This window comes from Acinetobacter sp. Lyrl_1, from assembly GCF_051948795.1.
Taxonomy (GTDB): Bacteria; Pseudomonadota; Gammaproteobacteria; order Pseudomonadales; family Moraxellaceae; genus Acinetobacter; species Acinetobacter towneri.
Genome location: NZ_JAYJLK010000004.1, coordinates 1 through 57,671 on the forward strand (window position 1 = coordinate 1; position 57,671 = coordinate 57,671).

61 protein-coding genes are annotated in these 57,671 nt (G+C 41.7%); 7 read left to right on the top strand and 54 right to left on the bottom strand.

Translation table 11 applies throughout. The features are described from left to right. Nucleotides 1-111: 111 nt before the first annotated feature. Nucleotides 112-1,206: a fatty acid desaturase family protein gene (locus VF675_RS02625; protein WP_303364245.1), complete on the bottom strand. Its 1,095-nt coding sequence runs from the start codon at nucleotides 1,204-1,206 to the stop codon at nucleotides 112-114. A 13-nt stretch (nucleotides 1,207-1,219) separates the two neighbouring features. Then, nucleotides 1,220-2,290, bottom strand: a complete 1,071-nt coding sequence (locus VF675_RS02630) for a ferredoxin reductase (RefSeq protein ID WP_180187067.1) — start codon at nucleotides 2,288-2,290, stop codon at nucleotides 1,220-1,222. A 154-nt stretch (nucleotides 2,291-2,444) separates the two neighbouring features. Here VF675_RS02630 and fabR point away from each other — a divergent pair, with 154 nt between their 5' ends. Then, complete coding sequence (gene fabR, locus VF675_RS02635; protein ID WP_026438369.1) at nucleotides 2,445-3,125, top strand: HTH-type transcriptional repressor FabR; 681 nt, start codon at nucleotides 2,445-2,447, stop codon at nucleotides 3,123-3,125. A 77-nt stretch (nucleotides 3,126-3,202) separates the two neighbouring features. Here fabR and VF675_RS02640 read toward each other — a convergent pair whose 3' ends face one another. The 6 genes from VF675_RS02640 to VF675_RS02665 all read right to left on the bottom strand — a co-directional run bounded on the left by VF675_RS02640 (nucleotide 3,203) and on the right by VF675_RS02665 (nucleotide 11,540). After that, nucleotides 3,203-4,012 (bottom strand): alpha/beta fold hydrolase, encoded by an 810-nt coding sequence (locus VF675_RS02640; RefSeq protein ID WP_096900935.1) that lies wholly within the window; start codon nucleotides 4,010-4,012, stop codon nucleotides 3,203-3,205. Nucleotides 4,013-4,423: 411 nt separating this feature from the next. Further along, a complete protein-coding gene (gene rapA, locus VF675_RS02645) occupies nucleotides 4,424-7,261 on the bottom strand; it encodes an RNA polymerase-associated protein RapA (RefSeq protein ID WP_440204702.1) in 2,838 nt (945 codons plus the stop codon). A 146-nt stretch (nucleotides 7,262-7,407) separates the two neighbouring features. Continuing rightward, nucleotides 7,408-8,052 carry an RluA family pseudouridine synthase gene (locus VF675_RS02650; RefSeq protein WP_346805180.1) on the bottom strand — a complete coding sequence of 215 codons (645 nt, stop codon included), beginning with the start codon at nucleotides 8,050-8,052 and terminating at the stop codon, nucleotides 7,408-7,410. Nucleotides 8,053-8,539: 487 nt separating this feature from the next. Then, nucleotides 8,540-9,841 (bottom strand): glutamate-1-semialdehyde 2,1-aminomutase, encoded by a 1,302-nt coding sequence (gene hemL / locus VF675_RS02655; RefSeq protein ID WP_440204703.1) that lies wholly within the window; start codon nucleotides 9,839-9,841, stop codon nucleotides 8,540-8,542. A 46-nt stretch (nucleotides 9,842-9,887) separates the two neighbouring features. After that, the gene (thiE, locus tag VF675_RS02660; RefSeq protein WP_440204704.1) at nucleotides 9,888-10,508 is read right to left on the bottom strand and encodes a thiamine phosphate synthase; all 621 of its coding nucleotides are present in this window, start codon (nucleotides 10,506-10,508) and stop codon (nucleotides 9,888-9,890) included. A gap of 642 nt (nucleotides 10,509-11,150) precedes the next feature. Next, nucleotides 11,151-11,540 carry an Mpo1-like protein gene (locus VF675_RS02665; RefSeq protein ID WP_373682974.1) on the bottom strand — a complete coding sequence of 130 codons (390 nt, stop codon included), beginning with the start codon at nucleotides 11,538-11,540 and terminating at the stop codon, nucleotides 11,151-11,153. Nucleotides 11,541-12,043: 503 nt separating this feature from the next. Between VF675_RS02665 and VF675_RS02670 the strand changes: the two genes are divergently transcribed. Further along, a complete protein-coding gene (locus tag VF675_RS02670; RefSeq protein WP_440204705.1) occupies nucleotides 12,044-13,510 on the top strand; it encodes a CYTH domain-containing protein in 1,467 nt (488 codons plus the stop codon). 204 nt (nucleotides 13,511-13,714) lie between these two features. Next, entirely contained in the window at nucleotides 13,715-15,181 is a 1,467-nt protein-coding gene (locus VF675_RS02675) for a CYTH and CHAD domain-containing protein (protein WP_440204706.1), read from the top strand. A gap of 121 nt (nucleotides 15,182-15,302) precedes the next feature. Here VF675_RS02675 and VF675_RS02680 read toward each other — a convergent pair whose 3' ends face one another. Continuing rightward, on the bottom strand, nucleotides 15,303-15,935 hold the full coding sequence (locus tag VF675_RS02680; protein WP_440204707.1) for a hypothetical protein: 633 nt from the start codon (nucleotides 15,933-15,935) through the stop codon (nucleotides 15,303-15,305). Between the two features lie 108 nt (nucleotides 15,936-16,043). On the opposite strand from VF675_RS02680, the gene VF675_RS02685 reads away from it, so the two are divergent. Next, nucleotides 16,044-16,445, top strand: a complete 402-nt coding sequence (locus VF675_RS02685; RefSeq protein ID WP_004973007.1) for a DUF3144 domain-containing protein — start codon at nucleotides 16,044-16,046, stop codon at nucleotides 16,443-16,445. 143 nt (nucleotides 16,446-16,588) lie between these two features. Then, nucleotides 16,589-17,653, top strand: coding sequence for an amidohydrolase family protein (locus VF675_RS02690; protein ID WP_253115951.1), 1,065 nt, complete (start codon nucleotides 16,589-16,591; stop codon nucleotides 17,651-17,653). A 90-nt stretch (nucleotides 17,654-17,743) separates the two neighbouring features. On the opposite strand, the gene VF675_RS02695 is transcribed toward VF675_RS02690, so the two are convergent. Then, the gene (locus VF675_RS02695; RefSeq protein WP_440204708.1) at nucleotides 17,744-20,560 is read right to left on the bottom strand and encodes a M16 family metallopeptidase; all 2,817 of its coding nucleotides are present in this window, start codon (nucleotides 20,558-20,560) and stop codon (nucleotides 17,744-17,746) included. Between the two features lie 264 nt (nucleotides 20,561-20,824). Beyond that, the gene (locus VF675_RS02700; protein WP_440204761.1) at nucleotides 20,825-21,646 is read right to left on the bottom strand and encodes a PhzF family phenazine biosynthesis protein; all 822 of its coding nucleotides are present in this window, start codon (nucleotides 21,644-21,646) and stop codon (nucleotides 20,825-20,827) included. A 625-nt stretch (nucleotides 21,647-22,271) separates the two neighbouring features. On the opposite strand from VF675_RS02700, the gene VF675_RS02705 reads away from it, so the two are divergent. Then, nucleotides 22,272-23,483: a tyrosine-type recombinase/integrase gene (locus VF675_RS02705; protein WP_440204709.1), complete on the top strand. Its 1,212-nt coding sequence runs from the start codon at nucleotides 22,272-22,274 to the stop codon at nucleotides 23,481-23,483. Nucleotides 23,484-23,906: 423 nt separating this feature from the next. After that, entirely contained in the window at nucleotides 23,907-24,416 is a 510-nt protein-coding gene (locus VF675_RS02710) for a DUF4760 domain-containing protein (RefSeq protein ID WP_440204710.1), read from the top strand. A 29-nt stretch (nucleotides 24,417-24,445) separates the two neighbouring features. Here the strand turns inward: VF675_RS02710 and VF675_RS02715 are convergent, their stop codons facing one another. The 43 genes from VF675_RS02715 to VF675_RS02925 form a co-directional block, all read right to left on the bottom strand. Beyond that, a complete protein-coding gene (locus VF675_RS02715; protein ID WP_242769490.1) occupies nucleotides 24,446-24,724 on the bottom strand; it encodes a hypothetical protein in 279 nt (92 codons plus the stop codon). Beyond that, the gene (locus VF675_RS02720; protein ID WP_440204711.1) at nucleotides 24,724-25,527 is read right to left on the bottom strand and encodes an N-acetylmuramoyl-L-alanine amidase; all 804 of its coding nucleotides are present in this window, start codon (nucleotides 25,525-25,527) and stop codon (nucleotides 24,724-24,726) included. The genes VF675_RS02715 and VF675_RS02720 overlap by 1 nt, the downstream gene beginning before the upstream one ends. Next, nucleotides 25,524-25,895 carry a hypothetical protein gene (locus tag VF675_RS02725; RefSeq protein ID WP_440204712.1) on the bottom strand — a complete coding sequence of 124 codons (372 nt, stop codon included), beginning with the start codon at nucleotides 25,893-25,895 and terminating at the stop codon, nucleotides 25,524-25,526. The genes VF675_RS02720 and VF675_RS02725 overlap by 4 nt, the downstream gene beginning before the upstream one ends. A gap of 58 nt (nucleotides 25,896-25,953) precedes the next feature. After that, complete coding sequence (locus VF675_RS02730; protein ID WP_004973696.1) at nucleotides 25,954-26,184, bottom strand: hypothetical protein; 231 nt, start codon at nucleotides 26,182-26,184, stop codon at nucleotides 25,954-25,956. Then, nucleotides 26,177-28,147, bottom strand: coding sequence for a hypothetical protein (locus VF675_RS02735; RefSeq protein WP_440204713.1), 1,971 nt, complete (start codon nucleotides 28,145-28,147; stop codon nucleotides 26,177-26,179). The genes VF675_RS02730 and VF675_RS02735 overlap by 8 nt, the downstream gene beginning before the upstream one ends. 14 nt (nucleotides 28,148-28,161) lie before the next feature. Further along, nucleotides 28,162-28,548, bottom strand: a complete 387-nt coding sequence (locus VF675_RS02740) for a hypothetical protein (RefSeq protein WP_440204714.1) — start codon at nucleotides 28,546-28,548, stop codon at nucleotides 28,162-28,164. Further along, a complete protein-coding gene (locus tag VF675_RS02745) occupies nucleotides 28,545-28,814 on the bottom strand; it encodes a hypothetical protein (protein WP_312331745.1) in 270 nt (89 codons plus the stop codon). The genes VF675_RS02740 and VF675_RS02745 overlap by 4 nt, the downstream gene beginning before the upstream one ends. Continuing rightward, on the bottom strand, nucleotides 28,815-30,077 hold the full coding sequence (locus VF675_RS02750) for a hypothetical protein (protein WP_440204715.1): 1,263 nt from the start codon (nucleotides 30,075-30,077) through the stop codon (nucleotides 28,815-28,817). A gap of 54 nt (nucleotides 30,078-30,131) precedes the next feature. After that, nucleotides 30,132-31,751 carry a hypothetical protein gene (locus VF675_RS02755; RefSeq protein ID WP_440204716.1) on the bottom strand — a complete coding sequence of 540 codons (1,620 nt, stop codon included), beginning with the start codon at nucleotides 31,749-31,751 and terminating at the stop codon, nucleotides 30,132-30,134. 11 nt (nucleotides 31,752-31,762) lie between these two features. Beyond that, nucleotides 31,763-33,730, bottom strand: coding sequence for a hypothetical protein (locus VF675_RS02760; RefSeq protein ID WP_440204717.1), 1,968 nt, complete (start codon nucleotides 33,728-33,730; stop codon nucleotides 31,763-31,765). Continuing rightward, on the bottom strand, nucleotides 33,730-34,131 hold the full coding sequence (locus VF675_RS02765) for a hypothetical protein (protein WP_075315823.1): 402 nt from the start codon (nucleotides 34,129-34,131) through the stop codon (nucleotides 33,730-33,732). The genes VF675_RS02760 and VF675_RS02765 overlap by 1 nt, the downstream gene beginning before the upstream one ends. After that, a complete protein-coding gene (locus VF675_RS02770; protein ID WP_440204718.1) occupies nucleotides 34,131-37,481 on the bottom strand; it encodes a tape measure protein in 3,351 nt (1,116 codons plus the stop codon). The genes VF675_RS02765 and VF675_RS02770 overlap by 1 nt, the downstream gene beginning before the upstream one ends. 52 nt (nucleotides 37,482-37,533) lie before the next feature. Further along, nucleotides 37,534-37,995 carry a PH domain-containing protein gene (locus tag VF675_RS02775; protein WP_440204719.1) on the bottom strand — a complete coding sequence of 154 codons (462 nt, stop codon included), beginning with the start codon at nucleotides 37,993-37,995 and terminating at the stop codon, nucleotides 37,534-37,536. 117 nt (nucleotides 37,996-38,112) lie between these two features. Next, a complete protein-coding gene (locus VF675_RS02780) occupies nucleotides 38,113-38,682 on the bottom strand; it encodes a hypothetical protein (RefSeq protein ID WP_440204720.1) in 570 nt (189 codons plus the stop codon). Between the two features lie 41 nt (nucleotides 38,683-38,723). Beyond that, entirely contained in the window at nucleotides 38,724-39,269 is a 546-nt protein-coding gene (locus VF675_RS02785; RefSeq protein ID WP_180052053.1) for a Rha family transcriptional regulator, read from the bottom strand. Between the two features lie 239 nt (nucleotides 39,270-39,508). Continuing rightward, nucleotides 39,509-40,270, bottom strand: coding sequence for a hypothetical protein (locus tag VF675_RS02790; protein WP_440204721.1), 762 nt, complete (start codon nucleotides 40,268-40,270; stop codon nucleotides 39,509-39,511). After that, the gene (locus tag VF675_RS02795; protein WP_440204722.1) at nucleotides 40,270-40,437 is read right to left on the bottom strand and encodes a hypothetical protein; all 168 of its coding nucleotides are present in this window, start codon (nucleotides 40,435-40,437) and stop codon (nucleotides 40,270-40,272) included. The genes VF675_RS02790 and VF675_RS02795 overlap by 1 nt, the downstream gene beginning before the upstream one ends. A gap of 9 nt (nucleotides 40,438-40,446) precedes the next feature. Further along, on the bottom strand, nucleotides 40,447-40,869 hold the full coding sequence (locus tag VF675_RS02800; RefSeq protein WP_440204723.1) for a phage tail terminator protein: 423 nt from the start codon (nucleotides 40,867-40,869) through the stop codon (nucleotides 40,447-40,449). After that, the gene (locus tag VF675_RS02805; protein ID WP_440204724.1) at nucleotides 40,862-41,410 is read right to left on the bottom strand and encodes a phage virion morphogenesis protein; all 549 of its coding nucleotides are present in this window, start codon (nucleotides 41,408-41,410) and stop codon (nucleotides 40,862-40,864) included. The genes VF675_RS02800 and VF675_RS02805 overlap by 8 nt, the downstream gene beginning before the upstream one ends. Before the next feature lie 7 nt (nucleotides 41,411-41,417). Further along, nucleotides 41,418-41,861: a gp436 family protein gene (locus tag VF675_RS02810; protein WP_440204725.1), complete on the bottom strand. Its 444-nt coding sequence runs from the start codon at nucleotides 41,859-41,861 to the stop codon at nucleotides 41,418-41,420. Between the two features lie 5 nt (nucleotides 41,862-41,866). After that, entirely contained in the window at nucleotides 41,867-42,046 is a 180-nt protein-coding gene (locus tag VF675_RS02815) for a hypothetical protein (RefSeq protein WP_180158849.1), read from the bottom strand. 10 nt (nucleotides 42,047-42,056) lie between these two features. Beyond that, entirely contained in the window at nucleotides 42,057-43,136 is a 1,080-nt protein-coding gene (locus tag VF675_RS02820) for a major capsid protein (protein ID WP_440204726.1), read from the bottom strand. 3 nt (nucleotides 43,137-43,139) lie between these two features. Next, on the bottom strand, nucleotides 43,140-43,505 hold the full coding sequence (locus VF675_RS02825) for a hypothetical protein (protein WP_225543385.1): 366 nt from the start codon (nucleotides 43,503-43,505) through the stop codon (nucleotides 43,140-43,142). A gap of 3 nt (nucleotides 43,506-43,508) precedes the next feature. Next, complete coding sequence (locus VF675_RS02830) at nucleotides 43,509-44,468, bottom strand: hypothetical protein (protein ID WP_440204727.1); 960 nt, start codon at nucleotides 44,466-44,468, stop codon at nucleotides 43,509-43,511. A gap of 52 nt (nucleotides 44,469-44,520) precedes the next feature. Next, a complete protein-coding gene (locus VF675_RS02835; RefSeq protein ID WP_440204728.1) occupies nucleotides 44,521-44,856 on the bottom strand; it encodes a hypothetical protein in 336 nt (111 codons plus the stop codon). 1 nt (nucleotide 44,857) lies between these two features. Further along, the gene (locus VF675_RS02840; protein ID WP_440204729.1) at nucleotides 44,858-45,787 is read right to left on the bottom strand and encodes a hypothetical protein; all 930 of its coding nucleotides are present in this window, start codon (nucleotides 45,785-45,787) and stop codon (nucleotides 44,858-44,860) included. After that, the gene (locus VF675_RS02845) at nucleotides 45,787-46,026 is read right to left on the bottom strand and encodes a hypothetical protein (RefSeq protein WP_440204730.1); all 240 of its coding nucleotides are present in this window, start codon (nucleotides 46,024-46,026) and stop codon (nucleotides 45,787-45,789) included. The genes VF675_RS02840 and VF675_RS02845 overlap by 1 nt, the downstream gene beginning before the upstream one ends. Continuing rightward, on the bottom strand, nucleotides 46,027-47,232 hold the full coding sequence (locus VF675_RS02850) for a phage head morphogenesis protein (RefSeq protein ID WP_440204731.1): 1,206 nt from the start codon (nucleotides 47,230-47,232) through the stop codon (nucleotides 46,027-46,029). Between the two features lie 2 nt (nucleotides 47,233-47,234). Beyond that, nucleotides 47,235-48,692, bottom strand: a complete 1,458-nt coding sequence (locus tag VF675_RS02855; RefSeq protein WP_440204732.1) for a phage portal protein family protein — start codon at nucleotides 48,690-48,692, stop codon at nucleotides 47,235-47,237. Nucleotides 48,693-48,701: 9 nt separating this feature from the next. Then, nucleotides 48,702-50,108 (bottom strand): phage terminase large subunit, encoded by a 1,407-nt coding sequence (terL, locus tag VF675_RS02860; RefSeq protein WP_440204733.1) that lies wholly within the window; start codon nucleotides 50,106-50,108, stop codon nucleotides 48,702-48,704. After that, nucleotides 50,098-50,565, bottom strand: a complete 468-nt coding sequence (locus VF675_RS02865) for a DUF2280 domain-containing protein (RefSeq protein WP_440204734.1) — start codon at nucleotides 50,563-50,565, stop codon at nucleotides 50,098-50,100. The genes terL and VF675_RS02865 overlap by 11 nt, the downstream gene beginning before the upstream one ends. 46 nt (nucleotides 50,566-50,611) lie before the next feature. Further along, nucleotides 50,612-51,229 (bottom strand): putative metallopeptidase, encoded by a 618-nt coding sequence (locus tag VF675_RS02870; protein ID WP_440204735.1) that lies wholly within the window; start codon nucleotides 51,227-51,229, stop codon nucleotides 50,612-50,614. Nucleotides 51,230-52,324: 1,095 nt separating this feature from the next. After that, nucleotides 52,325-52,765 (bottom strand): hypothetical protein, encoded by a 441-nt coding sequence (locus VF675_RS02875; RefSeq protein ID WP_440204736.1) that lies wholly within the window; start codon nucleotides 52,763-52,765, stop codon nucleotides 52,325-52,327. Further along, nucleotides 52,762-53,166, bottom strand: coding sequence for a DUF559 domain-containing protein (locus VF675_RS02880; RefSeq protein ID WP_440204762.1), 405 nt, complete (start codon nucleotides 53,164-53,166; stop codon nucleotides 52,762-52,764). Before VF675_RS02880 ends, VF675_RS02875 begins: the two co-directional genes overlap by 4 nt. A gap of 86 nt (nucleotides 53,167-53,252) precedes the next feature. Then, complete coding sequence (locus VF675_RS02885) at nucleotides 53,253-53,645, bottom strand: hypothetical protein (protein WP_242769315.1); 393 nt, start codon at nucleotides 53,643-53,645, stop codon at nucleotides 53,253-53,255. 2 nt (nucleotides 53,646-53,647) lie between these two features. Continuing rightward, nucleotides 53,648-53,851, bottom strand: coding sequence for a hypothetical protein (locus VF675_RS02890; RefSeq protein WP_242769316.1), 204 nt, complete (start codon nucleotides 53,849-53,851; stop codon nucleotides 53,648-53,650). Beyond that, complete coding sequence (locus VF675_RS02895) at nucleotides 53,848-54,114, bottom strand: hypothetical protein (protein WP_440204737.1); 267 nt, start codon at nucleotides 54,112-54,114, stop codon at nucleotides 53,848-53,850. Before VF675_RS02895 ends, VF675_RS02890 begins: the two co-directional genes overlap by 4 nt. Beyond that, nucleotides 54,111-54,473, bottom strand: coding sequence for a DUF7694 domain-containing protein (locus tag VF675_RS02900; RefSeq protein ID WP_440204738.1), 363 nt, complete (start codon nucleotides 54,471-54,473; stop codon nucleotides 54,111-54,113). Before VF675_RS02900 ends, VF675_RS02895 begins: the two co-directional genes overlap by 4 nt. A gap of 318 nt (nucleotides 54,474-54,791) precedes the next feature. Then, entirely contained in the window at nucleotides 54,792-56,102 is a 1,311-nt protein-coding gene (locus VF675_RS02905) for a replicative DNA helicase (protein WP_440204739.1), read from the bottom strand. After that, complete coding sequence (locus tag VF675_RS02910) at nucleotides 56,102-56,863, bottom strand: helix-turn-helix domain-containing protein (RefSeq protein ID WP_440204740.1); 762 nt, start codon at nucleotides 56,861-56,863, stop codon at nucleotides 56,102-56,104. The genes VF675_RS02905 and VF675_RS02910 overlap by 1 nt, the downstream gene beginning before the upstream one ends. Then, nucleotides 56,860-57,021 (bottom strand): hypothetical protein, encoded by a 162-nt coding sequence (locus VF675_RS02915; RefSeq protein WP_165492556.1) that lies wholly within the window; start codon nucleotides 57,019-57,021, stop codon nucleotides 56,860-56,862. Before VF675_RS02915 ends, VF675_RS02910 begins: the two co-directional genes overlap by 4 nt. A gap of 43 nt (nucleotides 57,022-57,064) precedes the next feature. Next, on the bottom strand, nucleotides 57,065-57,331 hold the full coding sequence (locus tag VF675_RS02920) for a hypothetical protein (protein ID WP_180062111.1): 267 nt from the start codon (nucleotides 57,329-57,331) through the stop codon (nucleotides 57,065-57,067). Nucleotides 57,332-57,343: 12 nt separating this feature from the next. Continuing rightward, on the bottom strand, nucleotides 57,344-57,562 hold the full coding sequence (locus VF675_RS02925; RefSeq protein ID WP_180062112.1) for a hypothetical protein: 219 nt from the start codon (nucleotides 57,560-57,562) through the stop codon (nucleotides 57,344-57,346). Nucleotides 57,563-57,671 lie beyond the last annotated feature (109 nt).

The window sequence follows — 57,671 nt, forward strand, 5'->3', positions numbered from 1 at the left end:
TAAAAAAGGTGACACTTTACAGCATCACCTCTAATTCAAAATAGAAGTATAGTTTTAAACCAAGATCAATCACTTAATCTATTCGTACTAAACAACTCATTTGTAAGTCACTTATTTCTTAAATGGAAAAGCATATTTCACAATACGTTTAAGCACACTGCCGTACTGTTTAACTAAGCTCGCATTGTTGTAGTTCAAGCCATACTTTTCACACACAGCTTGTACTTTTGGCGCCATTTTACGATAGCGACGTGCAGGAATATCTGGATATAAATGGTGTTCAATTTGATGGCTTAAATGTCCTGTCAAAATGTGGAATGCTTCAGAACCTGTAAGATTCGATGAACCACGAATTTGACGCATATACCAGTGACCACGGCTTTCGTTTTGCATCACAGACTTTGGAAATACTTCTACATCCTTCGTAAAGTGACCGCAGAAAATAATGCTGAATGTCCAAATATTACGAATACCATTCGCAACCAAGTTCCCTGTAAATACTGGCAAAGCCGCTGGCCCAGCAATTAGTGGGAAAAACACATAGTCTTTGAACAATTGTTTGCCAATTTTCTTCTGCATTGGCTGCCATTCTTTTTTAGCTTGTGCTTTGCTTTTACGGCCATTCAAAATTTTACCAATTTCTAAATTCTGAATCGCAACACCCCATTGGAACAGTAAGCAGAAAGGAATGCTGTATAAAGGTTGCAATAAGTAGCCTGATCTCCAACGTTGTTCTGGGAACAAACGCACCAAACCATAACCAATATCATCATCCATACCTTTAATATTGGTATAAGTATGGTGTTTAAAGTTATGGGTTTGACGCCAGTTGTCTGAAGTACCTACCGTATCCCATTCATAACTTGCACCATTGAATTTAGGATCATTCATCCAGTCATACTGACCATGCATGACATTATGACCTAATTCCATGTTTTCCATAATTTTGGCAAAGCCTAACAAGCCTGTACCCAAAACCCATGCTGGCGGGAACCATCCTGCGAACAATAAGGCACGACCTGCCATTGAGCTATAACGAATGGTTGAATAAACACGGCGGATGTATTTAGCATCTTTTTCGCCAATATCATCCAAAACTTCTTGTTTAATGGCGTCTAATTCACGTGCAAGCTCATCTAATTCAAATTGAGTGAGTTCACGGTTTTTAGGATTGCGGAAATATTCTATTTTTACTGGCATATTCATAATCGGAACTCGCTTATAAATCAATAATTAAATCGGTTTGTGCTGAATTGACGCAGATTTTCAATTGGTTATTCGGTTCGCTGTTTTGAACACCATCGACCAAGTTTTTAGTTGAACCTTCAGCCTTGTTGCATACGCATTTATGGCAAATTCCCATACGACAGCCGTATTTAGGTTTAATATTTTGCTGTTCCAGACTTTCTAAAATGGACTTGCCTTTTGGAATAGTGATAATCTTTTTCGATTGAGTCAGTGTAACTTGTACCAAACCAACATCGTCACTTAAAACAGGCGTCATGCTAAAAGCTTCTGTTTTTAGCAAGGCAGCCTGTGCAAGTAATTGTTCAGCTTGCGTGGTAAAACCCGATGGGCCACATGCAAACACTGCACTTTGCTCAATTTGCGCTAAGTCTTTTAAATGTTCTGCATTTAAACGGCTGTGCGCCAAACTCGGCTCTTGGGTATAAAGCACTTGAAATTTAAAGTTTGGATATTGCTGTGCCCATGCTTCAAACTGTGCTTTAAATGCTGCGTCTGCAAAGGTTTTTACCCAATACATTAAAGTCACTGGAGTGCTACTAAGACGACCAGATTTTGCCATGTCTTGTACCAGACTATACATTGGTGTGATACCACTACCCGCTGCCAATAGAATTAAAGGCTGGGCTTGTGCAGGCAGTTGCATATCACCATAAGGCGCACCAAATTCCAAAGTATCACCAACTTTGGCTTGCTCAACCAGCCATGTGCTGACTTTGCCCTGATCAACTTTTTTTACCGTCAATAAAACGTGTTGTGCATCAAGCTGAGTCAAACTATAGGTTCGCTCATAGCGTACGCCTTGAATTGTCACATAAACAGGATGATGCTGCCCTGCTGCGCCAATTTGGAATTTTTTATTGAATTGCAAAGTAAAGCTCACTACACCTTGTGCAGCGGTATCTTTTTTCACAATTTTGCCGAGTGACTGATTCACCGACCATAATGGATTAATTTTTTGCAACCAGAAATTTGCTGCATAAGGATCTAGTACTGCAGTTGCAATACTGGTTAAGGGAGATTTTCTTTTTTCAGTTAGCTGCATGATTCAGCACCACCCGATGAAATTTTAATTATTATACACATGTATATATATTTGTATATACACCTGTATTGTTTCTAATCATTTCACAAGTACTGGCGCAACCGCTATAATGCCTCTAAGCTTATAAATTATTGAAAATATGACTCAGCCTGCCATGAAAACAAACCATGATGTGACTTTTCCAGAATCTGAAACGGTTCATGAGCCTCTTGTCGTGCGTACGGTTGGGCGTAAAGCTACCATTACCAAACAAGAATTATTTCAGGCAGCATTAAATTTAATTGGCCCACAAAAAAGTATCGCATCTTTAAGTTTACGTGAAGTTGCACGTGAAGCAGGCATCGCACCAAACAGTTTTTATCGTCATTTTAAAGATATTGATGAGTTAGCAATTGAACTGATTGATCGTGCAGGTGTGGTGTTGCGTCAAATTCTGCATGAAGCACGTTTAAAAGCATCTAAACAAAACAGTATTATTCGCAGCTCGGTTGAAGTATTTATTGAACAATTAGATACCGATGAAGGCAATTTAAGTCTGCTATTACGTGAAGGTTATACGGGTTCAACTTCATATAAACTTGCGGTTGAACGTCAGCTGAATTATTTTCAGCAAGAATTACAAGATGATTTAATTCGTTTAGAACGTTTAAATAACAGCAAGTTAGCGCATCCCGATATTGTCGCAAAAGCCATTACACAACTGGTATTTAATATGGGTGCCAAAGTCATTGATATGCCTGCGACTGAACGTAAAGAAACCGCTGAACAAACCATGACCATGATTCGTATGATTTTAGAAGGTGCACGTCATTTGGATGATGCCAAAATTCGTTAACATAACACACGATAAATCGGACGATTTTCCTGAATCAGGTCACGCGCGTTTGAGCATTTAATTGCTAGACTTTGCTATTAAGCGTGTTGTTTTTGAATTAATTTCTGCACATATGTTGCTGTGGTTTCAGGATTTTCCAAAGGAAACATGTGTCCTCCCTCGACCACACTAAACTCAATTCCATAAGTTTTTTGCATGCCTTGTGGTAAACCTTGCAAATAAAATGGGCTATGCCTTGCTGTAATTAAATGCACAGGTACATCTGGGGCTTTGCGTGGTGTGCGCCACCACCATGCAGGTACGGTTCTAAAAATTTCAGCTTCTACCCGTTTTGGAATTGTTAAAGTCACACCACCTCTTTGTGCATCGACTTGTATGCCGCTGGCAAAATAATCTTCAAAACATTGTGCATCAAATTTTTTAAATAAACGGTTATGCCGCAAAGCTTGATAGGCTTCTGCATGGCTAGCCCAATGATCTCGACGCTTCATGGTCACGGCGGCAGGTGTGAGTTGATCTACATATTTCAGTTTAAATTTTTGTAAAATTTCAAATAATGCCGACTTCGATCCAATCACAAAAGGTGGATCCATAATAATCAATTGAGAAAATAAATCTGGACGCTGATAGGCACACATCAGGGTTAATAATGAACCAAAAGAATGCCCTAAACCAATCACTTGTTGCTTTGGAAACTGCTGCTCAATGTCCTGAATCACTTGATGAATCAAATAGGTCCACTTATAGGTCACAGGAAATTCTGCTTGCATACCAATCAGTGGAATTGCCTTTAAATGATAATCTGCTTCAAAACATTGAAAAAACTTTTGATAACTGGCAGAAGGAATACCATTGGCATGGGTAAAATGAATTGCAGCTTTAGTCATTTAAAATACGCTTAAAAGAAGAATATCGGGTCTGTGACTTGATCTATGCGTACGCGCTTACAGATTCAACACTTGGCACATCAATCATAGATAAAAGATCAACAGCCTTTAAACTACGCATACCACTGGGTTTTGCAAATGACCAGAATGCTGAAAAAGATGAATTATGAGTCATTTTAATGACACATAAGCACTGGTTGCTACTTTGTTTAAGTCTGTGATGTGAAAAATCTCGCACAAAATTTTTATTGCGATATTAAAAAAGCACCCGCTAAACTGCTCCGTAAAAATGAGGCGCAATGCCCAACTTAAAACGTGCAATTTAGAAGATGCCAAATATTTAAAAAAGTGATTGATTAAAACCGACTCAATACAAATACACCGACTAGACACCAGTATTGAATGCACTTTTTATGGCTTTACCACCACCATCACCTGAATCGCTTCAGGCGTGACTGATGCACCATCTAATAATGCCACACCTTCTTTTTGCAATTTCTGTAAACGTGTAATTTCATCTTCACGAATACTTGGGTTAAATTGTTTCAAATAGCTTAAACGGTCAATCTCATATTGCCATTTTTTGGTATACGTGTCTTTGGCTTGTAGTATAAGTTCAGGCAATGCTGTTTTAGCCAATTCCAAAGCCTGTTTATAACGTGCTTCAATCGCGTCACGGCGTGCTTTCACCACTTGACGACAACTGTTGCCATCTAAATGATGTAAATAAGGTTTTAAAATTTCAGGGGCAATTTTTTGCGATAAATCCTGCCCTTTTTCGCTCAATAAGACACGAATGAGTTGCTGTGGCAAGCTCGACGGTAAGTTCAGCGCTTTCGGTGCAATGACATCCACCTTAAACCAAACTTCCAGTAACACTGAACCTTGTGGCAAAGCGGCAGATTTTAATACCGCAACATTGGTGCTGCCAAAGCCTTGCGTATTAATCATTTCCATCACGCTTTCTGTGAATGGATGCTCTAGGGTCAAGTATTGCGCATCTTCACGAATTTGCGCCTGATCACGATAGAACGTCGCGGTCATGCCTTCTTCGTCTAAGGTCAAACCTTGAACCTGCATTTGATCAGTTGGTTTAATAATCACCGTGCCATTGCTTTGTTCATCGAAGTCAATATTGGTCGATGCCATAAAGCGCTTCATAAACATTGGCAACGTGGTATTGTCATCATATTCTTCAAGCGCCTGTACAATTTCTTGTGCAACCACAGGACGGCATGAGTTGTATTCCAACAAACGATCTCGTCCAGCTTGTAATTCAGCTTCCAAAGCTTCACGCTGCACACTGACTGCTTCCAGTAAATCTTCAAACTGTTGTCCTAAATCTGCAAGTAAGCAGTGTTTTAAATCGACAATAAAGTTTTCCTGCAAGGTTTGTGCAGTGGGTGAAATATTGCTGAAAATATTGAGTGCTTCGTTATACCAACGGAACATACGCTCTTGCGCAGTCCCCACCAAATACGGCACATGAATTTGAATACGGTTTTCTTGACCAATACGGTCTAAACGACCGATACGTTGTTCTAACACGTCGGGATTGGCAGGTAAGTCAAACAAAATCAGGTCTGAAGCAAACTGGAAGTTACGCCCTTCTGAACCAATTTCGGAACACAATAAAATTTGTGCACCATAAGAATCTTCTGCGAAATATGCTGCCGCTTGGTCACGTTCTAACAAGCTCATGCCTTCATGGAACATTGCAGTACGAATACCTGCATGTAGGCGCAGCGCATTTTCAAGGGCTTCTACCACAGGGCCGCTACGCGCAATTAAAAGCACTTTTTTATGTTTTAAGTCGCTACGCAAACGCTCCATTAACCACATTACACGCGGGTCAGTTTCCATCCAACTGCCATCGAGCTGTGCTTCTTCTGGCCACATTTGTTCACGTAATTTACCATCTTTAGACCAGTTTTCTGGCGCAGGTAACGGCGCAGGCTGACAATCACGACCTGGGAAACCTTGAATTGCTTCACGGGTATTACGGAACAAAATACGCCCTGTACCATGACGGTCTAATAATTCGTGGATGGCACGGAAACGCTGCTCTGGGTTATCTTCAATGCGATGTCCCAACAAGCCTTCCAGTGCAACCAAATGGCTTTCTTCCAATGCGGCATCTGACATTAAGACTTCGGCAATTTTTGCCGTATGTTGATATTGCGCTTCTTCATCCAAGAAACGGTCTAGTGAACTAAAACGCTGCGGATCGAGTAAACGTAAACGCGCAAAATGGCTTTCTACACCCAGTTGCTCAGGCGTTGCTGTAAGCAATAACACCCCTGCGGTTTGTTCGGCTAATTCTTCGACCAGATCATAACGGTCATTACCACCTTCTTCTTCGCTCCACATTAAGTGATGCGCTTCATCGACCACCAGCAAATCAAAACCTGCTTCTAGGGCTTGTTCGCGTAAGTCATCGTGGTCAATCATTAAATCGACTGAAGCAATGATGCATTGTTCGGTCAAGAATGGATTCAGGTCAGGATCGTGTTCTTTAATAGATGCCGTACGGGTTAAATCAAACAAAGAGAATTGCAGATTGAAACGGCGACGCATTTCAATCATCCACTGATATTGCAGCGAATCAGGTACCAAAATCAGGATACGTTCCGCACGTCCTGTTTTGAGTTGCTGATGGATGATCAAACCTGCTTCAATGGTTTTACCTAAACCAACTTCATCTGCCAATAAGACACGTGGCGCAAAACGCTTACCGACTTCATGTGCAATATAAAGTTGATGTGGAATCAAACCTACACGCGAACCCACCAAGCCGCGCAGTGGGCTACTTTGCATATTGGCTTGCATCAACAAGGCTTCAATACGCAAGTCGTACCATTCTTTATAGTCAATTTGGCTAGCAAGCAAGCGGTCTAATGGTTTTGAAAGTTGGATACTTGCACCAATACGGGTTTCATTCAGTGATTTCTTTTCTTCACTGCTATCTTGCAAACGACGCACTACGTTATAACGCAATACGCCATGACGGTCTTCGACCGATTCAACCGTCCACACATTGCCTTCTTGGTCTTGAACTTCATCATTTACATTAAAAATGATACGCGATAAAGGTGCGTTATTGCGTGCATAGACACGGGTTTCATCACTTTTAGGGAATAAAATGCTGACCGATCTCTCATCTACATCAATCAGAACACCAAGTCCTAATTCCGTTTCTGTGTCTGATAACCAACGTTGACCAATAGCAAACTGCTGCAATTTTTCCACCTTTATTTAGAAGTTAGGACGTATAAATTTTTGCGCAAAACCTGCTGAGTATTTGAGCAAAAATTCAGGGCGTATAGCAATATATTTTGACATAAAGCGCACTAAAAAGAGAGCCTAAAGCACAGGCTTTGCGTAATCTTTTTCGCTTAAAATGGGACTGGGCAAACAAACTGTACACGTTGCTCAGTTTGTGGATGTAGAAAACTCAATTCTGCTGCATGTAAACACAACCGAGGCATGAGTTGTTGCTGTTCGGGCGTGGCATATAAAGTATCACCAATAATTGGATGACCTAAATATTGCATATGCACTCGCAATTGATGCGAACGACCTGTGATAGGCGTCAGTTGCACACGAGTCACGATTTGCCCTTGCAATTCAAACTGTTCCAATGCACGCCAATGCGTTAACGCAGGTTTGTTATGGGTTGCATCGGCAATGTGTAATGGTGGATGTGCAGGATCATAGACCACAGGCACATCTACAGTGCCTTCACCTTGCAGTTGCCCTGCCACCAATGCCTGATAGGTTTTGTCGGTTTGGCGTTCTTGAAACTGACGCGAAATTTGCTTTTGTGCCCATTTTGTGAGTGCGAATACCAAAATACCCGAAGTATCACGATCTAAACGATGAATCAGCAAAGTGCGTGGTTCAATTTTAACCAGACGAGTGATCACACAATCTTGCAAATCTGCTGTTTTACCTGGAACAGTGAGTATGCCAGCAGGTTTATGGATTACCATAAACTCATCGTCACGATGAATCAGGTGTTCGCTTAGAAAACTACTCAATTTCAATTCCAGGCTTGATCGTGAAAATAAGGCGGCAATAATAAAAAGCCTGAGACAGAATTACAATGCAAAATTTGCGAATACCAGATGAATTTTCCGATTTGCTTTGCTGAAACAAGTAATACGCTGAATTTTAAATCAGACTGCTTTTAGAAATGTGGGTTTTATAGCATGCAGGAGGCTTTGTTGCATAAATATTTTTTAAGATACTGTTTTAAAGGTTTTTAAAATTTGGATAGAAAAATACAATGAAATCATAGTGCAAGATAGTTGCACAACAAAGCCGTTCTGAAGCTATATCTTTGATGGCGGGAGCAAATGAAGTAATAGGATTCATATTTAGTTTGACCAGGCTATTTTAGTGTTTAACAAGACGCTGATCTAAGCCTTTGATATTAAATTGAAGAGTATGTCTTCAATTTAACCTAAAGCATAGATATTTTGGAGATATCTATGCCTTTTAGGACAGTGTTAAGCAGAGGTCAAATTACGCCTTCATTTCCGCAAATGTTTCTATTGCAGCTTGAATGGTATAAGCAATATCTTCATCACTATGCGCAGATGAAATAAAGCCTGCTTCAAAAGCAGATGGTGCCAAGTTCACTCCACGTTGCAACATCCCGTGGAAGAATTTACGGAAAGCATCGACATCGCATTTCAGCATAGAATCAAAACTGGTGATGTCATCTTGATCAGTAAAGTACAAACCAAACATCGCACCAACTTGTTGTGTCTTGAATGGGATACCTGCTTCATCTGCTGCTGCTTGCAAGCCTGCCAACAATTTTTCCAATTGCGCAGTTAAATTTTCATAAAAACCTTCGGCACGTAAATGTTTAAACATTTCAATGCCCGCACGCATCGCCAACGGGTTACCAGACAAAGTACCTGCTTGATACACCTTACCTAATGGCGCAATACATTCCATGATTTCGCGTTTACCACCAAATGCACCTACTGGTAAGCCAGCACCAATAATTTTACCGAGTGTGGTCAAGTCTGGTTTAACATTATAATGCGCCTGAGCACCGCCTAAGCCAACACGGAAACCTGTCATTACTTCATCAATAATAAAGACTGAGCCGCGTTCATCGCAGACATCACGAATTGCTTGCAGGAAACCATCAATTGGTTTAACCAAGTTCATGTTGCCCGCAACTGGCTCAACAATCACCCCTGCAATTTCAGCACCAAACTTTGTAAAACATTCTTTTAAGGTGGCGATATCGTTATACGGTAAAGTCAGCGTATGTTTAGCAAAATCGGCAGGAACACCCGCAGAAGTCGCTTCACCTTCACCACTGGTTAAAAGTCCAGAGCCTGCTTTGACCAACAGCGAATCTGAGTGTCCATGATAGCAACCTTCAAACTTGACGATTTTGTCACGGCCTGTATAACCACGCGCCAAACGAATTGCAGTCATGGTGGCTTCTGTACCTGAGTTGGTCATACGAACCAATTCAATTGAAGGCATAATTTCGCAAATAATATCGGCCAAAGTCGTTTCATGCACTGTTGGCGCACCAAAACTCAAACCATCTTCAGCAGCAGCCTGCACTGCCTGAATAATAGCAGGATGGGCATGACCTAAAATCATTGGTCCCCAAGAACCTACATAGTCGACATAGCGTTTGCCATCGACATCGTACAAATAAGCACCTTTGGCTTTTTCAATAAATACAGGGGTTCCGCCTACCCCGTTAAATGCGCGTACAGGTGAATTGACACCACCTGGAATATGCTTATTGGCTTGTTTAAACAATTGTTCTTGCTTTGGAGATAAGCTCATGGAGGCACTCAACTCAAAAAATAAAATAAAAAATTAGCTGTCTGCTTTAAGTGTCTGCTTTGAAAAGTGCAGACCAATCATAAACACGCTGTGCAACAGTATGCATCGGACGTCTTAATATATCACTAATCACTGCACATAAATCTGCACCTGCTTCAATGACAGGCTGACTGTTTTCAACAGTTAAACCACCAATCGCGCAAATTGGCACATTGAGTTGTTGCTTCGCCAGTGTGAGCGTGTCTAATCTAAGTGTACTTGCCTCAGGTTTAGTTTCAGTTGCATAGACTGCACCAAAAGCAACGTAGTTTGCACCATCAGCAATGGCTTGCTCTGCCAATTCAATCGAGTTATTACAACTGCGACCAATCAATACATCTTGTGGTAAACGTGCAACCGCTTCAACAATAGAGCCATCTTCTTGACCCAAATGTACGCCAACACCATATTTCACTGCAGTTTCAAGATCATCATTAATCACAAATGGCACTTTGTATTGATCACACATCGATTTCATATATTCAATTTCGTATGCCTGCTGAGCTTGAGGCACATTTTTACGGCGATATTGCAACACCGCGACTTCATAAGTTGCCATCGCCCCTTCTAATTTTGCCAAAAGCAGTTCGATAGGATCATCATTGGTAATCAAATATAAACCGCGCATAATCTCAGCCACAAATAATACAAGGTCTGTATTATTACACATTCAGGCGGCATGTGTCAGAACCTCAGGCTCAACAAGTTTTTTTATATAGGCTCTATAAGCTTCTATTTTGTTTGGGTTTTATTGAGTCAAAAACTTAAAAATACCAAATTCTAGTGATAGCGCTAAAAGATAGATTTAGCTTTAATTGAACTGCGCAAAACAAGAACTGCAACCAGTTCAATAAGATATGGATTTTAAAATCCATACGGGTGACTACAGCGAATAACGACATATTTAGGTCGCCCATTTAGACACATGATCATTTGTGCCAGAGCGCATGTGGGGATGCGACAAATGATCATGTGTCTATATTTTTTCATGCCGCTCTATCAGTAACCTGCTTGCTCTATATCCTTTCTTAAAGATGAATGATTTCTGATTTAACACCATTCTGAATATAATTTTTCGCATAAAAAAAGCCTAGAGAAAGGTCACTCTAGGCTTGGAAAGTCACAAACTTTTATCAATAAATTTGATGACACATTATTAGAATATTCACTCTATCATTTCAACAAAAAATTAATTTTATTTGTACATTTTTTATGAAAATAATCACATATCGTCTAGTTTTTGCCTAAACGGTATAACTAAACACTCAATTCAACTTGGAATTTTATCTTTAGCACGATCTTGCAAACTTAAATGACCACGTAAAACATCTGCAAACATCCGCCAGTCTGAAATAAAACTATACACAGGCTGTTTAAAACTGGCAGGTTTATTTTTTTCAAAAACAAAGTGCCCGACCCATGCACAAGCATAGCCTGCCAGCAAACCATAGAGTACATATTTGGCTTTTTTATGGCGTATGGCTTTACTCACACAATATAAACCGATACTACTGCCAACAACGTGCAAACGACGGCTCATAATGTTGCGGTGTTCAGTTAAATAAAAGCGATAAAATGTTGAATAATCCTGAATTGGCAATTCAAACTTGGGATCTGGTGTCGGCTCAAATTCGGGGTTTAATGCTGCGTTCATGTTCATCATCCTGATGTTTATAGGTTTGAATTATTTTTGCTACGCTCAACGACACTTTAAACTAAGCCAAAAAAAAACCAAACTCAAGGGTCTGTTGACACTTCGTCTATGTTTGCGACAACGCATATTTTTCAGCTGATATAAGGCATGAGACAGGAAATTTAGTCGTTCTAAATAACTGACTCATAACGCAATAGCAGCAAAAAATATGCTTGTCCTGAAAGGCTGTGGCTAAAACTTTCTCAGATTGCGTTATGAAACTTGGCAATAGTCTCGCTATACCCTACGTTTCATGCCTGATCTGCTCAGTTTTAGCCTACAGCGCAAGCCATTTAGGAAATGCCAACAGACCCTAAAAAAGCCAAGGTCAAGCCTTACTTCTTGGCATATTTTGGTTACAATCAAACGCACTTTTGCAAAACCTTAGTTCTGCAATTTTCACACATTTATAATACCAATTTGTTTGCCGCTGCTTTGGCGCAACATACTTTACGTTCAGGATATTTTTCATGGTCGAAGTTGAATTAAAATTTCAAATTCCAGTCGCACGTCGTACTGCACTACTCAAAACTTTAGACCCGAAAAAATCGACTCAAATTCCATTAAAAGCACGCTATTTTGATACATCTACGCACAGCTTGGTGCATCATGGCATGGCGTTAAGACTGCGTTTAGAAGGTGAGCAATGGGTACAAACTTTAAAAGCGGCAGGTCAAAGTCATTTTCATAGTTTTGAACATAACCATCCACTTGCGCCAACTGAAAATCCTGATACTCCACCACAACTTGATCTGCAAATTTATCAAAGTATTCCCGAAGCACAACAATTGCTAAATCAAGCTTTGGGACAAAATTGGGATCAGTTGCAACTACAATTTGAAACCGATATTCAACGTACCTCACGACTAATGACCGTTGAAGATACTGACATTGAAATCAGTTTAGATGTTGGTCACATTCGTTGTGCAGATGCTGAAGTTGAAGTACATGAAGTTGAGTTTGAACTGAAACAAGGTTCAATTCAGCAATTGCTGGCTTTTAGTTTTGAATGGGTGAAAAAATTTCATTTATGGCTGGATGTGCGCAATAAAGCAGAAATTGGACATTTGCTTTCTGTGCAGCAAAAAGTCAGCCCTGCGGCTCAGAGCAAAGAATTTCAATTCAGTAAAAAAGACCATGCCGACCAAAATTTACGCCTGTTAATTGCACAACAATTACAGCATTTATTGCCTAATATTGCCGCAATTTCTGCACAAGTTGCCGAACAAAGTCATATTGATCAGGCGCAGTTCGCTTTGCAACATTTACAACTAACACTATCCTTATTTAAAGATTGGTCGAAGCATTTAGGCGATAAATGGGCAATGCAAATTGCAGCATTTAAACAACATTTTGATCACCTGCAGCATTTGGAACACATGCAAGCCACACTCGGCGCATTTTTACAGAACCCGACGACTGCAGAGAACCTAAAAAAAGATACCTTGTACGCCCAAGAAAAATTGGTCAATTTAGTCCGTTCAACGCAAAATGTGCATCACTATTTAGAATTATTGATGTTTAGTTTAGCCGCGAGCGATCACTCAGGTTTAGACTTAAAAACTGCCGCACAAAACACGTTGCAACAGCAATATAAGCAGTTGCATGAACAATTACAGCACAGTGATATTCACGATTTTGAAAGTTTAGATCAACTGGCTTTGCGTATTCAGGAACTAAAATTTAGCTTCCCCATTTTGACGCATATTTATGATGTCAAAAATTTGCAGAAATATAGTAAAGCTTTGAATGATGCACAGCTTGCAGCACAGGAATATCAAGTGTTGGCATCTTCTGCAGCATACATTCAACAAACTGAATTGGAAGCGAGCGACTGGTTTGTTTTAGGTTGGCTCACTGCAAAACAGGAAGTGTATGCACAGCGTTTATTGGAAGCGACAGAACAATTTATGGTGAGCCGTAAATTCTTAAAATAAGTATCCTTAACATCCTCAAAGCACACACTAAAAATACTGCAATACAACGGCAGCCTTGTGAATATTCATTCGGCTGCTTTGTGTTAAAAACTGAATACAAATTATTTTATTTTTCAAGCTTTTGTTCACAGTTCTCCCCTTGTTCATTTATAGATTTACACTATAGTAAAGAGAACTTATCTTGTTTCATCGAGGGCATTCCCGATGTGTGAAATAGAATTAAAATTTCAAATTCCACACAACTATCGTGCGGCATTTGAAAAAGCATTTAAAAAGAACAAACTGGTTCAACAACAACGCTTATGGGCTAAATATTATGATAGTCCTGAACAGCACTTAGCCAAGCAACGCATTGCCCTGCGTCAGCGTTTAGAGGGCGATATTTGGAAACAAACTTTAAAAGCGCCTAGTCCACAACATTATGAACGCTTTGAGCTTGAACATGAATTAGGACATGATGCGCCTGAATTGTGTGATTTGGCATGTTATGAAAATCATAAACAAGCACGAAAGATTTTAAAAAAAGCCTTAGACGGTTCAGAGGTAGATTTAACCCTGCAGTTTGAAACCGATGTTTTACGCTACAGCCAATTGGCACATTATAAAAACAGCCAAATTGAAGTTGCTTTTGATTTAGGTGAAATCCGCCAAAGCAAAAAATCGGTTGAAATTTACGAAGTTGAGTTTGAACTGAAACAAGGTGAAATTGCAGACTTAATTGCCTATATTCAGCCGTGGATTAAAAAATATCATTTATGGCTCGACACACGCAGTAAATCGCAGCGTGGCAATATGCTGTATAACAATGAAACCATGATTCCTGTACAGCAGCAAAGTACCTTGCAATTGCAACACCCCGAAAATATGCATGAGTTGTTGGCGCAAATTACCCAGAATTGTTTGGCACACTTGCTGCCAAATGCAACTGCGATTGCCAGTCAAGATTATGCCAGTGGGTATGTGCATCAAGCGCGTGTTGCCATTCGACGTTTACGCAGTGCCTTAAAAATTTTTGCTGAATATGATGCGTTGGCAAATAACAATTGGGAAAGTCAATTGGCGACACTTTTTCAGCAGTTAGGTTCGACCCGCGATCAAGATGCTTTGCGCGAAAGTCTGATTCCACAACTTGAAAACGCAGGCTCACCTATTACCGAACTACCACCTGCAGCATCTGAAAACATTGCGATTGATGCAATTTTCCGCTCACCGACCACAACCTTATTACTGTTACAACTTATGAGTTTTGCACATTCGGCTGCGATTGCAGATGCAGAATCAAAACCATTCAAAAAAGTATTACGTAAACGCTTGCAGAAAATGCATCAACAAATTTGTGATGATGCAGGTCATTTCCAAACCTTGGATGTGGAATCTAAACACCGCACGCGTAAGCGTGTAAAACGTTTACGCTATACCGTGGAGTTTGTGAGTAGTTTATTTGCAGAAGATGACGTCAAAACGTATTTAAAAACCCTAAAACCATTACAGGAAACTTTAGGGCATTTTAATGATTTAATGGTGGCACAAGGTCTATATGAAAGCCATGCTCAAACTGAACCGAAAACATGGTTTGTATTGGGTTGGATTGCGTCGGAAGAACGTCATATTTCCATACAGATTGAACAGGATTTACAGCAGTTTGCTGAAAGTCAGCCTTTTTGGTCGTAGTTGAAGTTTGATCATCAATCAATGATCACATTTAAGCTCAACAGGGATTCATTTCATGTTGAGCTTATTTTTTATATCTTAGATTAGTATTTAATCTGCAAATTCCAAACTTTCTAAAAGATTAACGATATTTACCAAATACTTTCCATGTTTGGTTATCTGCCAAAGGGTCTTGATAACTGTCACTACGCTGCTTACGTGGCTTATCTCGGGCATCGACCAGTTCAAAATATGGTTCGACACTTAATACAATACCATTCACATAAAAACGGGTGCGCGTGTAGTCACTTTGCCCATGCTGAAACACATAAGTACGCAAATCAATAAACTCACGATGTGCCACCAGTGCTGCATTGTCATCACTGTCTAACCAACGCTGCATGAGCTGAATTTCCTGCGGTTCAAATTGCCCACATTTTTCGATCAGGCTGGCAATCCCCCGAAAAGTTTTCGATTCTTTGGCGCGGGTTTTATTCACTCGAATCCGATCGACATGAAAATAAAATAAGGGCAAGTTCAAATGACTGGGCAAATGCACCGCATCAATGACTTCATCTTGCATAAAAGGTTGAAATAAATCCTGCGCGCGTTCAATCAACCCTGTCCATTGCTTATAGTATTCTGCTACTTCTGCACGTGTACCATAGTAAATCGGCAAGCCTTCAACATGGGCAAGTTGCACGGGTGGCCAAATATTTTGACGTAATAAAGCAATGTCGCTTTTTAAACTTTGTACCGCAATCGCATCTTGCATCAGCCACTCCAATTTTGCTTAGGCTATTTTTAGCTTAAGGCAAAGGTTTTGTTTCTGCAAGGCTTTGCCTATAATGAAACATTCAGATTTTTAGCTTAGGAAAAATTCATGGTTCAAAAGATTGAAGCAACCGATGTAACCGAAGAAGAAGCATTAAATGCGGCTTTTTTTGAACGTGCCGATGAATTTATTAAACAGGCCAATGGCTTCTGTCATTTTGAAAAAGGCTCGACAGTAAAACCTGCCGAAATTCGTGGTCAGGTGAGTGCTGCCATGTTATTTGCTACTGCACGTTTTAATACTTGGGTGGCAGCCAATAATTTTAAAGATGGCAATGAAATGCGCGATGCCAAAGACCAAGTTATGTCATATATCTTGCAGCAATTTCAAATGATGCTTGAAGATAACTATGACGAATATTGCGAACAGTTTGAAAACTATTTGCGCTTCCGCCACAACGAAGAATTCCATACCCATAAACATGATCACGACCACTCGCACGATCATTAATTTTGCGTATAAACAAAGCCCTACAGGGCTTTTTTTATTGCGGCAATTTTTCAAATTTGTAGTTTTTCGATAAATAACCCTTCCCTTTTGCAACATGATGGCTTTGAATAGTGAAATACTAGCGTCATAAAAACAGGATGATTATGCAGAATCTAGGATTTGCACTCATTGATGCACATATTCATCAATGGGATCCGTACAACACGCCACACAGCGCACGACTTGCTGTTAAGCTTTTGGGCAAGCATCCCAATTTGCTAGATAAAACCATCCGCCTGATAAAACCGAAAACACTCATTGAAACTTTAGGACGCACCGAGCACGTCACATCGCCCTATTTACCTGAGCATTATGCCCGTGACTTAGGTTTTTATACGGCTGAAAAAGTCGTGCATATTGAAGCCAATTGGCACGACCATAAAGGCAAAGGCGTAGTTGGTGAAACCGAATTTATAGAAAGTCTGGATTTTAAAAATAATGGTTTGGCTTTGGGCGCGATTGTCGCCACTGCAGACCCGCGCGATTCTAATTTTAAGAAAATTCTCAAATTACATCACAAAGCTTCTCCGCATTTTCGCGGAATTCGTAAAATGGCAGCCGTGCATGAAGATCGCGGGATTTTTGCTTGGGCAGACGAACCACACTTATATCGGAACAAAAAGTTTCTAAAAGGTTTTGAAGCTTTGGCGCAATATAATTTAAGTTTTGATGCATGGACGTATTCGACCCAACTGGGTGATGTCTTGGCATTGGCCAAACAATTTCCAGAAACTTCTATTGTGCTTGACCATTTGGGCACACCAGCAGGACTGTTCGGGCAAGTTGGCACACATACAGGCGTGACCAAAACAGCACGAGAAAATATTCTATTTCGTTGGCAAGAAGATATTGCCGAGTTGGCACACTGCCCAAATGTTTACAGTAAAATTTCAGGGTTATTTATGCCTGTTTTAGGTCATCAATTTCACTTGCAAAAACGTGAAGCCTCAAAACAGGAAATTATAGATTTAACTGCACCACTGATTCAGCATGCCTTACAAAGCTTTGGAATATATCGGTTGATGTTTGCCTCAAATTTCCCAATGGATCGGGTGAGCACGTCTTTGGTCAATTTAATTGATGCGACCAGTGATATTGTTGCGGCCTATCATCCAAATGCTTTGCAGCAAGTGTTTCATCATAATGCCAAACAGTTTTATCGTTTATAAAGCTTTAGCCAATTGAGCATAGATAGCAAACTTGAAGACAAAAAACGCATCGAAATGGATGCGTTTTTCTACTCAAAATTAATTGAATCTTTATTTAGACTGCGGCTTTAACGGAAGCACTTCAACATTGGCTTGACCATATTGATCGGCGGCTACTTCAAGCAAATGTTCTAAGCGTAAATATTTCTGAATCACAGCATCTACATCGGCTTTGCTGAGTTTTGCCAACGCTTGATCACGTCGTTCACGATAGCGTAAATCACGACCTTGTTCTAATTGTGGCACCAACATACGGTGGATACTGCGTTCATCTTCTAAGGCAGTCACACGTTTTTTCAAAATATCGGCTTTTGCAGCTTCAACTTCTTGCAAGCTGACACCATCACGGCGCAAATCCTGCAACACTTTATGCACCGCCTGTGACACTTGAGCCGACTTGCCTGCACTGTATTGTGCAGAAATACTGAGCGCACCCGATTGTTCAAATTCACTTAAACTCAAACCACTACTAAAACCATAAACCAATGCATTTTTTTCACGTAATTCTTGCGCCAAACGTGAAGACAATTGCGATTCGCCCAAAATATAACTCAGCACCATCATGGCAGGTGTGTCAGGATGATTTACGCCCAAAGGCAAGGTCAATAAACTTTGATAACTGCCAAATTCGCGCTGTTCTGCCAATACATGCAACTTTTTCGCAGGATATGCCGTATAGGCTGAATCTAAGCGTTGATATGCTTCCGTATTTCGCGATTGTCCTAAGCGCTGAACTAAAGTTTTTTTGATTTGTTTCGGATCAAACTCACCTGTAATGGCAATCTGTGCATGATTCATGGCAAAAAATTGACGATATAACTGCTGCACCTGCGCTTGGGTTGCAGCTTGCAGTTGTTGCTTCGCAAATTCAGGTTCGAAGTGATAGCGTAAATCGCCCTGCGGGTAAATTTCAATTAAACGCGCCATAGTCAAAGCTGCCACAGTTTCAGGCTCGGTATAAGGTCGTTCTAAACTGGATAAACTTTGAGAACGAATTAAATCAAACTGACTTTGCTCAAAGCTTGGATTTTGCATGACATCTAAAACAAAGTTAAAAAACGCATTAAACTTTTCTTTTTTTGCCACAATTTGAATATGAATCGCATTAGCATCGGCTTGGGCAAACGCTGAACCGCCTGCAGCAATTGACTGATCGGCAATGTCTTGCAAGCTATGCTCTTGAGATGCACGCAGCAACAAATATGCGGTTAAATCTAAAATTTCGCCCTGCTTAAATAAAGATTGTGCCGTACCAAAATTTACCGAAATAGTGGCATAGGTTTTATCATCACGAGTTGCAGTTGGAAATAATGCATACTTGGCACCATTTTTTAAGCTGCCACGCTGAATCTTTTTTTCATTTTGAATCAAAGCTTGTTTAGATTTTTGCACATAGTCTGTCACTTCTTGCTGATAACTTTTCACATCTTTCAAAGGTGTAACAGGTGTATCTTGCTGATCTAAAGTTTTTGCTGTATTTAGATTATTTTTTGCTGTGAGTGCCTGTTTTTGATCTTCAGGTGTGGGCTGAATATCGCCAATGACCCGATGCTGCGCAGTGAAGAACTGTTTTAAACGCTGATTTAGTTCATCTGCATTTAACTGTTGAATATTGTTTAAATCACGCCAATATTGTGTCCAATCACCCTGATAAGCCACAGCATAATCACTCAAGCGACCACCCAAAGCCACCGCATCATTCATCACACTGTCTGCCTGATTTTGAATCAGGTTTTTGACGCGTTGTAACTCGGCATCATCAAAGTTTTTTGCCTGTTCGATGCTTTGATTCAAGCCAGTTTGTACTTGCTTGGCATCGTGATTGGGTGCATACAAAGCCCCCATCAACACCAAATTAAAATCTTGATCTAACCATGTGCTGGACTGCACCATGGTACTTTTGCCTGTTTCTACCAGTGCTTGATACAAATGCCCACTCGGTTGCAATGTATGTAAATATGGTGACAGCACCAAAGCGGTTTTGATCTTTTCGTCATTGCCATTTAAATACAGATTAAACTTGGCCAGTTGACTGCCCTTTTGTACCACAAAATTTCGTTGCTGAATTTTGTTGCTGTCTAATCGTGGCACTTGTACTTGTTTGGGAATTTGTCGTGCTGCAATTGGACTAAAATGTTGATCAATTTGTTTTAACACCGCTGCCTGATCAAACTTGCCTGTCATCACTAAAATGGCATTATTCGGCGCGTACCATGTGCGATAAAATTGATTTAACTCCTGCATTTTAATGGATTGCAGTTCATTTAAATCGCCAATGGGTAAGCGTCCGAAATACTGATTGCCATAGGCCGATTTCCACACCTGATCTAACAAGACTGAAAACGGTTGATCCATACGCACTTCGCGTTCACGCTTTACAATCGCAATTTCGGCAGGCACATATTTTTCCTGCATGACCAATTTATCCATGCGTTCCGCTTCAAGATAAATCATCTCATTGACGGCGCGAGTTTCAGGACGAATGATGTTGGTGTATTTAGTGGAGTAATAGTCGGTGCTGGCATTGTGCATTAAACTATATTGATCTAAACGGCGCTGAAATTCCTCGGCAGGTACATTTTCTGTACCTTTAAATGCCAAATGTTCCAACAAGTGTGCCAAACCACCTTTGCCTTGGGGATCATTCAATGAACCCGTTAAATACACCATATTCATAAAGACTTTATTTTCTTTTTGATTGGGTGCCAAAATGACTTTTAAGCCATTATCAAGTTGATATTCTTGTATTTCTTGCTGAGATTTTACTAAAACTGGCTGGGCGAAAACCACGCCATTGAATGCCAGCACACATAAAGATAAAGTGAGGGTTTTAAAACGTAGCAACTTCTTTTTCCCGATTAATTTCATTCTATTTTTGATTTGCCATCGAAAATGGCAATTTTCAACTGGAGCGCAACAGCATACCAAGCTGCGATTAAATCAACCGTAAAAATTTGCAAAATATATGATTTAAACCAAGCAAAACGAGCAAACTACTATCATCTCAGCTTTTTTTCCAATAAAGAAAGATGAAAACTCAATATGACAAAAATAAAGCAATGATCAATCGTAAATTTGACTAAGCATTTGATCATTTTTAAAGGATGAAAGAAGTCTAATGCAGGACATAGTTTAAATCATGATTTTGCCCTGCAAATATAGCTGTGCATAACCTGAAATTTCGATGCGATCATTAGGTAAAATTTTGCAATACAGTACGCCACCTCGGGCTGAAGCCTGATAAGCCATAAGTTCAGTTTGCTGCAATTTTTCTGCCCAAAGCGGTGCAATTGCAGTATGAATTGAGCCTGTAACAGGGTCTTCTGCAATGCCCATGGCTGGTGCAAAATAACGCGATACGCAGTCATACTGTGTATTTGCAGAGGCAGTAATCGCAACATCAACACTCGACTGTGCCGTAATGGCTGTGCGCAACTGTCCCAATTGTTTTAATAATTCAAGGTTAGGCTGTTCATCTAACACATCTTGTACCGATTCATATTCCACAATATAGGCTTGCGCATTGATATAGACGTTTTTAAATGGTTTAGTCAAAGCTTGGCGTAAAATATCGGGATAATCTTCAACTTGTTGGGCAGCACGAATTGGGAAATTCATGCAAATTTTGCCATCTTGCTGTTGCTGAACTGTAAAAATCCCCAGATTTTTCACATGAAATTGAATTGTCTTTGCCTCTGTATAATCCTTAAATAAAACAAAGCTGCTGGCAAGTGTGGCATGTCCGCAAAAATCGACTTCTGTTGTAGGTGTAAACCAGCGGATTTCAAAGTTTTCTGCATCTATCATTTTGACAAAAGCGGTTTCGGACAGATTATTTTCCAATGCGATATTTTGCATTAAATCATCAGCTAACCATGTTTTACTCACAAGCACGGCGGCGGGATTGCCTTTAAACAATTCATGGCTGAAAGCATCAACTTGGTAAATTTTCATTAATGAACTCATGATCCTAAAAATATATACACTTATTTCATCTTAAGTTCTTTTCACTATAAGTGCCTAGCCAATTTCTGTACTTTCAATCTGCCAAGCGGGTTGAATTTGGACTAATTCGGCATAAAGCGAGCAGTAGTATCAGGGAAGTATGTTATTGGCTGTGATGCCAAGTTTGTAAAAGCTGTCTTCTTTAGCCCAACATTGGGCTTTTTTAGCGCTTAGCTTTCTAGTTTTTAATCGTTGTGATACTGCTGCTCATTTTGGCAAGCACACCAAAAAAATATTTATCAATAAGCAATACTTTCCCCCATTCTTATCGCATAATAGAGCCATCTCAAACGCACTGTATTTGCGATTTAATTGGAAATCGCCCGTTTTTCCTTTTAAATACTCTCAATTTTCCCAATTTATTGAATTTAAAGAAGCATTTCTTATGAAAATCGTCATCTTAAATAATTCTGATAATGAAATTCTGCCTTAATCTGTATTAGTCTGCCAAAACCACACCAATTCTGCATATTATAAAAATACCAATCTATTTTAATCGCTTTCAATCTATTCTAATCCGACATAAAAACGGGTATCGTAACGGGTAACTTATATTTTACCCGTCTTACCCGTCATGCTCACAGATGCAAAAGTTAAAACTCTAAAGCCGCAGGACAAAGTGTATCGTTTGCTTGATGCTGAGCGCCTTTATATTGAGGTTCGCCCAACTGGCAAAAAAATATGGCGATTTAAGTACACCATAAATGGCAAGGAAGGCACTATAAGTTTTGGTGAATATCCTGCCGTCACCCTGCAGGAAGCAAGAAGATTAAAAGATGATGCGCGTGCAAAGTTGGCTCAGGGATTAAACCCATCTACAGAAAAGAAAAAAGAAAAACTAGAAAGAAGAATCAAGGCAAGTAATACATTCAAAGCAATAGCAGAAGAATATGCAACCGAGCAAATGAAACATAAATCTGCAGACTATGTTGAACGCTTTAGAAACTGTATGGAAATGGATGTGTATAAAGAGATTGGCTCAATGCCAATTAAGGAAATTACGTCAGCACACATATTCAGCATAATGAAGAATACGGTTCAACGAATCAGTAGTTCGCCGAGATTTGGAACTGGAGAGGCAGCAGCAAATCTAAATCGTCGTTTCATTGGGCTTGTGATGAGGTACGCCATTATTACATCAAGACTCGATAATGACCCAACCTATGCACTAAGAAGTGTTATTTCTCAACCTGAAGTTGAACACGCCCGCCCATTGAATCCACAGGAAAGGAAAGCTTTGCGGGAAAAACTTAAAAGTTATAACGGCTCAACTACTGTTAGAAATGCTGGTCTTGCCATGCTTTACTCAATGCTGAGAACTGTTGAGATTAGAAAACTGGAATGGTCATACATAGATTTTGATGCAAAGACCATCACCCTGCCTAGATCGTCAAGACAGGCGCAGCAAGAACGAGTAATGAAAAAAAATAGAACACATGTTGTGCCTATGTCTACCCAGCTTCACGAGCTATTGCTAAAGCAAAAAACCATATCAGGCGATCAGATTTATGTGTTTCCATCGCCACAAAAGCGCAACTGCATGTTGTCACGTACCACTTTAAATAGAATGCTTGAATATATGGGGTTATCTACTGTCACAGCACACGATTTTCGCGCTACTGCTTCCACTCTACTGAATGAGCATGGCTATGATGAAAAATGGATTGAAGCACAGTTGGCACATGCAGATGATAATAAGACACGGGCATCCTACAACCATGCTAAATATTTATCTGATCGTAGAAAGATGATGCAAGACTGGGCGGATATGGTAGACAGTTGGTGATTTCATGTATCCTAAAACAGCAAACCCCAACACGCCTTGTTGCGTAGGGTTTGCACTAACAATAAAGGAGTTATAAAAATGAGAGATTGCACACTATACGAATATTCTTATATTTACCATTTTGTGTTTTTATGCAATTTCACTTGCTAGTTGGTCGGTCATTTCTTATTATAACCACATATAACGGTGCATAACGATATATAACGGGTTTACATGAGCGTTATAGGTTCTGTGTCACCTAAAGCAAATTCTATTATAATTTTATTAAGATTCAACCCATCCGAGGAGAACCAATATGAGCAATGCTAAAGTTATTTTTGCAGCTATCGAGTGCTTCGAGGGTTGCGACCTTTAATATCACGTTATTGAAATTGTAAAAACAACCCTCCTTTGAGGGTTGTTTTTTGTTTTAAGGATTGTAGCTTGAGTGATTCTATTTTATTTCTAGGGATGAGCCTCCCAACTTGGCTACAAACAGGTAGTTTGATTGTTGCTGCTGGCGCACTTATTTTTAACGCAAAGCAAGTCGGAGAGCTGAAAGTACAAAACTTTCAAAGCGAGAAAAAGGCAAGACAGCGCGCTACGATTGATCTCGCTCTTCATGAGAAGTCAGACCCAGCATATTTAGAGTGCAAGAACAAGTTTTTAGAATTAAGGAATGATAAAACCATAAATATCACAACTTATGCATGTGATGTTAATAAGCACTCTGAACAAAATAGGGTTATATTTGCCTATCTAGATCATTATGAGTTTTTGGCTACTGGTATTTCTGAAGGTGCTCTAGATGGGGAAATTTATAAAAAAATGAGACGATCCTCCGTTATTAAGGATTGGGATGCAGTTCAACCTTACGTTTACGAGTTAAGAAAACAGCGAAATAACAATAAAATCTATTGCGAACTTGAAGATCTTGTTAAAGATTGGAGATAATGTAAGCCCTCACTTGAGGGCTTTTTTAATTAAAAAATAGCTTTCTTGAGCAAATTGAATGCGGTCTTAACAGCATTAATAAAGCGGATGATTAAAGGCAGCCAGTAATCAAGATTATTAAACACATCTTTGATTTCTTTCTTAGCATACTCAATAACCCAGTTTCGCTTTTCCTCACCAGACAAAGTGCTGTTTTTTAGCTTTTCAGCTGCATCCATGTACTTCGCTACTTGGCTTAGAATTGGGCCGCCAGATTCAGCAACTTCAAGCGTGGATTTGGCGACTTGTTCAATTGTTAATGTAGTCATTATTTAAGTCCTTTTTCATAATCAATTAAAACTTTGGCTACAGCTTTTGCAGCCAGCCAGTAACGTGCATTGAATCGAGCAAGTTCGTCTTCATTGGAAATAAAACCAAGCTCTACAATCAGACCGCCAGCATTTACGTATGCCAGTCGACCACGCGCTGATTTACTTTGATCAATCCAGCCGTTGTCCCCACGTAAGCGGCTGCCTAGTGCATCGGCTACAGCTTTAGATAAGTTCTGTGCAAGTTTCTTGTCTTTTGGCAGTGCGATTGTTTCAATTCCGTTTGCCTGCTTTGACGCTGCAGCATTCATGTGAAATTCAACCGCAAAACTTGAGCCTTGAATCAACTTTACCGCAGCAGACAATGGATCGTTTTTAGTGCCAGTACCATCGGTTTTGACTTGCAGGCCTACCTCACGCAAATAGTGGGTCACTGCATTGCGGAAGTTGACCACCAGATCCGCTTCTTTAATTTTGCCGTTTACTGCACCAGGGTCGGTATTGCTGTGCCCTGCTGTAATTGCTACAAACTGATTTACCCCTGTGTGCAATTCAGGCTGCGCTTTTAACCGCGCAAAAACACTTAGCACATTGTTTAAAAAGCCAAGCCATAGCACCCATGAGTGTGGCAATAGCTCTTTAATTTCTTGTGGTACTGCTGCCCAAAATTGCGGAAAATTAGAGCCAAATAGCCAAAGTAGTTCAAAAGCCGCATACATCAAGACGTAAAAAAAGGCGCTTAATGCGCCTACTTGAACTGACTTGAGTTTCCAAGCTTGTTTCCAATCATTAATTAATTTCACTTGTTGTTACCCCCGATAATCGCAACGAAAGCAGCTTTCACTTCCGCGATGACTTCTGCAATTGATTTGCCTTGCATCAGTGCAATTGATTGATAAACGATACCAATCGTCAGTAATCCAAATACAGCGAAAATCAACATCACAAAGCCTTGTGCCATGTGTGAATATTGGTTTAATTCGTAGTATTCAATGAATGCAGCACCGCCATATAAGCTGACTGACACACTAAATAAGAACTTGCCAATCACGCCTAACGTCACTTGGATTTTCCCTTCTTTATCAATATCCCCACTTAGCACTAAAGCAAGGATTGCCCCCACAACTGCTGGAACTAATTTAATGACCCACGGTAACGTGTTTTCTTGCATTGTCTTTTCTCCAGACATAAAAAAACGCCCTTTCGGACGCTTGCTTCAATTTAAATTTTTACACTTCAATCTGTACTACATCACCGCTTGCCGCCAAGCGTTTGATCTCCCCATCTGAAATGAAAACCGTTGAACCGACGTTATAGCGAGTCGTACTGGTACACATGACCAAGCCCGAACCATCCACAACTAAAACTTTATAATTCGGATGATTCTCATGCGTGATTTGCCCCACAAATTCAGGCGCTTTAGGCATTAAATCAATCAACCGCTGCAGTGCATTACTCACGATTCACACGCTCCACTTTGACAGTTTGGTTCACCTTTGCATGGCTGAATGACACGCTGACACTTTCAACAATGCCCCACCACTCGGCACTAAATGCAAAAACTTCACCAGGTGCACACTCACCCACTTCTGCAGAAATCGGCATAGTCAATGTGTGTGTTTCAACCATGCCCGCCTTGGCTAGTTTGGCTTTACCGAATGCGCCCATGCTGACCACATCAAACAAAGAATTGTTTTCAGGGGGCAATAGCACGTCTGCTGCTGTGCCTGTGCGTTTGACTTGCGCTTGCTTGCCCGTTTTATCGTTTGTCAGTGTGATGCCGTTATAATCAGGATAAAGCTCATAGTCTGTGGACTGGCTTGTAACGAGTGAATCAGGCACTAAGCGGTCATAATCATTAGACGTGAACGCATCCCAAAATGTCTTTTTATAAAGTGGTTTAATTGAAAGTGTATTGCTACCCTTTTCGCTATAAATAAAACCACCTCCGCTTTCTGCAATCAGTTTAATGGCTGCGATTGGCGCAAGGTTGGAATAACTTAAACTGTTGTTTGCTACGATCCAGCCTAAATCATCAATCAATTGCCAATTCAGTACAGTATCGCTAAAAACACGATCTAATTCAGCTTGAGCAAGTTGTACCGATGTGCGCTCATTCTCTTGTAAAAAAGAGCGTAAGGGCGCATACGGCGCATCAAGTAAAGCGGTTTGACTGCGACCTGTGAGTGTATAAGTAATATTGCCAAAACTGCGTGAACGTGTGCGGTTCTCAAGCAGCATGTGATGCTCATGCCCATTCACCATGATTTTCAAAATCACTGGCTGCCCGTTAATTGGCTCTAGCTTTGAAATTTCAGTATGCGGCACAGTTAAGCTATACGACCAAGCCCAGCTACTGCGGTCAGTACGATAGTTACCGTCATACACTAAAATCTCTGCATCATTATCAAGCCGTGTCACAGATAAACTATTCAAGATATACCACCAGTTTTGATTCGGAATTGCGGGAATACAGTCATTAGCACCGAAGTTTAAAATGATGTTATGCGCATCAACTTCATGACATAAGCAGATAAAATTTAAATCGCCCGTGCCTTCGTATTGCGGTAATTCAGGCTTTGGCCATGGTTGAACTGGATGCTTGCGATAATGAATCGCCTTGGCTTTTTCCCAAGCCAAATCATCAGTCGTGACAATCTCTAAGCCTTTGTCCCACCCAAAGGTAAAATGCTTTTCAAAGACGTGGGCCACTTCATGCGCATACGTGATATTGCGGCGCTTACGAATCATTTCGTGCCAGTCTGTGACTCGATTGATACGCAGCTTTAAGGTTTCATCAAATAAGTAGCTCTGGTGAATGAATCGCTTGTCACCTGTTTGCCAAACTAAATACGCATCAGTCTGCAGGCCAGTAGCTTTCTCGTGTTCAATTCTGACTGCTTGTGTAAGCGAATCAGAACGATCAAAACCCGCCATAGCTTGCTGACTGAGCACCAAGCCTTGGTCATAAAAAAGAGCCTGATTTGAGACTCTTAAAATTGGTTTTGCCCACGGTATTTCCGTGACACTTAAAGCTGTGATTGCCTTTTGATAACTGGTATCAAATGCATAAGACACCCCGACAATGTGATTAATATCGAATACAGCATCAATTTGAAACTGAAATGCGGTATCTAAAACAGTATCAATCGTACACAGGTTTTCAGCGAACTCAGCAACAATTTCAAAGCTAAAACTGGTGTCTAAGACAGTATCAATCTGCCCAACAATATCAGTATCTTTTCCAAAAACTGCAACGACTTCAAAGCTGAATGCAGTATCCAGAACAGTATCTATGACTGCAGTATTTACAGAACTTTCATCACCGAAGTTCAAGACAACATTGTGAGCATCGACATTTTCAAGCGGCTTTGTAAAATTTAGGTCAATTTGATGTGCATCAATTTCATTATTAATTCCCACATGCACACCTCTATTTACGGTCTAAGTTTGATGGACTGGGTAAACAACGTACCACCCACAACTAAATTGGTATTTGCCAGCGATATATCTGTGCCAACAGTTAAATCCGCTGCCACATCGCCCGCACCGTTAAAAATACGCGCCCAAGTGGCTGTGCCAGCCTTAATAACTGTACCTATATCAGTTGGGTGTAATTCAACATAGGTGGCTGTAGTTTCTTTAATACAAGGTTCTGGGAATGTGAGTGTCACCAGGGCACTATTCGAATCTGCTGCTATAGCAGGACTAGCAGGCTGCACGCCTTCATAAAAAATAACGGTAGCACTTTGGCTACCGCTATCCATAAAATTTGCAAAGGCTTGAATCATGGCAAGCCGAGCATTAACTGATGTTTTACTCATTTTGGCACCACGTTATCCTGAATGACTGCGTTATAATTTTTTAAATGATCAAAAGCTGCCACCACGTAGCTTGGCTGATGCGGCAATACAAATTCATAATCTCCGTTCTTATTACTTAGAGTTTGCGCCAAAAGCCTACCGCCTATGCCAGCATATACCCGCACAAGCCTGCATGAAGGAATACCATTAATCTTGACTTTCCCTTTCACTATCTTTCTCTCCGCAAACAAGTGTGGCTTAATTACATTTGACTTGGATAAAATCATTTAAATAGCCTCCAGAGATAAAGCTGTTCTTGATGTAATCAAGATAACACCTGTAATAACTACGCCCGACAGGTTGAAACTATTATCAATTTGTTTCACATACTCTGTTTTCGGAGAACCTATTTGCCACTTAATGAATGGCACGGTTCCACGCACTACGCCATTGACATCACAAATCAGGATGTCTTGAGTAGCATTACTTGAATCTATTGTATAAAACTCACCAGACCTGTCTTGCATATAATGATACGACTTACCCAAAAGAGTGTAATTTGCCTGCCCGTTTTGATTAAACCAAAGCACACCTTTTAAATTTGGTGTAGGGTCTCCAGTGTAGTCCGAATTTGGTTCTTTGTAATGATTAATACCAAGACTATCTCGTGCCATAGTCAATAAATAGTTAGTCTGCGTGCGACGACTATTTACACCAAAAGCCAGTAAAAGCTGATTATCTGAATTAATAACAGCATCATAAAACTGGAAAAAACCATAGCTTAGATAAATAGTGGCATTAGAGATAGGACAAACGTGTAAGGCGAAAGACTTGTCATCTCCTGCAATGTAAAATGGAGCAGCAATATTTGCCGGTGCTGAACTATCTCGCACATCAGAAAAAAGGTCTCCATTGGTTGGGTTTGCAGTCTTATAATACCACTTTGCCCAACCATGGCTTGAGTTCGAGTATTCCCAGTTGGCATTCGGGATGCTTGGGTTGAATGGCATCTGCACGCCCGTGATTGTGTCAATGTCAGACATCTCAGAAACAACCCCGACTTTGGCAAATTTGGCACCGGTGGCCGAACCACCAGTTGCAACAAAATCATGCACTAAAAGCATCAAACCAAGTGAGTCTGGAGCTGTGGATCGATACGCTCTTTTGGGTGTTGTTGAGCCTTCTGCTGTTTTAAATACAATCTCAAAATCCAACGGTGCTGCACTACAAATAATTGTGCCTTGAGCTGTTAGCGGCAGCGTTTCCTCACATAAAATAGTGACAGTATCACTTGTGGCTGAAAATACCTTATAGTCCCCATTCCATTCATTTGTTGAGCCAGTAATTCGTATAACTTGGCGCTCTAAAAAACCATGGTTGAGTGCAAAATGAATAGTAGCTTGGTTACCATTACGAGTGATAGAAGTCACTGGTATGAAGTTAAAACCTGTTACTAAAATCGCATCTAGTAACGCAATCATACTCCCCCAGCTATTTGATAGCTGCGGGATACCTTGCATGGTATGAATATAATGTTTCACTAAACTCATTATTCTATAACCCATAAAAAAGACCGCATATAGCGGTCATATTAAAATTAATACTTACAGCACACGATCAATATCACCACGCAGCATGATCTGGAATTGATCTGACATGACGGTTGGTTCGGATTGCTTCACTGTACGGATTACCCACACTGGGAAGTTTGCGGCCACGGTATTGAATCGCAGGACGTTGCCATTGGCCCAGCCTGCGCCCCAACCTTCTTTCTTGATCGTGAAATATGGAATGCCAGTTACTGGATTTATGGGTGCAAAATCTGCGCTTGTTGAGCCAGTAATTGATAGCTGACCTGTGGTTTCACCAATCACTCTAAATGCGCTAGCACTGGTAAATACCAAAGCCCATCGCTCTTGAATAGCGCCTTTATTCGTCACAGCAATTGGATATAACGCATCGTTATAGTTGGCTGAAATGCCGCTACCCTCTGGCTCATCTGCCCATGCGTTATTCCACGTTTGTTGCACAAATTTACGTGTATATCGCGACTGCATATCACCAATGACCAATGTAGAGCCAACAATCGTATCTGCTGCATCGTAGTTATGGGTTAATGGCTTGGTAAAGGTTAGCTGACCGCTGATCTGCACATCACGAATCAAACCCATGTCCTGATAACGGTATTTAGCAGTGAGTGGCGCAACCAAAGCACCCATAACAAAATCACCATTTAGCGTCACTTTGCCGTAGTCATAATCAACTACATACATATCAAATGGCACTTTGGTACCTTGACTATCTTCAAGCTCACACCACGAAATACGCTGGTGATTCAGGTTGTAAATCTGCCCTGCGATATGGCTTGGCAATTCCTGCGTTTTGCTTGAGCTGACAATACCAATGTCACCAACTCGGAAAATAGGCACACGCCCATCCAATGGCAAGCGTGTAGCAGACAGCCCCAAAATTTCAGAATCAAGCGGGATGTAGGTGTAGGCAATGGCGTTATAACGCACCGATGAACCATCAATCCAAACTGGTACATTGATGTAGGTTTTGCTCGCTTCCTCATACTCCATACGAGCGTCATACCAATCTTTGGCGATAATTTCTGCACGATTGGCTTCAGTAATTTCGGTTTTATCGTAGAAATAAATATCCACAAAACCTGTGATGTGATTAATCTTGCCGTGTGCAAGACTTGTTTCAATCACGCCATTTTCATCGGTAGTCAGTGTCAATTGACCATGCTCTAATGATGCTACAACCACAGTTAAAGACTGCGGGCGTATTGGAATCACAGGAGTTCTAAAGCTGACTTGGTTCATCGGTGGCAAGTCGGTTGTTGTCGTGAGTGAGTCCAAACGGATAGTGTTGTCACCGCCTGGTGTCCATGACTCAATTTCAACCAGGCCTGTACCGTATTGAATCGAACCCGACGCAATGCCACTGTTATTTGATGGGTCTACATTGCGATAAATCTGCCCATCACGATCTAAGAAAGTATCAGCACCCACCCTAAAACGTGCTGAGCCTGTCAAAATCTGCTCGTCATAACCTGATGACAGGTCAAGTCGTAACTTATCCGCTACAGCAATAGTGCTGCTTTGGTTTACACCAGAACTATCGCGGTATTTCACTGAAATAGATGTTTCGTTATAAGCCCGAAATTCTTGTGTCGTGCCATTAATTCGGGATGTAACTGGAAAATTAAAAGACATTTAGGCCACCTTTATGCAGACGCATAAGTTTCTATATATCGTGCCTCATACACATAGTTAAATGTTTTGTATGAAGCTGTTGGTGTCACAATGCACTGACCTGTGTTGTAATCAATCGTGCCTTGAATATCGCCCGCATCGTTAATTAAATTGCCAATATTGCCGCTTATTGGGTCATCCTTAAGATGCACAGTAAGCGCATTTAGACCTAATTGATCTGTCACAGGAATCTCTAAAGCAACACTACTTGGCTGAATGCTTGAGCCTGTGCCAATAGTAAACATCAGTTGTTGATTGCCATCAGGTATCGCTGACTTAGATTGGCTGAGCTGTGAACCGTAGTTATACGTGATGTTGAATTGCGTATTTTTCTGCGGCAATTTATTCGGAATAATTCGACCTGTGCCTAATGCGTAGTTGATATATCCCGCTGCATCACCTGTAAACAAGCCTTTTGAGTTGCTAGAGGCAGTTTTAGTTTCACCCTCTAACACCCAAGTCACGGTTATTCCCGAAGCAATACCCGTGTGCCCAAGATCAAAATCAAAGCCTGCTTTCTCTACAGGCAAACCCGCACGCACGAAAGTTGCAATCGGTGTACCCCAGTGTGCCAAAATTGGCGTATCAACATCGGGCAATGCACCTGTGGTCAGCAAGAATGAGCCAGTTTCATAGTTAATCATGCCTGAGCCAAAGGAGCTATGAACACCTTTTAACTGACCCGATCCATCGTCTTTCAGCTCATAAAACTTGCCTTGTGACATATACGAAAGTGACAAACTACCAGGTGCAGGAATTGGAATTAAAACCCCTGTCCAGTTGGTGCTTTGGTTGTTCTGTGTCACAGGGATAGCATAGCTTTGAAAATATTGTCTTGGTGCAGCAGCGGGTTTAAATGTAATTGCCAAGGTGGTCGAGCCAGCACCTGCAGCAGAAGTCCATTGAATCAAGCCACGCTGATAATCAATCGTACCGACTTGTGTGCCTTGACTGTTTTTAAGCAAGCCACCTTGGTCGCTCACAGGCTGACCAAACAATGTAAACGCAATGCTTGAGGGCATCACGCTTGAGCCTAAATACAAGTTTTGACTCACACCGACTGTAGTTGGAAAGTTGGCGGTAATGGTACCGTCGTTAGCTGGTACCAAAATAATGCTCTCACCTGCCGCATTTACATCAATAATTGGGGTTTCAGTCTGTGCTGATGGAATCAACTGCGCAAACATGCTGGATGCATTCACAGTGAACTCACCCACTTGCGCATCCGATGCCAATTTTACCGATGCACAATATTCGCCTGTGTCAGCCACTAAAGATTCACGAATGATGGTTTTTGATTCCTGCCCGTCGTACCACTGCCGAGCTGTCAGGCCGACAAAATCACGCTCAAGCGGGTCATTGATGGTGTAAGTGGCAATCTTATATTGCACCTCTCGACCATTAATCACCATAATCGCAATACGAGTTTCAACTTTAGTGATACGCACATATTGCTCAAATTGAAGCGCCTTGCCTTCGTCACTGACTAGAACAATAGTATCGCCCACACTTGACTCGGTTTCTTGCGGGAACATCGCCACTTGCAACTGCTTCATGCCTTGCCAGTGTGTATCTAATGGTGTGCCTGCAATCTGCCCACCTTTGGCCAAGTAATTTTCAACTCGGTTTTGGGCACTACGGCGTTCATCTGTCCAGTTTTTTGTGCTGAACAATAACGCCGACACGTTTGGATCTTGCGGGTTTTCAGAGATGAATACCGTTGCACCCATCAATGAGTCTGTATCTTCAGTAATCACCGCAGGAAAGATTTTACGCATAGACACGTCGCCCATGGTTCGATCCATTTCAGACACGTCATTGAACAAGTTATTACTTTGACCATCAATGATGACTTGACCTGAATACTTACCACCGCCATCGTCTGTGTCAGTTAATCGCTCCGATTTATAGAGCACCAAGTCTTTTGTTTCAATTGCCATTATTCGCTCCAAAATCTTAACGTTAAACGCATCATTTCATCTGAACTAGTCGCTGGTGAACCCCACACGCTAACCGCTTCCAGTGCTGTGTCTTGGTGATTAAAAATCACATCAAATTGCCGATTGTCATGTGGCCATTCAAACTGCAAGCGGAATTTCTCGCTTAAAGCCGACCATTCCTGCAGCTTGCGCACATCACTTAACTTTGCCCAACCACGATTGCTGTCGGGCGTTAAAGTGATAGGTCGAGCACCGACTTTAATGCCCTCCTGAATAATGGCCGCACCACTAATGGCACGTTCCACGGTTTGCTCTTTTGGCTTCCATTCAAATTCGTCAGACCATAAAAAACCGTCTTCTAATGAGACGGTTTCGGATGTTGCTAAGCGTATTAATTTCATCACATTGCCTTTTTCAGCATTTCAAATTCACGCAAGATGCTTTCCATTGTGTCTCCATCTTCCTGTGAGCCTTGCATTTCAGAGCGTTTGCCGCCTGATACAAACTCAAAGCGCACGTTTTTGGTTGGTGCATCATTCTGCAGATCGCGGATTTTTGGTTCAGAAATATCAGGTGCATAGTCATTAACCTTTGGTGTGCTGCCCGTAGTTCTCACATCAAGATTACGCAGTAATTCATTAATCTTGTTGGTACCGTGCTGTGTCGTTAAGCCTTTCGCTGCAGCATTGTTAAACTCTTGCTCAATGAGTTTATTCATCGCCAAGTTACCGCCTTTGCCGTATGCAGCAAATTTGGCGTCACGGTCAGTTTCCATCGCTTGTGACCAGATTGACCCTGCCAATTTCTTCGCCTGATCTTCACTGTATCCCATGCTTTTAATCTGAGAGATTACATCGTTCTTGCTCATGGATTGATAGCCTGAGATAGCCGCGCTTAAACCTTTGGACTGACGTTTCATTTCCGCATCCCATTTCTGAGCTGCTTCCTGAGATGCCTTATTCCATGCGATTTGTGCTGCATTGGCTTCTTCACGTGCAATCTGCCCCGCCTCACGATAACCATCACCAATACGGCGTGCTGATTCACGTACGCGGTGGTTGGCTTCGGTTAAATCATCCATCGCCTTAACAGAGGCTTTGCCTGTTTCGTCAATTTCGACGCGCAGGTCACGACCTGCACCTGCAGCATTTGCCGATGCAATTACTGCTTGATCGCCTGATAAGGCAGCCGCTTGTGCTGCTTTCTCATAAGCTTTTTGGATGCCTTCTGCTGAAGCCTTGCCACTATCGCGGATAGTGATGTAGTCCATCAATGCCTGTTGTGCAGACAGCTTAAGATTCTCTTTGGTCTCAATCCCTAATCGCTTAAAAGCAGCCGTTACAGGATCAATATCACCTGGTAAGCCTTGGGCTTGATGCTTAACTGCAATCAGACCTTGTTCAACCTGCGAAGTTGATAGCTTGCCTTGTTCGCCAAACTGCTCAAGCTTGGCTTTAGCCATATCAATTTCAGCTTGGCTTTTGGCAGTTTCCAACCATTTGAGCCATGCCTCATAGGTAACACTTCCAGCTTTTTCGCCCGTGACACCTAAATCTTCAAGACCAGCAGTAAAGTTATTTAACTGCCCCTCTGATTCTTTGAATTTGGCTGAAACGCGATTGAGTGAAACGTCTAAATCCAAACCCAAGGCTGTTGCAGCTTTACGCGCCTTGTCTGCCATATTGGCATTTCTTTCAGCGCCCTCAGCAGCCACATCCCAAGCTTCGACACTGACCTTGCCAGCCTCATTCATTGTGACGATGTAACCTTTCGTCATCAGATCGGCTTGCATGGTGCCATCCATTGCACCACCATTGGCTTTAATGGCGGCTTCGGCGTAATCCTGAACGGCTTTTAACTTTTCTTGCTCGGTTGCTTTCCTGCCATCAGCTTCGGCGGTTTGATCTGCTAAAAGTTTTTCAAGCTTGGCTTTAGATGACGCAACCGATTCAGCATCTTTTTCAGTTTGGGTTTTGCTAATTTCCTCAATCGCAGCAATACCCTTGGATTTAAAGTCTGTTGCTCCATTTGATGCTTTGTTATACCAATCTTGGGCTTTCTGGGCCATCTCATTCATTTCTGAAATGAGCTGTTGCTTGGTATCACCCCAAGTAAATTTGGATTTGAAATTAATCCATGCAGCTGCTACATCATAAAACACACCTGCAAGCAGGTTGGCTACTATGCTAATCGCATCAAAACCATCACCAATAAACCCAAATACTACATTGAGAGACTGCAAGGCTTTGGTAAAACCGTTGGTCTTATCTGTTGCTGTGTCTACACCGCTTTCAAAATTAAATATTGCACCAAGTAATGTATTAAGTTGATCTACAGCGATTCCAATGCCATTGCCAAAAGAGCTTGCCATTGACTTAATAGTCTCATAGGCAGTACTAAGTGCTTCTTTAAGTGCCTCAATTGTGGCTGGATCAATCTTCTTGAGTTGATCCCCCACCCAAATAAAGCCCTCTCCAACATCTTTGAGTATGGTCTCCACTACATCCATATTGTCAGCAATCACAACAAGCCATTCAGCTACAGTTGCACTAGCGCCATTTGCCTGATCCATTGTGCCGATCAAGATTTGCCACTGTGTTGCGATCTTGGTTAGCGCATTACCAATAGTTGTTGGGAATTGGTCATAAGTCGATTGGACTTGTGCGGCTTGGCTTTGCAGTGCTTTTGCCACACGTTCAGAAGTTAGCTCTCCATTTTCAGCCATTTTTCGGAGTTCACCTGTAGTGACTCCCAAGCCTTTAGCTAATGCCTCAGCTAAGCCATAGCCGTTTTCCATGATTGAGTTAAATTCTTCACCACGCAAAACACCGCCTTGCATAGCTTGAATAAACTGGGTAATTGCCGCCTCACTTGCTTGGGCTGAACCACCACCAATCTGAATTGCTTGCGTAACAGTCTTGGTTAGGTCTAACGCTTGTTGCTGCGTCATTCCCATTTCTTTACCGACTGCGTCAATACGAGTGAATAAGTCACCAGTCGCTTGCAGACTTGAATTTGTGGCTAAAGCGACTTGATGCACGCCCGCCATTGCTGATTCAAAGTTACCGCCATCTTTGGTGGCAATCTGAATGCGTGCAGAAAGTCCAGTGTATGCGTCAGCGGCTTCTGCTAATTCACGCAAACCTAGCCCAACACCTAATGCAGCCATAGCACCAACAAGTGCATTAACTGCAAACTTAGCGCCATCTAAGCCTTTTTTAGCCGATGCAGCCGCAGAATCAGTTTCTTTAAGTTGAGTATTCGCTCTGCCGACTTCTGCCTGAAAGTCGTTAAATGCTTGGTCAGCCTGTTGAACTTCTTTTTCAAGTTGGTCTACTTGGCGTTGTGCAACTTCAATGTCTGCAGGTGACGCATTGGAATTGGAAAACTCTTGCAGTTTTTGTTTAGCACTTGTTAAGTCAGCTTTTAATAGGTCTAAAGCCTTATGTGACTTGTTGCCAAAATCCGTAAAGTTACCCGCAGTAGACTTTGCGTTTTCGCCTGCATCCTTAATAATCTCGGTGGCACTGGATAGTGATTTAGTTAAACCTGCAGCTAACTCACTTGTGCCTTTTGGGATGATGTTTCCAATCTCTTTTGCTGCTTCTGCCGAGCTTTGTCTTAACTTATCAGACTCGGTTTTAATTGCTTCAAATACTGACTTTGCAACACTTTCAGATTGTTTTACACCGCTAACAAAACCTTTGCTGTCAGCGTCCATGATAAGTTTAAAAGTTAAATTTTTTGACATGCTGACCTCAAATTTTAGGCATTAAAAAACCCACCGAAGTGGGTTTAAGTTATTAAGATGCTTTTTTCTCTAGATCATCTAACTCATCTAGATAGTTATTAACTTGTTGTCTAAATTCCATTGGTCTAGCAATATATGGAATTGGTGCATGAGAACCACCCACACCTTTGACAACAATTGAACCAAAATTAAAAATACGACCAAGAATACTTTGATCCACCCCTAAACTCTCAACACGGTTTGTTTTCAGCTCGATCGTATTGCGGCGAATAAGGCCTGACTTTGCAATAATTCTGCGATTGGTTAATGCTAATTCAGTCGTTAAAACATGAATAGCAGCTATGGCAATAAGCGTACCGCCAATCAATACAGGTACAATGCTTTTTGATCCTAGCGCGGATAAAACAAGCAAACCGCCAAAGAATAGATACCAGAATTGAGATAACCAAGACACTTGAGCTTTGACAATTATTTGCTCATCACGTGCTAAATTTTCTTCGATATAGCTACCCATAACACCCTCTATTTCAATCATTAACTTTAATTTATTAAATTTTTATCATTTGTTTGACAAACAATTTCACGAGCCAAGGGTAGCAATAGTAACCAAAAATGTCACTACCAAAATAAATTAATCAACAACCTTCAAATCTTCCATAAGTTTTTTAAACTCACGGTTTTGAGCATGTTGTGCTGAACGCATTAGATTGACCTGTGACCGCATTTTTCTAAGCTCACTTCTTTGTGCGGCTTTTATATACTGCAAGTACGCACCGTATGACATATTCAAAATGTCATCGTGACGATGCCCAGACTCGATTAAATACTGGAACGAATCAAACCAAGTGCTTTTCTCATTGCTTGACTTGCTGCCACGTTTAGGCTTTTCAGGCTTGAAATATGCTGTATTCACAGTCAATACAGCACGCAGCATATCCAAAAATAAAGCCTGATCTTTTGCTACATTAAAAATACGGTCTGCTGTTAAATTGGTGGTCATGACGCAGGTTTGAATTACTTCAACCGTGTGAGCCTTAAATAACTCAATCAAAATTTCATCTGAATGATTTTGGTCTTTCAAATATTCTTTGACTGTTTCAGCATGTCTGCAGAATAGATCCAGTGACTTCACCTGAATCTGCTTTACTTCAATTTCGCCAATTTGAAACGTGCGATTATCTGCTAAGAAAAAATCATTCATGATAGGATCTCAAAAAAGCCACCCGAAGGTGGCGTTGGTTTTTAGTCAAATAAGCATGGTTGAATCTGCCGATCCACGTTTGCAATTGCAGTGGTTAAGCAATCACGTTGTTTTTTCCAAACCGATAACCCTTTTCCGCATGCGCTTGCTATTTCTTTTTCACATTCAAGTTTTGCACTTAATGTTTCGCGCTCCCGAATAAGAGAAAAGTAATCGGTTTGCAATAAGGTGCGAGCCTCAAAAAATGCTTTAACAAGCGCCTTTTTGAAATCAATAACCTTTGGACTGTTCCGCATTAAAGTCATTAAAAAATATGATTGCTGCTCACTCAAAACAGCGTATCGAGTGTGGCGACCTTGGTTTGAATTTCGGATTTCAAATCCAGAATTCACTAAACCACCGTAATCGTAAGAACTTTCAAATCTCACTCGTCCAAATTCCTGAATGTCTTGCAGGTATGTTCTTACAATTTTAATTACACTGGCGTGCTGAATTCCTAATCCTAGTGCTATTTGCAAAGTGGTGGTGGTCGGCTCACCTTTTTGAACCTCAACCAATTTAACTACTGGATTAAATTTAGCATTCATAATTAACTCCTTTTGAGTCGTGTTGAGCCTGAATGCAGAATGCAGATACAAACAAACAGGCATTAAAAAAGCCGACTTGTTAAGATCGGCTTTGCTTTAAAAAATATAGATTCTTGTCAATAGGTTGGTAAATCACTTGGGTTTGTAAAAATCAATTAATACAAAGCCAAACAATCTCAAAAAACAGGCACAAAAAAAGACGCTTATGCGTCGTGGAGTTTTCTTGTGCCTGTGTTGGTTTAAGGTGCTTGTACCGATGGAATTGTTACGATATGACCGTACAACCCAAGCGCTGCGTCACTTTGTTTTGAAACATCAGACAACGCTTGACCTGAAATAGAGTATTGCCCTAATTCTTCGTGAATCAGTGGAAATGTAGTTTCAGGTGACTTCTTAGTACGCCACAAACGAACCGCCATGTGCTCATTAGTAGCCGTATTAATGCCTTTAAAAAACAGCTCATATTCTGTCTCAAAGTCAGATGCTAAAGTTGTATGCGTTACAGCGCCAGTGGTGTATGTAGCCAAAATCGGCATAGCCAATTCATCCACATCATGGAAAACAACCGTACCGAACTTAGCATCAACCGTGTACTGCTCACTGGTCAGTGTTTTTGCTGCGCCTTCAGTTGAATCTTTGAATGACACAGTAGACAAGTTATAACCATTAAGCTTAATTTCCTGACCCGCTACCACGGTGCCAATATCAGCGTCAGTAATGGTTTCAGTGGTCACTTCGGTGGTTTCACCTGAAACAATGTATTTCAAGTTTTCTTTATCCACTTTTTCAAGCTGACCTGAGAAATTAACCGATGTTGTCTGAACCATAGTGAAGTCGGTTGTACGCTTGCCTGTCATGGATTCAACGTGCTCTAAAACCTCAGCACCAATTTCCAATTCAAACTCTGGTACGTTACCCAAATGACGCATTGCGCCTGCTACACCGTTGGTGATTTTTGCTAAGTAAAACTCACCTTGTAGCGAAATATATTGAGTGCTCATTATTTAGCATCCCCTGTGGCTTTCTTCGTTGTGGCTGCTGCGGTTTTCACTTCCTGAATTACGCCATCAGCAATTAACTTTTTGATCTGTTCATCTGACAGACCACCCACCAGATCGCCGACTTGAAAGCGACCTACTGGCTTTAAGGCTTTGTATTGTTTCGCCATGAGAGGCTCCTAAATAAATAACGATGACTCAAAAACCATCGTGATATAAACGCATGTAGGTGAAAAATCTTCACTGATACGCACCAGTGATAATGGACGTGTACTTGAAGCTGGCGTCCATCCACTTAAAAGCGGTATTACCTTTGAAACTAACTCACCCGCCTTATCAATTGCCTTAGACCCATCCGATAGCTGTGAGGCTGCATGACGCTCAACAATGGTAATGTCCCATTCTTGCTTCATCGCATTAATGCTACCCCTGCCCGCCTCATCAGCTTTTCTGATGCGCAAATAGTTCACATGAGCACATGGAGTGTTTTGTGAGAGCTCAGTTGTGCTACCAATGTTGATAGGCGTATAGACTTTCTTAAACTCTGAAATTTCTTTTAGCTTTTCAGCAATTTCAGCACGAACTGCAAAGAAATTACTCATCGAAAATTACCCCTTCAATTGAGTTGAGAATCTTTTGCTCTTCGTCTTCAGTGATACCCAACCAAGGGCGTCTTGGCACATTAACGCTATAAGCTTTAGTCACAACATCCTGTGCAAAGTTAGAGCGAGATCTACGCACGAAACGATTACCCACTTGCCCAGTTCTTTGGTTTTGCCGAAAGAATAAGGTGCGTGAACGGGCTTCATGCTTGATCTCACCACCGAAATGGTGAATAGCGCCATAAACCACATTGGTACCAATCTCAACACCGTTGGATAGGACGTTATAAGTAACCGAATCCACCAACCGAGATGTGTCTCGCAATGTGGTGCCACCTTCACGCATTACACGAACTGAAAGCGGCCACTTGCCTTCTAAGCCTTCTCCACCTTCCCATCGTGAACGAATGCCATCAACAACGATGCTGCCTATGTCATTAAAAAGTTCACTTTTACGTTGTTCGAAATCAGAAAGGCTTTTCAGAATTCTAAGAATTGGTGATTCGCCATCAACATTGATCGTTATCGCAACACCACTCATGCACACCTCACTTGATGCTAGGCATCATGTCTAAAGTGGAATCACCAAACACGCCACCTGTATAGCTGGTACCGATTGGCATTGTGGATGGTTTATTCTTTGGTTGGTCTTCCACGATTTGGTTGCTCACTGCATCCTGAATTTGCAAATGCGCTTTGTTGTTAGCCACCAACTTTAGAAATGAAATAGCGTCCTCATAACGCTGCCGCACTTCCTCGGTTGGTTGCTGAAAATAGAGGCGATAACGTGCAATATCACACGCCATGCGCTCTAAATTACTTGGCACATTTGGCAACGGCAAAGCATAACGGCCACCGATATAGCCGTTAATTTCTTCCGTTGCATCCTGAATGGCATCCTGAACCGCAGTTGATGTATTTGCATGCATCAATTTTAGTTCTTGGATTTCCTGACCAAATCGTGCAACCAAATTTGCTTCAGTTGCATACATAAGACTTACTCAGCGGTTGAGCGGGTACGACGTGCAGGCTTTTCTTGAGTTTCCTCTTGATCAGCTTCCACTTCTTTAATCGCACCCATAACTAAAAGGGCCTTAGCACGTTCTGCACTAAGACCCTCGACTGTTTCGCCCGGTAGATACTGCCCTACGGACTGCGTTGCAATGTATTTAGCCATGCGTCACTCCTTAAATCGTGATGAAGCCAGTACCACCACAAATACCATTTTTATTTGATGGCACAACCAGTGGGGCTGATTCAGTCATAAGTAAGATGCCACTTGGATCTTCTTCATACCATTGACGATCAAAGTATTCTAAAGCCAAGCCATTTGCATGGATGTTTTCGATCTTACATTGCGTCACATAACCATTGGTGTCAGAAATAAGTGCAAAGTAATCCACTGGAATGAAGCGTTTCACCTGCCCTTTGTGGCGGTACGTTGCGTCATACGTCCAAATTTCAATATCACCCAAGTAGCCTTTGAACTTCGCAGAACGTGAGGCGTTTAGACCAGGGCGATAAGGAACGCTAATACCTGCATACGGCTCAACAAACTTAGCTTTAAAAGCCGCATTCTTTTCCAGCGCTGACCATACTTTGCCAGTCGTAAGAATCATGGTCGCATCACCACCATTTTCATCCAACATGCGTTGTGCCATGGTTTCAATGTCTTCAACAGGCGTAGCACCTGCTTGATCCCATGCGATTGTTGGAGTAAATGCAAGCGAAGCTTCACGACCAAAAGACACCACGTTTTTGGTGTAGTCGTCTGACTCAAGCACAATTCGACCAGTTGTCACCAATTCAGCAGCCATTAAGATTTTACGATTATCAATCGAGTCATGGTTTCGCTTCATTGTTTCAATTTGAGCAATCATGTATTGCTCTGATGTGCTTAACTGATTGTTACCAGTTGAGATGATGCCCGCATCACGCAAGCGCGCCAATAAAGCGGTATCCCAAGCGGTTGCAGGTGTGACCTGATTCTTTGGTTTTAAGTAAGCTGGCTGTACGTGGCTTACTTGAATTGCTGTGGTGCGGTCAAACGGCTTACCTGGCACCTTTGGGGCAACCAATGGAGCAATGTCTGATTCAGTTTCAAGCTCGGCAATAGGCACCACATTTGTCGTGAATGATTTGCGACGAGGAAATAGCTTATCCAAAAGCCATGTATCCATCGGCTCATAATTTGAATGAATTAATGCTAATTCATCAACGCCCAATAGCTCCAGCGGAGCACCATCAATAGTAAAACTTTGTGGCATGATTTACACCTTTGATAATTCAATGTTGTTTTTAGATGCTTTAGCCCGTGCTGCATCGTATTTGCTTGTTGCGAGTGCTGTGCCAGCAATGGATACAGCCTCAATATTAAACACACCACCGTTATAAACAGGGATTTCTGTGCCGTTTGCAGCTGCTGCAGTGGCTTGTGCAGCTGTTAGTGTTGCACCGCAAATAACGTCCCAATTCGACTCATCTGCCGCTTGGGTGAGTACGTTTGCCGCAGAAAGCGCCAATAGATCGCCCTCTTTGTATGCAGTAGCAGTTGTGACTTTTGCATTAACACGGCGTGTTTTACCCACATCCAAATTAAATGGACGTGATTCATGTGTAGCTGAAACAGTAGTCATGGATTACTTCCCCTTTTGCTGTGCCGCAAATGCTTTAGCACCTGCAGATAATTGATGCTCTTGATTGCCCGATGGTTGCGTGCCACTTTGAGCGTTTGCTTGATGAGTGAACAAGTGAGCAAATGCTGGATTTGCTAATGGTGCTTGTTGCTGCTGACCTGCAGGTGGTTGTTGTTGAGTCGATGCTGCAAATTGCTTAAGTGTTGCTGCCATCAAATCAAATGCATCATCAGGCATAGCCGCAAACTTGGTTTTTTCTTCAGCAGTAAATTCCTTGCCCAAATCTTTGGCCAAAGCATCAATGGCTGAATTACGTTTATCTGCAGCAAACTTATTAAGTTGATCCTGCAAACCAGAAATGGTTTTTTCCTGCTCTTGGATTTTCGCTTTCGCTTGTTCTAAGTCCACGTCTGTGTCCTCTTTGCTAGATTGTGTTGGGTTATGGCTGGCTGCCACGGCGTTTGTGTTGTCATCTGCACCCAAAGCACAGAAAGACACTTCACGAATACGACCACCACGAAATACCGTGATAGGTCCTTGGTGAACTTTTCCATTGACCGTGACAGATGCATCAGCTTGAATTTCTTCTACTGATGAAGGCTCAATGCGTACTGACATTTGCCACGGAAAACCATCGTCAGAATCCTGAGCAACTTCGGTACCGAACTCGTTACTCATTAAGTCACCTGAAACGACTAAACCTTGTTGGTGGTTAATGCTGTGTTCATTGATGACACCTGCACGCTGACGTGGTGAATGATCAAGTAAGGCGGGAATACGACCTTTAATCTTCATAGAATCCAAATCAAAAATGGCTCGATCCCAATACCAGTGGTCTGTAATCACTTCACCGCTATATGCCACGCCTGTGAATGTGCGTTTTTTCTTGCCGTCTTCGGCTTGATTGACGTTCAGATCACCAAGCCGAAAGCAATATTTGTCCTGTGTTTCCTCTACCGGCATTTTCATGCTCCAATAAAAAACCGCCCTTTCGGACGGTCATGTTTGATTTAGTTTATTCAGTTTCTTCCCGAACTTCAGAAAGCCCATTTAAAGCTAATGCAGCCTGCCAATTCTCTTGAGCATCACCGTCAAGCATTAGGCGTTCATACAAATGCTCAAGCGCAGGTGCTAACTCAGCAGGGACTACTTGCGCTCTTAATTCATCATCGCTAAATATTGCGTAATGCTCAGGCTTCCACCATGAATGACAGCCCCAATAAATCTCACCGCTACTGTCAATTAACTTTACAGATACGTTGTTTTCACCACATCCGTAAAGCTCTGCGATCTGATTGATAGCGTCTTTGTGAGCATCGGGGATGATGTTTACTACGGATAAGTTAAACATTTCACACCCCTGCTGCTTTATTGAATAGATTTGTAATCTGACTTGTTTCTGTAGCAGTCAAAGCCCTGTTAATCACAAGCAATCCGCAATGGTTTGTATTGCCATTGTACGGTGTCGGGATTGTCTGACCTGTCAGAATTTGAGTACCCACATTCGGGACTGCTCGAACTACAGTGCAGCCTGTTAATTGTGCAGGTAGTGTAGTTATGAGTTTGTCGTCTACAGTGTCGTAATCTAAGTGCTGTGGTGATGCAACTAACAATGGGCGCATTGATGATGTGGTTTGGGATGCGTGGTTGCCTGCTATTTCTTTGATCGAAACACTTGTTGCTGACCAACCTCCACCATTGTCCAACCTACCTGAAAAAATCCCTATATCACTTGAACTAAGAGCTGTAAATACCCCCAAAGTATGCCTACCAACACTTTTTGGAATGAATACTACTCTCCCACCAATAAATATGAACGGGTCGCCTCGCACGTAAGATGACACCTCAATTGTTATTGTGTAATACTTGTTAGCGACAATATTTGCATTCGGTAACAGAGCACGATCATTTGTTATCGTATTAAATGACATGATGCCATTCGCTATAGTTATAGTCGGTGTCCCGTTTGGTTGTAAAATCCAATTTGCTGCGTTATCAAAATTAACATCGCTAATTAATTCAGCACCTAAAACAAGACTCTTACTTTTATCCAGTATCAATCCAACAGGCTGACCAGCACCAGTTGCAGGCACAGTCCCCGCAGCATCCTGAAACATCGTAGATAGATCATTCGGGTCGTAGACAAAACCTTGCTCATTGTTTGCAAATAGGCTTTCGATGATTTGGTCAAATGTCTTTGATTTTGATGTGCTGCTGAGAATCGTGGCTCCAGGTGTCCAAAATGCACCGCCAATGACGGTGCTTAGCGGTGTTTTGATCATTAGGTTGCCTCAGAATATGTAATCTCGATTGGATACGAATTAGCATCCCACATCCAAACGCTAAACCCCTCGCCAATATTCATTACCGATTCCTCAAGCACATGGTATGCACTCTTGTTCGGCATAGTTGCGCTAATAGCATAAAAAGGCTTTGAGCCTTTATTAACTGTTACGTGTACCGCTTTTGACCCATCAGATACTTGGATAGGTGTACTTGTTAGTTGTACTGTTACTGTCATTTAATTCACCAATGCTTTTAATGTGTAAATCAATTTGCCTTGACTTGTTTCAATCGAAACCACCTCAAACGACAAGCCAAATGGAATCAAAACCCCTTGCCCTGCATTTAACTTGCTTAAATCAATGCCTAGGCCTTTAGCATTCTCAATCTGAATTACAACATCACCTGCAGACTCAGCCATCAGCAACGGCGCATTAAATTGCACTGTTTGCCCAAGCTGATACCCTGCCACTTGCTGAATAGTCGCAGTACCCACCACAGTTGAAGCTGTATTACTTGCCACAGCTTGAATTGCAGCCATGTCAGCACTTAGCCACCGCTTTAACGCATCATCAGCCAGTGAAGTCGCAGACGCATTTAGATACGTGGTCAATGCAGTGTCATTGCCTTGCACATAATCAAGAAAAGTCCGTATTGCAGTTGGACGTATTTGTGGATCAAGTGGAATCACCGTATCTGCAATTGTATTGAATAGATCCCGAGTCTTATCATCCATTGGTGCAAACAGGCTTGTCAGCTTTTTAGATGCAGTCCATTCCGCTTGGATGACTTGCTTTTGCTCAAGCAAGAATTCTTTATCCAGTGATGAATCAGCAATCTTTTTATCGACCAGTGATTCAAGTTCACCAAACTGCAAAGGATGCGAAGACCAGTCCAAAGCCTCAGCGACATCAGGCAGTTTGTCATCTGGTGTGATGCCATATTTCAAGGCCTGCTTTTCGGTTAAGGCGATTACGGTGCAGCGGCAACGAAAGCCCAATGGTGGATAATGTGTCAGCCAAAATGGATGCTCAAACGGCAAAACGATCTTGTCTAAAGCCAAGTGGCTTGGACGCACCCGACTATCATTGATAGCCGAGTACATCAAGTAAGGACGTTTAGCCTTATTTCGGTTTTGCTGGATCCATCTCCCATGACCGTAAGCATTTTGGATATTGGTACGAAATACGTTGTCCAGATAATGCTTAGGTAACTCGATACCTTCTTTTTCAACCAACTTTTGAAAGTCCTTAAAGGTACCACCGTCAGCAATGGATTTATTCACTGCCTTAATGACCGTTTCAATCTGCTCAAGACTCGACAAAAAGCTAACCGTAGTTGCCATCTGCCGAGTTTTTAAATCCAGTGAATAGAACTCATCAGACAATACAATCTTTCGTTGCTGTGCATATCGTAGTGCTTCAAGGAATGTGACTGGTTGCAATGCTATTCCCCTTTACTCGCAGCCATGTATCCCAAAATATCCGCAGCATACAAAGCCTGATCTAACTTGGCTGTAAACTCGGTTTTAGTGGCTTTTGGGATAAGCTGCATAAGATTGAACGCCAACGCCTCTGGAGTTTCCGATGTGCTTGCTAACTGTCTAATCTCAGCATCATTTAGCAGCGTTAAATCATCCTGCCCATCTGTCAGTTCTTCAACTTCTTGCTGTGCATCGGATAGCTTGCTTGCTGATGCCTTAAAACTGAATGCTTGCTTTGGTACGGCGCTAAACTGGCTGAAGTTGCTTTGTGCTTGCTCCATCAAATCGCCTTCTTGCAAACCATATTCACGAATGAAATAGTCTTTAGAAAAATTAGCACCCGCATTTTTTAAATGCACATCACGCTCGGCTTGGTCTTTGTTTAGTGGCTTAGGTTTTTCACCAAGCATCACCTTATACTCGCCCCAACCATTTAAGCTACACAAAGCATTAACCACAGCCTGTAATGTCGGTGTAACTAAGCGAATATCAGACTTTAACTTGTCCATTCGGACGTTATCATGCACCTGACCTAATGCACGGCTGCCCACACCATCTGTGCCACTTGTGAGCGTCTGCCCTAGTACAACTTTTTGAATCTGACGAATCAATTGATTGTTAAATGATTCAAATGCTGCACCTGCTGTGCCACTGGTGCCCGATGTAGACAAAACCTGAACATCATCTTCGGCATCAATCGACAATACACTTTGAGCATGCGCATCGAGCAAAGCACGACTCATATCCTCGGTTTCAGTGTCTTTACACTTACCGAGTAAAATTGGCGTACCAAAACGCTCTAAGAATTTTGCCCAAAACTTAAAGCCATTCTGCTTAAAGAAAAACAGCCAATACAACGTTGCTAATAATGCTTTACCGTATGGCTGTTGATATGTAGCTTTGCGTCGAGTTAAGAAAAACTTAAATACCTGATCAACTTCACTCTCCACGCCTGTGCCATCTGGTCGATAGATTAAGCGCCCATCATTCTTTGGTTCAAACCATTCCATCGGCTTTTCGCCAATCCATTGCAGCCCAATATAACCTTCAGGTTTTAGCTCATACACAGCCTCTTGAACTGAATAACCAAAAAACAAGCCACTCATGGCGCCAGTCGCAATCTCAAAAAACCATTCTTTTAAAATAGCATTTAAGTTTTCTGCCTCTGCTGTATCGCTTGGCTCAATTCGTAACGGCGTTGCCAGTAAAGCATCAACACGTGTTTCTATTGCTTGTGCAATCTCGTCATCATCAAGCAAAACACGCAATTTATGCCGAGCAATACCCGCTTTGCGAAGCACCTCATCAATATCAGGCTGCTTGCCAAAATTAGATAAAAACTGTGTGACTGCTTCTTGAGTGTATAAGTTCCCATAAGACAAAGCCTTTTTTGACGCTTTGCCCTCTTTAGACTTTGCCATGTAAGCACCTTAATAAGTTCGAGATCCTGCCCCTGCAGGTTTTTTTGGAGTTCTAGCTTCATTTAGCTCGTTAAAGGCATCACTACCAGCATCCACCTGGTCATCATGCTTGCCATTCGGAAAGTTTCGTAATTCCTCAATGAATGCCTTGTTCCAGTCACCACGAAGCATTTTCACGTTACCTACGTTAACCTGAGCCGCAAATGGCTGAGCCCGTGTAATCTTGTCACCTGAAACTGTTTCGGCTTTGACATTAAAACCAGATAGTTTGGTAATAAAGTTCTTCGCTTGAGCTTTACCCGCCTGACCTGGATCCTGCGGTAATCGAATAGCAACTGATTTACCATCCATCTCGGCAGTTTGTTTGATACGCTTTTCAACCCCGTCGGGACCTAGCTGTGCATGCTGTACATCTACGATATAGATACAACCATCTCGGCTTTTGGCCTCACGCACACCCGCTGTGTAATCCCCTTCATTTTCAGAAGATGCTAAATCCCATGCACGCACTTGGTGGGTAATATCGGCAGGCAGTGCATCCACAATTTCAATATTGTCAGGCTTAAAAAAACCACCCGCAGGCGGTGATGGCATTTGGCGATATTGCCCCGCAAATACATACGGCGCTGCCAACTCCATTCTTTCAAGCGCTTCAATATTGTGTTTCTCAGGCCACAAAGCAGAACCATCAGGCTGAATAGCAGATAAGCATAAATGCTCCCACTCCTCACCGTTACCACCACCGAGTAGCCAACCTGCCAAATCTTCCTCATGCAAGCGCTGCATAATGACAATGATTGGCGTATCAGGCGAGTTTGTGCGGGATTCAAGCGTATTCTGAAACCATTCAATGACGCCCTTTCGGATAGTGTCTGAGCGTGCTTCACTGGCTTTGTGTGGGTCATCAATAATGATTGCACCGCCAAATGAATCTCGGAATTTGCCTGCACCGAAACCTGTGATGGTACCACCTGTACCTTGTGAGTAGCAGACTCCGCCCTTTGCTGTACGCCAATCATCCTTTGCCTTGCTGTCATCCCGCAGTTCAAAATCAGGGAATACACGCTTGTATGCTTCTTCTTGCACCAAGTTACGTGTCTGAAATGCGTTGTTTGCTGCAAGTGTGGCTGAGTAGCTGACATGAATAAACTCACTGTCAGGCGCTTTGCCAAAACACCATGCCATGAAATTAATTACAGCCAATTCAGTTTTAGAGTAGCGTGGTGGGATATTGATAATTAAACGCTTAGTCTCGCCACGGTATACTTTCATCAATGCATCGCAGATTACCCGATGGTGCCAGTTATGTAGCCACTTGTATTTCCTGCGCTCTTTGAACATATAGCGTGAGAAAAAATACAAATCCTCTTGAGCTTCAACCTGTATCGCCAACTCACGTGCTGGATCAGTATTCATCTAAAACCCGCTCCCTAGCTTTTAGGTAGCTTTCAGTTGATACGTTCTGGCTGATGGTTTCTATCGGTCCACCACCTGCGCCTGTGATTTCTTGTTTATTTGTAAACTGCCCACCGCAGTCTTTAGCAGCCTGTTCAAGAATCTTGAGTGACATCACTGTGTTCTTTGCATTGCGCTCTAATTGCTTCTGATACTGCTTTAAGCGGTAATGCTTGTTTGCAATCGGGATATCAATTAAACCAGCATCAAAATCGGCGCGGGTTTTATGAAACAGCTCGACGAATTTCTTACTTAGATTTTTACCAGCCGCTTTGGTTGGATCGTAAAGTTGGCATTGCTTTCTATCAATCTTTACACCAAATTCTTGCAAGACCTGATCTGCCACCTCTTGAGGGGTATCACGGCATGCAAGAGCTTGAACTATAAATATTTTTACAGGCTCTTTTAATGCTGCCATAAACACCCCTTTGTCTAGCTACGTCTAGCAAAACAGGCAAAAAAATTTAAGCCAACTTCAATAAACACGCACCACATGCATGAGCAATTTTTGCTTTGCCGATTGTTGGACCATCATTTGCAAGCTCCACCATTTTTTGAACGTCTGGTGATGCACCGTAACGCTGAACGACACCGTGAAATTCTTCTACATCATGCGGTCGCAAATAATATTTATACTCGCCTGTAGACGGGCTGATTTGGTAGTTACCATCTTCATCTTTTTTAGCACCCACGTGATACAGCTCATGTTCGATTAATGCGCAAAAATCAGTATCACTGGCATTGTGTGCAAACCATGCATCAATCGTGATGATGAAATTCGGTACACAACCAAACCAATCAATCATCTGTTTTTCTTGACGCATCTTCCGCCAGCCGCCCGCCATCGGCGCAAACTTTTCAGTCTGACCCAGAACAATTTTTTCAGACTTTTTAAATCCACTTGATGCCCATAGCACCATGAATAAATCATCATCCCACGGCGATATATGCATGTGATCAGGATTGTGTAGCTCACCATCCTCATCAATGAATGTTTTTAAAATCCATTCTTTTAATTCGTGTGCAGGCTCAAACCCCACTGGTTCTTCAGGGTCAAGATCAAGAAGGCTTTGAGGCGGCATTGGTCGTTTCACAGCAATACATTCCGTAAGTTTCTAATACGATCTTTTAAGCGGCGCATGATGCCGTCTATCGCTAGCATCTCTGCCCGCGTCAATCCCGATCTACTGAGATTTTGATACTTAGACAGCTCAGCACTGCAAAATTCTAAGTCTTGTTTCGCCTGTACTTTGTCTGTCATGTGATCACCAATAAGAAAAGAAAAACCCCGCCAATAATGCATATTGAGCAGGGTTTATGTGCCGTAATCCGTTCGGCAAAAGTGCCACTGGAGTTGTGGCGAGGGTTACTTTGTTTTACCGCACTTGCGACATTCAACTTGAATAAAAATATCCGACTCGTAGTCGTAATCGTGAATACAAAACAATCGTTTTAAAAACTGGAGCATGCTTTTCTCCATGCATAAAAAAACCCGCATTTGGGGAAATGCGGGATAAAACTATGAACTACAGGAAAGTTCTAACTAGAGTGTACGACACTATTTAACCAAAATATATACCGTTCATCGGAATATGGCACGCCATGCGGGATTCGAACCTACAACCATTGGTATAGAAGCCCCATGCTCTATCCAGTTGAGCTAATGGCGCAAAATACCCGTTTTCGACAAGCCATCGGGTTACTGCCATGAGGGCCCTTCAATTAAAACCCTGTCTAACCGTTATCCACCCATGATGTGGTGACTGGAGATCAACGCCACGGCTCGGCTGTTTTTAAAGGCGCCGACAACGCCTTTAGAATTCTAAATAAAAAGGGCCTACAAATCATGTAGACCCTTTAATTGGCGGCATTCAATTTAAACCACTACGAATAAAGAAAGCCGCCATAAAAAAAGCCCTACATCTCTGTAAGGCTTTTCCCCTTGGTCATTTGCGCTGATACAAGGAATCGTTGTTTTTTTACTTACAACAAAATAATTAAATCATTAATCGAATAAAAAATGAAGCAAAAAACCACTAATAAAAAAGCCCACATTTCTGTGAGCCTTTACTATCAGTCTTTCCTGATCGTCATTTGCTTTTCATGTGGTTAAGTGCGTATACATGACTTTGACCACTTAACACAAAATAGCATATTCGCATTTAAATGCAAGTTATTTAATCAATTTTCAGTCTTTTATCATGCCCTGCCAAATAATACTTTCCTGCATAAACCATGTTGTTAATCGAGCTACGACTTAAAGCAAATTCACGCACCATCTGATCAAGCGACAACCCTCGCACGTTCTTCTCAATAAACAATCTCACTGCCACCTTTGCCGACTGACAAATCCGATTTGAGAATTGAATATCAATAATCAACTTTCGTATTTCTTCAGCTTCATCATCTGAAATACTGCACGTGATTTGGTTTTTACGACTGCCGTAGTCTTTATTGTTCTCGCAGATAAGCCAGTAAATCTGATTAATGCCTAAACTATCTGGAACATTACCTGACTTCATTCGGCATGTTTGGATGTATGCACCATACTGTTTCAACCATTCTTCAATTGTATATTTTGACCAATCCATCACTTGCGCTTTTAACATTGCATTCATCCCTTCACCAACCCTTCAATCTGTTTAATTGCAAAACCGCTTGTCACTTGCTCTGTGCTGAACCGTAAAACCTGATAACCCATCATTGTTGCTGCGTTATATTTTTCCATATCCCCCAAATAGCCTTTACCCCGTGTATGTCTGCCGCCTGACCAGATGCCGCCTTCAACTTCGATCAGCAGCTTCGTATTCTTGATATGAAAATCTGCCCGCCATTTTCGTGATGTGTGAAATTTAAATTCCTGCACAAATTCGATTTTTAACGCTCTCAGCTGTTGGATCAGTGCTGCCTCACCCACACTTTCCACCTTTGCGCCTTTGACCTTTTTCTTACGCTTGGTGGCAGTCTTACGACCACCGCCATAAAGTTTTCTGTATTCAGCAAGCGAGATGCTAGTCACCATCACCTCGCAATGCATACATCACAGGACTTGGCACCCAGCCACAGTACCCACAAACCAAACCGCCTGTTAGGCGGCCACAGAATTTACACATGTTCACCTACCCGTTCTATGACTGTTTGAATGGCTTTCAATGTCATATCCTTGTCAGCGGAATCACGTAAAAGATCAGCAATCATTGAAACTTTTCGCTTATATTTCTCAGCAACTTTTTCAGCAGATTTCTGCATACGATCCTGCACAGTGTTGAATGCGATTAGCTCGTTGTGTTCTTGTTTAAGCTGGATATAGCACTGCTCCATGTTGTTGAGTTGATCAATATTGACTTGTTGTTTACCCCAAACCCGATAAGCCAACCGCACAGTCAGATTCTCAAACTCACCATCACGTTGAATGAACAGACGCTCACCGTGTTGGAAAACTAATGTTTGGTATTCAGGCGTTGTTTTCAGCCATTCTTGGAAGTCATTCGCTTTCATGCTCAATCCCCTTGCAGCAACTTCAAAACCAACACCACAACAGCCAATGCACTGCAAAGGCCAATCCCAAAGCTAAACCCTCGGCTCATCCATTCCATAACCGCGGTGTTATTGAATCCACCACTGAGCCACTTCCAAAAGAACCTAATTGCAAAAAATAAAAATGCGCTAAGCAGCACACAAATCAAAAAGTCTTTATTGCTCATAAATCCCCCTGCACAATTGTCATTGGGCTGATGTGGTTTTTAATGTCAGTCACATAATCGGTGTTTGCATCAATGCGGTGTCCAGCTGCAATTTCTTCTGGTGTGGCGTGACGAATCTCGTCGATAGAAACCAGATAATAGTTATCTATCTCAAAAACTCTCTTATCCATCGTGCAGTAGGTTATTTCCCCGTAACCTGAACCTTTGTGCTCATCACAAAAATGAGCTTCAAATACAACCTTGTCACCTGCTTTAAAACTCATGCCACACCTACCTTTCCAACCATAAAACTTGGTGGAGTTGGAATTGATTGCTCTACTGGACGCCATAAGTGCAAACAATTTGGGTGATTGTTTACATAGTCTTTTTCACTTGGGTGGTACTGGATTACACAATCTTCAGCATCCCAAAATAAGGATTTGATGAAGCACATCTCTGACCATGTTGGGCAACGAGTAGGTAAAGAAACGCTCACATGCTCCCAACCCATCTGATCGCTAGCAATTACTGTGAAAACCTGTGTTTTGGTTTTTACCCAAAACGCACCATTGTTTCCCAAACTTGCATCACTACCCATCATTCCCTTTGTAATACGAAACTTTTCAGGAACCTTAAAACTCATGCCTTCACCTCGAATAATTGTTTCGCCTTATCAGTTAGAAAAATCCGATCTGGATGACATGACGTCCCCGACTTAGATCGAATAAATCCTGCATGTTTTAAGATGTTTATATTTCGCTGAATTGTTCTTCTCGTCAGCTCTGGAAATTCCTCATGCACCGAAGTTATTGTGCATACAGGCGTTTCCCGAACACACTTTAGAATCAGGATGTAGCGCTCAAAGATAACCGCGTGGTTTTTATTGCCCATTACCCACCCCACTTAACCAACGCAGCACCAATCGCCACAAATACAAACATCAAAACTTTGTTTAGGTCTTTCATGCCGTACCCTCCTGAACGCTCATGAATCGACAAATATCCAAGCGATCTACAACACGCACGACACCCTTTTTTCCATGTCTGTTTTTTGCAACAATGATTTCTGTAATGCCGCTCGGCTGTTCGTCTTCGCCAGCAATTGGATTCACCAACAAAATTTGATCTGCATCCTGCTCAATCTGGCCAGATTCTTTTAAATCTGAAGCTTTAGGGCGCTTCCCTTTCTCGGACTCTCGGTTAAGCTGTGCAAGTGCGATTACAGGGCAATCAAATTCTTTAGCCATGGCCTTGAGGTCACGACTGATTGAACTGACTTCCTGATAACGGTCTTTTTTGCTTGGGTCACGCACCAGCTGCAAGTAATCAATAACAATGCAGCCTAGTTTTTTATAATTTCGCTTGGCTTTACGGGCATAGGCATGAATTTCAGCAATAGTTGGTTTTTGCTTATCTTCAATATGGATTGGCAGCTTGCTAAAACTCCCCTGCGCCTGAGAGAATTCCTGAAGCATGCCGTCATACAACTCTGCATTGTGAATATTGTCATACGGGATTTTAGCCAAAGCCGAAATGCAGCGGTTGGTGAACGTCTCAACATCCATTTCTGCAGACACAACAAGCACGGCCTCTTGGTATCGCATTGCTGTTTGAATAGCGACCATTTGCGCTAACGTAGATTTACCTGAGCCTGGTCTACCACCAACAATACAAAAATGGCCTTTCTGAATCGTGCCCACAAGGTTATCTAGGTGAATCAGATTGAATTGAACACCCGTGTATTGTTTTTTTGCTTTTGCTTCCGCTTTTTCAATCAGCTGTTGACCAGATCGCTTAAGTGCTTCCTCGAAAGTAAAGCTTGTTTTTTCAGCATGGTCAGTCGAATTTGTTTTACTAAGAATATTTTCTGCAGCGCTATGCACATCAGTAACGGTTAAGTCTTTGGCCACTTCCTGAATACTGCGACCAATTAACTCGACTTCACGATGTGACTTGAGCTTATTGAGTTGAGCAACATAGCTTTCAAGGTTATAAAAACTTGATGGCGAATCGGACATCAGCTTGAATAAATAATCCTTAGCACTTTCACCAGCCAGTGATCTTTTCTGGTTGAGTTGTTGTTCAACAAACAATGCGTCATACGGTTTGTTTTCATTTGCCAAATCAACAATGGCGCTGTAGATCTCTTTGTGTCGTGTTGCATGAAAACAATCCTCGGATAAATCATCCATTACGAGCTCAAGCGAGTTTTGGACGGTCATCAATGCGGCAAGCACACATTGCTCAATCGAAAGGTTATAAATTTCAGACATCACCAATCCCCCTCAATTGCTGTGTAGTTTTCAGGTGCATTTGCTTGTTGGCCCTGGTATTCAGAAAGATTGATGTTTGATAACCAACTTGCATTAAAACCTTTCCAATCTCGAACAATGCAAATTTCAAGAATTGTGTTCAGAGGTAATTTTGATTTTTCGACTTGAGTCATAAAATTTTTAAATGATGTTTCGCTGTTCGATGCTTTTTTGTTTTTACGAACAAGCATCCAGTCGTTAATCATTTGGTTGTCAGCACCAAGTTTTTTTAACTCATTTGCGAAGCTAAATTTCGCTGGTTTTTCAGTATTAATATTTATAGATTCATTGATAGGTTCTATTGGTAGATTCCCTAACCCGTTTTTGGGTTCGTTACCCACCCCAAATTTGGGTTCGTTACCTATACCGTTTTTGGTATCGTTCCCAATTTTGGTACTGTTCCGTTTTTGGGTTTGTTTAACTGCACCGTTTTTGGGTTCGTTACATTCGCGTGAATCAACACCAATTAACTGCAAAACTCGAATCTGATTTGTGTTGCCTTTGCGCTCACCAGTATCAGCAATTAAGCCCAATTCAATTAACTCACAAACCGACTTTTGAACAGTTTTGAGATTAAGCATCGTGTCTTCAGCTAATCGCTTATTGCTTGGGTAGCATGTGTGATGCTCCCCTGCGCGATCGGCAAGTGATAACAAAATAAGGCGCTGAGTGGCGTTTTTAACAGGCGCTCTCCATGCCCAACGAGTCGCATCAACACTCATAACATCACCTGCATTGCAAATTTGCATAACTCAATTTTCGCTTGTGCTACAGCTTGAGAATTGGCAACTGTCTTTTCTGCTGCATATCGCTCAACTGCTTTCTGAAATAAATAAATCTTTCGATTCATTTCTATTTCGGTTAGTATTTGTTTGTTCAATTCGATTCTCCAATCAATGGACACTAAAGCCTGATCTAGACCATCAGGCTTTTTCTTTGTCTGCCGAGGTAGCCGAAGTTTCCTTTGTCTGCCCCCATAGTTTTTCCATACGATGAAACTCACGCTTACGTGCAACGAGGTTCTTTATGGCTAAATCTCTTAACCACTCAGCAACAGTTACGCCTTGTGCGTTGCAAATGGTTTCAATCGCTTGGTTTGTGTTGTCGTTAAATTTCACAGTCACAGGATTGCAAAGCTTCCCTTCTAGGAATCCTGCTTCCAGTGCTTCATTCATATCGTCCACCCCCATGTGTTCACCTCATTACACAGCCAGAGCTGCGAATTCTTTAAGTGACGGGCAAAGATCAACAGCTTTAAAGGTGCCCTTGGTTTCACGTTCGGCGCGAATAGCAACCTTTTCTGACATATTCCAGCGGCCATTCACGTAACCACTAATGGTTGACTGGCTTACCTTAAGCGCATCACCAGCTGCTTCCTGCCCACCAAAATGTTCAACTAATTCTTGGTAGAGAGTATTCATGATGTTCCCTATAAATATAAGTACACCATAATATTATTAGCATTCTAATATTAATTCAATAAGTATTCTAATTTGATTTCATATTAGTTGGCTAATATTCTTATAAGAA

Coding starts and splice junctions, on each gene's coding strand:
- VF675_RS02625 (WP_303364245.1), bottom strand. CDS start 1,206: ATGAATATGCCAGTAAAAATAGAATATTTCCGCAATCCTAAAAACCGT.
- VF675_RS02630 (WP_180187067.1), bottom strand. CDS start 2,290: ATGCAGCTAACTGAAAAAAGAAAATCTCCCTTAACCAGTATTGCAACT.
- fabR (WP_026438369.1), top strand. CDS start 2,445: ATGAAAACAAACCATGATGTGACTTTTCCAGAATCTGAAACGGTTCAT.
- VF675_RS02640 (WP_096900935.1), bottom strand. CDS start 4,012: ATGACTAAAGCTGCAATTCATTTTACCCATGCCAATGGTATTCCTTCT.
- hemL (WP_440204703.1), bottom strand. CDS start 9,841: ATGAGCTTATCTCCAAAGCAAGAACAATTGTTTAAACAAGCCAATAAG.
- thiE (WP_440204704.1), bottom strand. CDS start 10,508: ATGCGCGGTTTATATTTGATTACCAATGATGATCCTATCGAACTGCTT.
- VF675_RS02665 (WP_373682974.1), bottom strand. CDS start 11,540: ATGAACATGAACGCAGCATTAAACCCCGAATTTGAGCCGACACCAGAT.
- VF675_RS02670 (WP_440204705.1), top strand. CDS start 12,044: ATGGTCGAAGTTGAATTAAAATTTCAAATTCCAGTCGCACGTCGTACT.
- VF675_RS02675 (WP_440204706.1), top strand. CDS start 13,715: ATGTGTGAAATAGAATTAAAATTTCAAATTCCACACAACTATCGTGCG.
- VF675_RS02680 (WP_440204707.1), bottom strand. CDS start 15,935: ATGCAAGATGCGATTGCGGTACAAAGTTTAAAAAGCGACATTGCTTTA.
- VF675_RS02685 (WP_004973007.1), top strand. CDS start 16,044: ATGGTTCAAAAGATTGAAGCAACCGATGTAACCGAAGAAGAAGCATTA.
- VF675_RS02690 (WP_253115951.1), top strand. CDS start 16,589: ATGCAGAATCTAGGATTTGCACTCATTGATGCACATATTCATCAATGG.
- VF675_RS02695 (WP_440204708.1), bottom strand. CDS start 20,560: ATGAAATTAATCGGGAAAAAGAAGTTGCTACGTTTTAAAACCCTCACT.
- VF675_RS02700 (WP_440204761.1), bottom strand. CDS start 21,646: ATGAAAATTTACCAAGTTGATGCTTTCAGCCATGAATTGTTTAAAGGC.
- VF675_RS02705 (WP_440204709.1), top strand. CDS start 22,272: ATGCTCACAGATGCAAAAGTTAAAACTCTAAAGCCGCAGGACAAAGTG.
- VF675_RS02715 (WP_242769490.1), bottom strand. CDS start 24,724: ATGACTACATTAACAATTGAACAAGTCGCCAAATCCACGCTTGAAGTT.
- VF675_RS02725 (WP_440204712.1), bottom strand. CDS start 25,895: ATGCAAGAAAACACGTTACCGTGGGTCATTAAATTAGTTCCAGCAGTT.
- VF675_RS02740 (WP_440204714.1), bottom strand. CDS start 28,548: ATGAGTAAAACATCAGTTAATGCTCGGCTTGCCATGATTCAAGCCTTT.
- VF675_RS02745 (WP_312331745.1), bottom strand. CDS start 28,814: ATGATTTTATCCAAGTCAAATGTAATTAAGCCACACTTGTTTGCGGAG.
- VF675_RS02750 (WP_440204715.1), bottom strand. CDS start 30,077: ATGAGTTTAGTGAAACATTATATTCATACCATGCAAGGTATCCCGCAG.
- VF675_RS02755 (WP_440204716.1), bottom strand. CDS start 31,751: ATGTCTTTTAATTTTCCAGTTACATCCCGAATTAATGGCACGACACAA.
- VF675_RS02760 (WP_440204717.1), bottom strand. CDS start 33,730: ATGGCAATTGAAACAAAAGACTTGGTGCTCTATAAATCGGAGCGATTA.
- VF675_RS02765 (WP_075315823.1), bottom strand. CDS start 34,131: ATGAAATTAATACGCTTAGCAACATCCGAAACCGTCTCATTAGAAGAC.
- VF675_RS02770 (WP_440204718.1), bottom strand. CDS start 37,481: ATGTCAAAAAATTTAACTTTTAAACTTATCATGGACGCTGACAGCAAA.
- VF675_RS02775 (WP_440204719.1), bottom strand. CDS start 37,995: ATGGGTAGCTATATCGAAGAAAATTTAGCACGTGATGAGCAAATAATT.
- VF675_RS02780 (WP_440204720.1), bottom strand. CDS start 38,682: ATGAATGATTTTTTCTTAGCAGATAATCGCACGTTTCAAATTGGCGAA.
- VF675_RS02785 (WP_180052053.1), bottom strand. CDS start 39,269: ATGAATGCTAAATTTAATCCAGTAGTTAAATTGGTTGAGGTTCAAAAA.
- VF675_RS02790 (WP_440204721.1), bottom strand. CDS start 40,270: ATGAGCACTCAATATATTTCGCTACAAGGTGAGTTTTACTTAGCAAAA.
- VF675_RS02795 (WP_440204722.1), bottom strand. CDS start 40,437: ATGGCGAAACAATACAAAGCCTTAAAGCCAGTAGGTCGCTTTCAAGTC.
- VF675_RS02800 (WP_440204723.1), bottom strand. CDS start 40,869: ATGAGTAATTTCTTTGCAGTTCGTGCTGAAATTGCTGAAAAGCTAAAA.
- VF675_RS02805 (WP_440204724.1), bottom strand. CDS start 41,410: ATGAGTGGTGTTGCGATAACGATCAATGTTGATGGCGAATCACCAATT.
- VF675_RS02810 (WP_440204725.1), bottom strand. CDS start 41,861: ATGTATGCAACTGAAGCAAATTTGGTTGCACGATTTGGTCAGGAAATC.
- VF675_RS02815 (WP_180158849.1), bottom strand. CDS start 42,046: ATGGCTAAATACATTGCAACGCAGTCCGTAGGGCAGTATCTACCGGGC.
- VF675_RS02820 (WP_440204726.1), bottom strand. CDS start 43,136: ATGCCACAAAGTTTTACTATTGATGGTGCTCCGCTGGAGCTATTGGGC.
- VF675_RS02825 (WP_225543385.1), bottom strand. CDS start 43,505: ATGACTACTGTTTCAGCTACACATGAATCACGTCCATTTAATTTGGAT.
- VF675_RS02830 (WP_440204727.1), bottom strand. CDS start 44,468: ATGCCGGTAGAGGAAACACAGGACAAATATTGCTTTCGGCTTGGTGAT.
- VF675_RS02835 (WP_440204728.1), bottom strand. CDS start 44,856: ATGTTTAACTTATCCGTAGTAAACATCATCCCCGATGCTCACAAAGAC.
- VF675_RS02840 (WP_440204729.1), bottom strand. CDS start 45,787: ATGATCAAAACACCGCTAAGCACCGTCATTGGCGGTGCATTTTGGACA.
- VF675_RS02845 (WP_440204730.1), bottom strand. CDS start 46,026: ATGACAGTAACAGTACAACTAACAAGTACACCTATCCAAGTATCTGAT.
- VF675_RS02855 (WP_440204732.1), bottom strand. CDS start 48,692: ATGGCAAAGTCTAAAGAGGGCAAAGCGTCAAAAAAGGCTTTGTCTTAT.
- terL (WP_440204733.1), bottom strand. CDS start 50,108: ATGAATACTGATCCAGCACGTGAGTTGGCGATACAGGTTGAAGCTCAA.
- VF675_RS02865 (WP_440204734.1), bottom strand. CDS start 50,565: ATGGCAGCATTAAAAGAGCCTGTAAAAATATTTATAGTTCAAGCTCTT.
- VF675_RS02870 (WP_440204735.1), bottom strand. CDS start 51,229: ATGCCGCCTCAAAGCCTTCTTGATCTTGACCCTGAAGAACCAGTGGGG.
- VF675_RS02875 (WP_440204736.1), bottom strand. CDS start 52,765: ATGAATGCAATGTTAAAAGCGCAAGTGATGGATTGGTCAAAATATACA.
- VF675_RS02885 (WP_242769315.1), bottom strand. CDS start 53,645: ATGAAAGCGAATGACTTCCAAGAATGGCTGAAAACAACGCCTGAATAC.
- VF675_RS02890 (WP_242769316.1), bottom strand. CDS start 53,851: ATGAGCAATAAAGACTTTTTGATTTGTGTGCTGCTTAGCGCATTTTTA.
- VF675_RS02895 (WP_440204737.1), bottom strand. CDS start 54,114: ATGAGTTTTAAAGCAGGTGACAAGGTTGTATTTGAAGCTCATTTTTGT.
- VF675_RS02900 (WP_440204738.1), bottom strand. CDS start 54,473: ATGAGTTTTAAGGTTCCTGAAAAGTTTCGTATTACAAAGGGAATGATG.
- VF675_RS02905 (WP_440204739.1), bottom strand. CDS start 56,102: ATGTCTGAAATTTATAACCTTTCGATTGAGCAATGTGTGCTTGCCGCA.
- VF675_RS02910 (WP_440204740.1), bottom strand. CDS start 56,863: ATGAGTGTTGATGCGACTCGTTGGGCATGGAGAGCGCCTGTTAAAAAC.
- VF675_RS02920 (WP_180062111.1), bottom strand. CDS start 57,331: ATGGGGGTGGACGATATGAATGAAGCACTGGAAGCAGGATTCCTAGAA.
- VF675_RS02925 (WP_180062112.1), bottom strand. CDS start 57,562: ATGAATACTCTCTACCAAGAATTAGTTGAACATTTTGGTGGGCAGGAA.